Below are 40835 nucleotides of genomic sequence, written 5' to 3' on the forward strand. Positions count from 1 at the left end.
CCCGAGGTGCCCCTCGGGAGGTAAAGACAATACAAGGAGCGGCCTTGGCCGCGACGCGGCCGTCGCGGTCCGCAGGCTTCGATACAGGTGGCTGTCGGGGTCAGAAGACCCCTCCCACAGAATCCGGGCGCCGGCCGTGGATCGGGCGCTCACCCTGTAGGAGCAGCCTTGGCCGCGACGCGGCCGTCGCGGTCCGCAGGCTTCGATACAGGTGGCCGTCGGGGTCAGAAGACCCCTCCCACAGAATCCGGGCGCCGGCCGTGGATCGGGCGCTCACCCTGTAGGAGCAGCCTTGGCCGCGACGCGGCCGTCGCGGTCTGCCGGCTTCGATCGAGGCTGCCGTCGGGGTCAGAAGACCCCTCCCACAGAATCCGGGCCCCGGCCGTGGGTCGGGCGCTCATCCTGTAGGAGCGGCCTTGGCCGCGACGCGGCCGTCGTCGTCCGCCGGCTTCGATCGAGGCTGCTGTCGGGGTCAGAAGGCCCCTCCCACAGATTCGTCGCTCCGACTACGCGTCAGGCGCCGTCCCGGGTTTCAGCCGCCCAGCGCGCCCAGCTCCACGGCGTTGGCGGCAAGCAGGGCCGGTAGCGTGTCGGAGGCGAGCACGCCGTATTCGCGCACCCGCGCGGCGCCGATCGGGTCGCCCGCGAGCGCTTGCGTGGCCGGGTGCACCATTACCGCGTCGCCGTCGGCGGCGTTGCCCAGCCAGCCGGAAAGTCGCTGACGGTAGCCGGTGGCGTCGCCGTCGAAACCATAGGCGCCGAGCAGGCGCGGCATCGCACGGATGCGCGCGGTGAAGGCGAGGCGCTCCAGTGCGGCGGCGCCGAGTGCGGCGATGAACAACGGCTTGGCGCCGTCGCCGATGCGCGCGCCGCTGATGCGCAGCCAGGGCAGGCGGCCGGCGTAGCGCGCGACCAGCACCTCGATCAGCGCGTCGCGGATCTGCGGCAGCTGGTGCACGTGCTGGTGGCCGTCCACATAGGCCGGCGCACGGCCGGTGGCGTCCTCGAACAGTGCGCACTGGGTGGCGATTTCGTCGCGCAGTGCGGACGCATCGAGCCGGTGCGCGAGGCTGGCGCCGATCAGCGGCCACAGGCCGCGGCGCAGCGGGCTGAATTCGGTGAAGTCGAGGTGCAGGCCGAAGCTGCCCGCGGCACCGATGCGCGACGCCGCCGCCGGCCAGCCCGGCGCGCGCGTCATGCAGCCGGCACCGGACAGCCGGCCGTCCGCCATCAGCGCCAGGATGGCGTCGTCGACCGCGGCGTTGTAGCCGTAGTCGTCGGCGGTGAGAAACACCGTTTTCACGCCGGGGAGTGCGCGAACGCCCAGTAGCGGCCGAGCAGCCAGGTGCTCAGCGCGACGAACACCAGCACGATGGCCAGCGCGACCCACAGCGGCAGCGGCGTGAAGCGCAGCAGTGCGGCGAGCATCAGCTGGTTGCCGACGAAGGCGGTACAGGACACCGCCAGCAACCGCGGCAGCGCCTGCCGGTGCGGCGCCTGCGTGCCGGCGAAGGACAGATTGCGGTGGCCGAGGTAGCTCACCGGGAAGGCGCACACGAAGCCGACCAGATTGGACCAGGCGGGGTCGATGCCGGTCGCCCAGTCCACGCCCAGCGTGACCAGATAGTGTGTCGCCGCCGCGCAGCCGCCAACGATTAGGAACAGCAGTACCGACGCCCGCATCAGCGCTCGTCCCCGCTGCGCACGATCTCGGCAACCACATAGGGGGGCCGGCCTTTCACCTCCTCGTACACGCGGGCGAGGTATTCGCCGAGGACGCCGATGAACAGCAACTGCACGCCGGAGAAGAACATGATGCTCACCACCACGGTCGGCCAGCCCGGCACGTCGACGCCGAGCAGCATCTTCTCGACCACGATGTACAGGCCGTAGGCGAACGCGATCGACGACAGCAGCAGCCCGATCAGGCTGGCCATGCGCAGCGGCAGCACGGAAAAGCTGGTCAGCCCGGTCCACGCCAGACGCATCAGGTTGAGCCGGTTGAAGGAGGTTTCGCCGGCGGCGCGCGGCAGCGGCGTGTAGGGAATGCCGATCGAGCGGAAACCGACCCAGGCGTACATGCCCTTCATGAAGCGCTGGCGTTCGGGCAGCGCGAGCAGGGCGTCGACCACGCGGCGGTCCATCAGCCGGAAGTCGCCGGCATTCGGCGGAATGTCCAGCCGGCCACCCATATTCATCATGCGGTAGAACAGTTTTGAACCGATCTGGTTGAACAGCCCTTGCTGCGCGCGGTCGGCGCGCACCGCATAGACCATGTCCCAGCCCTCGCGCCAGTGCGTCAGCATGGTTCCGAGCAGGTCGGCCGAGTGCTGGCCGTCGGCGTCCATGCACACCACCACGTCGCCGCGCGCGTGCTGCAGGCCGGCCGAGATCGCGGCCTCCTTGCCGAAATTGCGCGAGAAGCGCACCAGCGTCACCGGCAGACGCTGTGTGCAGTCGGCGGCGATCTGCGCGGTGGCGTCGCGGCTGCCGTCGTCGACGACGACGATTTCATAGTGCGGCACCAGCGCGGCCAGGTGGCGCGAAATCATGTCCAGCGTGCTGGCGAGCGCGCCGGCCTCGTTATAGGCCGGCACCACGACGCTGAGCGTGGGCGGCGTGACACGCGCGGAAGAGAGCGGCAGTGGGGTGGTCTGGTTCATCGTGGTGTGGGCGTTCCGGCGGCCACCGACTGCCGGTGTGCAGAGCGGCCGGGCGCCGGAAACGGCGTGCAGTGTATCGGTTGAGGTGGCTGTCGGTGCGCTTTACAGCATGGGTGCGAATCGTTCGCGCACACATTGTGACAATCACAAGACATTGACGCGAAAGCATTTCCGGGTTTCTGGCACAGCGGTTGCTGAAAGCGCCGTCACGCGCCGAACGGCGCCCATGCAGGCCGGAAACGCCCGAGCGCATCTGCCTGCCGACACGACAACATTAAACGAGACAAGCGATGACCTTCCCGACTCATTTCCTGAATCTGATCGCACGCGGTGCCGCGGCTCTGTCACTGGCGCTTGTTGCGTCGCATGCCGGCGCAGCCGTGATTGCCCAGGACGGCTTCCAGTCCTACTCGACCGGCGCGCTGAACGGCGCCAACGGCGGCTCGGGCTGGGGCGGCGCGTGGAGCGCGACCGGCAACGCCAACGTCGTCGATCCGGCCGCCAACCTGTCCGGCAATCGTGCGCTGGCCCTGACCGGCAATGCAAGCAACGCCGCCGTGCGCACGCTGGCTTCGTCCTTCAGCGGCGACAGCCTGTTCGTGAGCTTCCTGCTGCAGGCCGACCGCGGCAGCTCGATCGACCGCAACGACTTCATGGGCCTGTGGCTGGATCTGGGCACCAACAACGGCGGCAGCAATCGCCCGAACATCGGCATCAAGGGCAATCAGGACAGCAGCAGCGCCACCAACGACATCTTCGCCCGCACCACGGGCACCAATGGCAGCTATGCGCCGGACAGCAATCTCGACGTGCTCGACACCTATCTCGTCGTCGGCCACCTGTACCGCAATGCGGCTGGCAACTACACGAACTTCGACCTGTGGCTGAACCCGACCGTCGACGACTTCCTGTCGCCGGACGCGAGCTTCACCGGCAACGCCGGCATTTCGGCGATCGATCGCGTGGGCATCCGTCTCGCCAACCTCGACAGCGGCGACCGCATCCTGATCGACAACCTGCGGCTGTCGACCACCTTCCAAGAAGCGACGGCCATCCCGGAGCCGGGCGTGCTCGGCCTGCTGGGCCTTGGCCTGGCCGGTCTGGCGTTCGCGCGCCGTCGCAACACCTGAGCGCTCCGGCGCTCGCTTCAGGGGGCTGCCGAGGCAGCCCCTTTTTCGTTCACGCACGGGCCGCGGCGCAGCAAGGGCGGTGTCCTGATTCCGGCTTTGGCGGGCGATTCGAGGCGGCGCGATCTCGGTGCTCGTGTCGCTCTCGCAGGGAGATGTGCGCCAGACCTCCGCCGGCGGGGCCGGAACGCGGGTTCTGTGGGAGGGGTCTTCTGACCCCGACCGCGGCTTGTATCGAAGCCAGCGATCTGCAGCGGCCGTGTCGCGGCCAAAGCCGCTCCCACAGAGGTTGCGTCTGACCCGCGGCCCGAGCTAGAGCCGGAGCTTTGTGGGAGGGGTCTTCTGACCCCGACAGCGGCTTGTATCGGAGCCGGCGGACTGCGGCGGCCGTGTCGCGGTCGGAAGACCGCTCCTACCGCGGGCTTCGGGCCCCCGGAGCAGGGTCCGCTGCGCGGTCAGTCGCGGTTCTTCAGCGCCTCGGCGGCGCGGGTGAAGTGCTGCATCAGCCGCACACCGACGTCGGTCGGGATGCCCGTTGCCTCGATCGCATGCACCATGCAGCGCAGCCAGGACACGACTTCCGCCTGGCCGATGGCGACGTGCGCATGCATCTGCCGCAGATTCGAGTGGCCCATGCGTTCGGCGTAGTAGCGTGGGCCGCCGAGGAAGCCGCACAGGAACTCGAACTGCGCCTCGCGCAGGTGGGCGACGCCGAAACCTTCCTGGTGCAGCTTGTGTACCGGCTCACCGTCCGGGTGGGTTTCGACGATGTCGTAGAAGGCATTGACCAGCCGGCGCAGCGGCTCTTCGCCGCCGATCTGCTGGAACATGCTCGGCGGCTTCATCGACGGGGCGTTCATCTTCTTCCCATGTACGGATGTTGTTGCGGGTCGTGGGCGCAGCGTCGCGAAGCACCGCGTTGCCGCATGGAGGTCAGTGCAGTTTTCCCTCTGACGGCACAGTCGGAACACCGCGCCCACGGACCGAAGGATTGCGCCGCGGCGGTGCCGGCGCAATACCGCATAGGGGGTAGTCGGCGCTGTCCACAGGAACTATGCCGGCGCCGGAGCATGCGCATGGAATGCACCGTCACCGGTCAGGCGGCCAGCGTCCATCGTCAGCACGCGGCCCATGCGCTCGAAGGCGCGCGGGCGGTGCGCGATCAGGATGACGGTGCGTCCGGGCGCGTGCTCGCTCATCAGCGCGTCGATCACGCGCGCCTCGGTGTCGGCGTCGAGTGCCGACGTCGCCTCGTCCAGCAGCAGCACCGGTGCGTCGCGCAGCACCGCGCGCGCGATGCCGACGCGCTGTCGCTGGCCGCCGGACAGGCTGTGCCCCTTCTCGCCGACCGGGCTGTCCAGGCCCTCGGGCAGCAGCGCGATCACGTCGTCGAGCTGGGCGATGCGGCAGGCGCGCAGCACGTCCACCATGCTCACCTCGCGGCCCAGCGTCAGGTTCTCCAGCAGCGACAGGCTGAACAGTTCGGTTTCCTGCGGCACCACCGCGATCTGGTGCAGCAGCGCCTCGTGCCGGATGTCAGCCAGCGGCACGCCATCGACAGTGAGGCGGCCCGATTCCGGCGGGTAGAGCGCCAGCAGCAGCTTCACCAGCGTGCTCTTGCCCGAACCCGAGCGCCCGGCGATGCCGACGTGCTCGCCGCGCGCGATGCGGAAGTCCAGCGGCCCGAGCACGCGACGGCCGTCGTGCGCGAAGGTGAGTGCTTCCGCCTGCAGCGCGCGCCAGTCGGCCGGCCAGTCCTGCGTGCCGTGCTGGCTGGGCTGCGGCGCGAAGAGCGGCATCATGCGGCCGAGGTTCGAGGTGCGTTCGATCATCGTCTGCACGCGGTCGGTCATGTCCATCGACGCTTCGCGCAGCGTGTTGAAGTAGGCGCTGTAGGTGAGCACCAGGCCGACCGACAGCCCGCCCTCCATCACGCCCCAGGCCACGCCGAAGATGTAGATCGCCCAGGCCAGCGCGGTGTGCAGCTGGAACAGCATCCACTTCGTATTGGTGAGGCGCAGCCGGCGGTAGGCGAAGTCGCGCGCCGCGCGTTCGCGGTCGGCCACGCGGGCCGTCATGTCGGCGCCTGCGTTCATCGCCTTCACCGACAGGATGTTGGCCGCGCTTTCGACGAAGCTGCCGCTGGCGTTCTCCATCGACGCGTTGATCTGGTCCGACAGCCGCGCGATGCGGCGGTAGAAATACCACTCGATGAAGCCGAGCACGCCGCAGTAGTAGAGGAAGAAGAACACCGTCGCCGGATGCAGCAGCATGCAGGCGATCAGCGCGCCGAAGAAGGCGCCGCTGGCGGTGAGCAGCGCATTAACCAGTTCGCTGGTCCAGTCGCGCACCGCGTCTGCTCCAGTGATCACCCGCTGCGCCTTGTTGCCGGTGCTTTCCTTCTGGTGCCAGGACAGCGAAAAATCGAGCAGCCGCTCGAAACCCCACACCTTGGCGCGCATGCGCGCATCGATGGCCATGCGCCCGATCACCCGCTTGGTCGACAGCCGCACCAGCGCCACGCAGGCATGCGCCACGCCCAGCGTGGCCACCAGCGTGTACAGCGGCGTGAGGCTGTCACCGCGCTGCCAGCCGAGCAGGAAATCCGCCACCCGCCCGATCAGGTAGGGCGGCAGCATCGGGTAGAACTGCACCACGCCCAGCACGCAGATGAAGAACAGGTAGCGGCGGCGGTCGGCTTCAAGAAAGAAGGCGATCGCGCGCGGGACGTCGGTCAGACGGAAGGCGGGTGGGGCGGACATGGCGGGGCGGCGAGGGCGAGCCCACCATTATCGCGGGTCGCTGGGGCGATGGCGTACAGCGATCTGCGTCGGTCGAAAGGTCGATTGCCGTGTAACACCGCAGATGAGAGGCTCCGATAAACGGACTGCGGCAGTAACGCGATGAAAACAGTAAGGAATCAGCTGCGGTGTCCGCTGGAATATCACGCAGGCTTCTGGAATATCCATCAATTTTGATGTCTACATCACGTTAGGCGTCTGGCGGTTTGCCATGAAAGTTTCCCTCGAGACTTGGTACATCCTTCGCGATCTCAAGGTTGCTGAAGGTCGCGTGGAGGCCCGATTTGTCCCAGACTACTTCCACGCCGGGATCGTTGACCCAGTCGTTACCCTCAGTGTAGATGGGCCAGCCAATGCTTCTGAAGCGGAGAAGTTTCTGGGGCGCTTTGTCGAGGAGCCATTGGTGGACCTTGAGGTATCGCCTCAGAAGATTGAGCTATGGGCCGAGTACGACGATGTTCCTTCAGCGATCTGCGGGCAATCTGCTGCCTGGGTACGTTCGGCTTACTTGTCGGAAGATCTGCTTCTCATAATCGGGCAGTTGTCCAGTCAGCTAGACAGCTCGCTCGCTCAAATCGCGGGGCTGCGAAAACACCAGAACGAAGCAGAGTCCTTTATTGCTGAGTTGCTTCATAGAGCCGAAGCCAAGAAGGCTTTGACCACCCTACCTACGACTGTGATTGATGCGCAGATTCAAGTCCTGGTGAGAGTTCTTGGAAAACTACGAGACGCCTAACCTGTCGCTCGAGCCGACTCGCGTCGGCAAGCCGCCGCTCGCGGCTCAGCTTCAACGTTAGGTTTCGCGATGCACATGGAGAGCGAAGAAATACTGCCCGAAGACGAGGTACGCGAAGCGTCTGAGATCGCCAGACGCGCGCTCGCGTTATTCGCAGTTGTTGGCCTCGCGTTAGGCGCGCCCAAGGAGACAACTCTCACGTGGTTACGTGGCGAATCGCTGTGGGATGAGCTTTCACCCGAAGAACTGAAGTTCGTCTCTGCTTTGGAACCGACCGAGCGGCAGCGGATTAACGCATCTTGGCGAAGCGAGGCATTGCTCATGCTCCTTTGGTCGATCGGTGTCGTTAAAGAACTTCCGGGCCTGGCAGAGCAGTGCGATGCGGGAAACTTCCAGAGGGTCTTGCCACCCTTCGCGGATGTGACTGTCAATGAGTTCATTTCATCTGCACAGCGCCGCTCAGATGATGAGTTGTTCGAAATGGCGAACGAATTGCTGGATTCTCATTGGGAAGCGCGCGATGCTCGCATTAATAAAAAACCTATGCCTGCAAACCTCGATATCGGAATAATTCAAGAGAGGCATCATGCGATCAACTGGGTCATCGGCTATGACGGCTTACCGTGGGATGAAGTTACCACCGACACCTAACAATTCATTCCACCGGACCGCCTCCGGCGGCCGGTGAATTCAAACCTCAGGCGTTTCAAGCCATGCCCGAAGACTTCAAGCGTGCAAGGAACCGGAAACTGTCAACCAAGCTTGCCCGATCAAAGCAGCTTGGGATCGACTACCCGCGGGTCATCGAGGTTCAGCTTTGAAACAAGCGCATGAAGCAAGCGTGAAAGCTTCGGTCCGAACAAATGTCCTGTTTGTTTGCAGCCGAAACCAGTGGCGAAGTCCGACGGCGGAGCAGGTGTGGCGTAAGCATCCATCGCTCTCCGTCAGGTCTGGAGGAACAAGCCCGAATGCGAGGCACCCCGTCACCGCTGCCGACCTTTCATGGGCTCATGTGGTCTTCGTCATGGAAGAGAAGCACAAGTCCCGGCTAATGACTGAGTACAGGCGAGTTCTCGAAAACAAGCCGATTCACGTCCTGGATATTCCGGACGAGTACCGGTACATGGATGCCGGGTTGGTCGAGCTGATTGAAAAGTTGGTGGGGGCGATTCTTGGACTCGAATAGCGGACGCTCTGTCCCGGTGTGCCCGCAAACGCCTTTGGGCGGCGGAGTTCAGCAGGCCGCGCCCGAGGCAGCGAGTGCCACGGTCAGCGAGATTGAAGTTGACTGCACTCCGCGCTTGCGTGGCGTCGGGACGTCCTCCGAATCCGTAAAGAGGGGGCCGGACAGAGCCCATGCAGTCAATGGGGACCGAACACGGATTGAACGAGGAAGCATGAAAGCGTGATCACTCGGTTGCTCCTGTTGCGCCTGACCGTCGCGCGGTGAGGCAGCACGGTTTCCGCCCGTCCCACGTTGAGATCATTCATGTCTGCGCGCTGCCCACACTGCAATGCACGACTGTCCTGGCTGAGCCTGAAGCGCGCTTTCCGTTGCCCCTCGTGTGGCTCCGATTTCGCCGCGACGACGTTCTGGCCCTGGCTTGCGACCATCGGGCTTTGGTCGCTCGCGGATATCCCGCTCCGGATGGCGATGCCGGTGGCCGAGGGCGCTGCGGCGTCTCTCGGTGTTGCCGTGAGGGCGAGTGCGAGCCTCGGCATCGGCTATGCCATCGCTTGTGTTGTCGTGGGCACTTTCAGCACCGTTTCGATGGCGAACACGGCACATGAGCGCACCGAGTCCTGAGCACGGTGCAGACCGTTCGATCGTGTCTGCAACGGGCGTGATGCTCGGCATTGCGCGGTGCGCAGCGCTGCTTGGCCTTGGTGTGGTTGGCCTGCTGTATCTGAACGACGCCTTCTTCAGCGCCTGGGTCGCAGGCGGACCGCCGGGACCTCACAAGCTGGGCTGGGAGCGACGTTCCCTCGCTTCGTTCCTCTGGTCGCTCGCCGCCTTTGTGGCGGCGGTCGGCCTGTTCCGGGCGCTGGGTCGCCTTCCGCGCATCGGTACGCTGGCCTGGCTTCTGCTCGCGGTGGCGGCCGGTCTGGCGCTCGCCCCCTTCGTCGCACGCGAAATCATGATCGATGCCTGTGTCGACAGGGGTGGCCGCTGGCTGCATGCGGCGCTCGAGTGTGAGCGCTGAGCCTGGCGTATGCTTGGCCGGCCACGCTGCGGGCACGCAGCAGCCGTTTGAGAGGAGCATTCCATGGGATTTCCTGGCATGAATCACGGGCTGTTCTTCCTGCCCTTTCTGGTGATCTTCGTCATTCCGGCCTGGCGCATCGTCAGCAAGGCCGGGTACAACGGCGCGTTCTCACTGCTGCTGCTCGTCCCCTTCGTCAACGTGATCGCGTTGTGGGTGTTCGCCTTTGCGGAGTGGCCGGCGCAGGGGCGCCGCGAATAGTCTGCGATGCTGCGCGGGTCGCCTGCGCCGCCGTTTCGTGAAGGGGGCTGTCATGCATGATCCGCCCGACCGCACGGTCCAACTGAATCAGTCTTTTTGAAATGCGGATACGTGAAGCGCTTGAATCCGACCTCGATGCGCTGATGGCGGTGTTTGCCGCGGCGGTTCACGATCTTGCGGGCCGTGCCTATACCCGCGAACAGTGTTGCGCCTGGGCACCGCTGCCGCCCGATCCGGATGCCTGGCGCGCCCGCCTGTCGCGTCTGCATGCCCGGCTCGCGTGCGACGGTGATGAGGTGGCCGGTTTCATCGGCTACACGCATCAGGGTCACGTCGATCTGCTGTTCACGGCGCCGCAGCATGCGCGCCGGGGCGTGGCGTCCGCACTCTTCCGCGCGGCGTGCGCGGACCTCCGCCGCGCTGGCGCCGAGCGCGTCTTTGCCGAGGCCAGTCTGGCGGCGCGCCCATTCTTCGAGCGCCAGGGGCTGGCGGTCGTTGCCGAGGAGGTCGTGCTGCGTCAGGGCGAGGCTTTGCGCCGCTTCCGCATGGAGGGCGCACTGCCATCTCCGCATGTTCCGACGGCGCCTTGAAGCGGTCTGTACCGGGTGCGGCAGAACGGCGTCGGACCCTGAATGCCGGCCCACGATGAGCGGAGCCGTTCGCGCTATCCTCGGCGATGACAAGAAACGCAGAACGCGCCCGCGGGAGCGCGGTCTACGACGCCACAGGAGGACGCATGAAGACCTATACGAAATCACCCGAGGCGATCGCCCGCCTCACGCCCGAGCAGTACCGCGTTACGCAGCAGAACGGCACCGAGTATCCGGGCACCGGCGAATACCTGCACAACCACGAACCGGGCATCTACGTCGACATCGTGTCCGGCGAGCCGCTGTTCGCCTCGAGCGACAAGTTCGAGTCCGGTTGCGGCTGGCCCAGCTTCACCAAGCCGATCGAGCCGGCGCACGTGACCGAGTTGCGCGATGCTTCGCTCGGCATGATCCGTACCGAAGTGCGCTCGGCGCATGGCGACAGCCACCTCGGCCACGTCTTCCCGGACGGCCCGCGCGACCGCGGCGGGCTGCGCTACTGCATCAATTCGGCGTCGCTACGCTTCGTGCATCGCGACAACATGGTGGCCGAAGGTTATGGCGACTATCTGGATCAGGTGGAGGACGTGCGATGAGCACCGAACGCGCTGTGCTTGCCGGCGGCTGTTTCTGGGGCATGCAGCAGCTGATCCGCCGCATCCCTGGCGTGGTCTCGACGCGCGTCGGTTACAGCGGCGGCGACGTGCCCAACGCGACCTATCGCAATCATGGCACGCACGCCGAGGCGATCGAGATCCTGTTCGACCCGGCGGTGCTGAGTTACCGCCGGCTGCTGGAGTTCTTCTTCCAGATCCACGACCCGAGCACGCCGAACCGCCAGGGCAACGACCGCGGGCCGTCCTACCGCTCGGCCATCTACTGGACCAGCGAAGCGCAGCGCGACGAGGCGCTGAATACCATCGCCGACGTCGATGCGTCCGGCATCTGGCCGGGCAAGGTGGTGACCGAGGTCGAACCGGTCGGCGATTTCTGGGAGGCCGAACCGGAGCACCAGGACTATCTGGAGCATTTCCCGAACGGCTACACCTGCCACTTCCCGCGACCGAACTGGGTGCTGCCGCGCAAGGCCGATCAGTAAGCGCTGCGGGCCGGTCAGACGTCGGTGTTGCAGAAGGGCAATACGTCCCAGAGCATGTGCGCGAACACCGGCGGCCACAGCTGGCCGCTGCGTACGAAGTGCAGCGCGAAGGCCAGGCCGATGAGGGCGACGGCCAGCATGCCGACCGGACCCTGGTAAAGGTGATACGACGTGCGCAGCAGGAGCGGAAGGCCGATCGCGACTGACAGGCCGAATCCGCGCAGGCCGCGCGTCAGTACGCCGAGCAGGAACACCTCTTCAAAGGTGCCGTTGACCATGGCGGTCAGCACGATGACAGCCGACGACGGTTGCGACGCGAACATCATCTGCTGCACGTGACCCGCGCCTGAGCTTCCGGCAAAGGGCTCGGTGGCGAACACGACCACAAGCCATGCCACGAGGGCCAGCAGAACGCCGGTGAGGCTGCCGCGCAGGGTCGGTCGGGGCAGCGCCGGCTGCAGATCCTGCTGTTGCCATCGGAGGTAGGTGAACGCGGCGATTGCGGCCGAAACTTCGAACATGCATGTCCAGAGCATGCTCGTGTCGCTGAAGCCCTCCACCGGAAAATCTCTGGCTGCGGATTGCAGCGACAGGGTGATCGGCAGGCCGAAGCAGAGAAGGGAAACGATCCCTGCCTCCCGCAGAGTGAGTGTGGTGCGCAAAGTGGGATGGTCCGGATCGCGTGTGAAAGGAGCGCCGGATGTCGGTCACGGCGCGCTGGCGATGCGCATGTTAGCCATATTGCATCGGCTGCGCATCACCCCGGCATGACGCGACCTGGCCGGTTCTTCCTCACCGGCGGAGGTTGCAGGATGTCGATCAGGCGCTGCGGCGGCGCGCGATCGCGCCGAGCACTGCCAGACCGGCGACCATCAGCCCCCAGGTGGCGGGTTCGGGCACCGGCGGTGCAACGGCGGCGGTCAGCAGGCCGGTATTGCCTTCGAGCGTGTAGCCCTGCGGCAGCAGGATGCTCAGCCGGCCGGTGTTGAAACCATCGACTGCGCCCCAGGACTGGCTGTAGTCGAACGGCGGGCCGGCTTCGGGATGGATCGGTTCGGGCGTGACCTGGGTGCTGAGGTTGTTCACCAGCACGAAGCTCTGACCCGGGTCCATCGTGACGGTGAGCCGGATTTCGCCGATCAGGTCGTCCATGTCGTCGTTGATGACGGTACTCGTGGCGCCGGCGTAGGGCTCATCGACGTAGACGAAACCCGGTTCGAAATAGGTGACGTTGCCCTTGCTTTCGGTGCGCACGGCCGTGTCGTCCAGCAGGTCGGTGCGGAACACCAGTTGCGACTGGTAGTTCACGTTGGTGAAGGCCACCGTGCTCGACGGCACGCCCAGCGTCAGCGTGCCGACAAGCTGGTGGAACACGTTGCCGCTGTAGGTGTGGAAGCTGCCGTCGAAGGTGAATACGAAGGTGACGTCCACCGGGCCGCTGCCCGGGCTGCCGACGAGCACGCCGCTGCTCGTGTTCTGGGCGAAAGCCGAGCCGATGAGCAGGTCGGGTACGCCGCCGACGCCGCGGCTGTCGATTTCGCTGAACACACGCACCGTGCCGGTCGCATCGTCGCCCTGCGCCTTGCCGACGAAGGTGACGCCACCCGCCGACACGTAAGGCGTTTCATCGAGGTTCACCGACTGCAGACCGCCACCGCTGACAATCTGGCTTTCCGATGGCGTCACCCATTGCACCTGGGTCAGTGCATGGGCCTGGAACGACAGCGCGGCGAACAGGGTGAGCACGGGAAGACGGGCAAGGGCGCGCGGCATGGTGACCTCCTGGGGCGGTTGAGGGATGAGTCCCGCCCCGCAGCAAGATGCGCACCAGCCGAGAACTGTTCGCATTCAAATCAATCATTTGCGTGCGAACGGAAGTGTACGGCCGGAGTGCTGTATGGCGTGTCGACACCCTCAAATAGGGGGGGGGCGCGGCGCACGATGACAGTGTGGGAGCGGTCTTCTGACCGCGACGGGGCCTCAGATCACCGGCTGCCGTGACTCTTCGAGGCGTGATGTCGGCGTGGATCGGAGATGGCGGCATGTCCAAGCCGCATCGCGGCCAAGGCCGCTCCCACAAAAGCACGCCCGATTCGCTGCAACGGGTTTTGTGGGAGCGAGCTTGCTCGCGATTCTGCGGGGCGACGCGCTGCTGCACGCATTCAGGCGACGCCGTGGCCCGTCAACGAAAACGGCGGACACGGGCACCCCCCATGTCCGCCGCGAGCGCGCTGCGGCGCTGCTTACTCGGGTTGCGTGCCGGCCGGCAGCACTTCGCCGTCGTCGAACTTCGACAGCCATTCCAGCGTGGTCGGCTTGTAGCGCACCAGACCCTTGTACTCGGCCAGCTCGTTCGGCAGCGTGCTCAGCACACGGTGCAGACGCTTGGCCCAGCGCGGGTAGGTGGCCAGTTCGTTCATGCTGGCCAGATAGCCGCGGATCGAGAACAGCATGCCATTGCTGCGTGGCAGGCGGAACAGGGCCTGCAGTTCGACGCGCAGGTGCACCTTGTCGCCGACGTTGTCCGGCGTGACGCTGGCGCGGTCCGGGCCCCACTCGGGGTAGGTTTCCGGCGAGGTGTCGAGACGCGGGTTGATGGTCATGGTCCAGTTCAGGCGGCGCACCGGTCGGCCCTGCTGCAGCATCAGCAGGTACTTCAGCGCGCGCTCGAACACGCCCAGCTCATGCGCCAGCGGCACCGGACCGTGCCATTCCATGAAGCTCATGCCGGCGTCGAACATCAGCGACCAGTCGGCCTGCGAGGTGATCATGCCGGCGTCGGCGAACAGGTCGTTGTCGCGCTGGTCCATGATGACGAAGTCACCCTGGCACTGCCGCGTGATGTACTCGAAGGGCGGGCAGGGGAGGGTGGCGGCGTCGCCGAAGGTGAAGGTCTGCTCGATGCCCAGCGGTCTGTTGATCCAGCTCCAGCGCGCGCCGTCCTTGGCCAGCGTGAACATGTCCGGATAGTCGCGCGACAGCGATTCCATGATCAGTTCCAGCGTGTCCCACTCGGCGTCCATCATGTGCGGCAGCGACACGCAGCGGCCCGGGTCGCGCTCCAGCGTGATGGCGCGGTCGCGCATTTCTGCGATGTAGTGCTCATCGATGTCGAAGGCGTTCTCGAACACCGAACCTGCAGGCCCCTTGGTGTGCGGCTCCATGTTGACCGAGTACATGTACTGGTCCTGATGGAAGGGGAAGGGGAAGCGGCGGATGGCCGCCGGCGAGTTGCGGTAGGTGTAGTCGCCGCGGAAGGTTTCGTCCGGCTTGAATGCGATGCTCATGTCGTCTTCCTCACAGGTTCAGGGTCAGGCAACCGCCCTTCAGGCGCGACACGCAGGGCATGATCTTCTTGCCCGACGCGCGCTCGTCGGCGCTCAGATACAGGTCGTGATGGATCAGCTCGCCTTCGGCGCCGAGCACTTCCAGTTCGCACTGGCCGCAGGCGCCGCCGCGACAGAGGTAGGGCGCGTCGACGCCCTGCTGCTCGATCGCTTCCAGCAGCGACAGGTCGCTCGGCACGGTGAAGGCCTTGCCGCTCAGTGCCAGCTTCACGTCGAACGGCTCACCGCCGGTCGGCGCGAGGAACTGTTCGCTGTGCAGATGGCTTTCCGGCCAGCCCAGCGACTTGCCGGCGTTCATGCTGGCGGCCACCATGCCGGCCGGACCGCAGATGTAGAAGTGGGTGCCCAGCGGACGGCCGGCCAGCAGCGAGCCGAATTCGATCTGTTCGCGGCGCGACTGCACGTAGTGATGCACGCGGCCCGGCGCCAGCGCCTCCAGCTCGTCGGAGAACACGCCGTATTCGGGGCCGCGGTAGGCGTAATGCACTTCGAAGTCGGCACCGAGGCGGGCCAGTTCGCGCGCCTGCGACAGGATGGGCGTGATGCCGATGCCGCCGGCGACCAGGATGTGGCGGCGGCCGGTGCGGATCAGCGGGAACAGGTTCACCGGCGCCGAAATGTCGATGCGCATGCCTTCGCGCGCCTGCTCGTGCAGCCAGCGCGAACCGCCGCGCGACTCTTCCTGCTTGCGCACCGCCACGCGCCAGGTGTCGCGCACGGTCGGGTCGCCCAGCAGCGAGTACGGATTGCGGTGCGGACGCTCACCAAGCGGCAGCGACAGCACGATGTGGCTGCCGCCGGAATAGACCGGAAAATCTTCGCCGTCGGTGCGCGACAGGCTGAACTCGCGGATGCCCGGCGCCAGTTCGCGGATGCGGCGGATTTCTACGTTGAGGGATGCACTGCTCATGGGTAGACCACCTCCGCAGCGGGGACCTCGCCCGGCACTTCGGCGTCGATCTGGAAGCCCATGTAGGCACCCAGCCGGCGCGAGAAGTGGTCGCGCACGAACAGCGATCGTCCGCAGCCGCTGCATGAAACGATGTTGGTGTGCACGCCGCGCGTGATGGTGCGGCAATGCACGCAGAACACCGGGCGTGCCTTGCTGCCCAGTTGTGCGTAGCGAACTTCGTCGCGTCCGACGCCGAAGCCGTCGGCCACGCGCGACGCCTGCCACACCGCGTCTTCGGGGCCAGCGAGATAGATGCGCGTGCCCATCTGCGCGACGTAGAGCGCGTCGCGCAGCACTTCCAGCGCCTCGGCCAGCGAGTGCGTCTCGAGGTAGAGCGCACTGTCGGGCAGGCCCTGCGACCAGCAGCTGCGCGCTTCCGCGGACGCGCTGCCCAGATGGATCAGCGTGATGGTGCCGGCGGGCGGGTTGGAGAGCAGGCGCTGCGCCAGAGCGGCGTCCTCGGCGGCAACGAACAGGATGTGATGCGTACCGGCGCGATCCCATTCGAGCTCTGCGTAAACCGGCTGGCTTTTGATGGCTGGGGTGCTCATGCGGCGTCTCGATGCGAGTTGCAGACATGCCGCGCGCCGGAGCGCGCGGCGGGTCGGATTCGATGCGCGATCAGCGCTTCTTGTCCGGATGGGTACGCTGGCGCAGCGGGTCGTAGAACGGCGTCGGCACCACCAGCGCGGCGAGCTTGCCGGCCTTGCTGGCAATGGTCAGGCGGGTGCCGATGTTCGAATGCGACGGCTTCAGGTGCACCATGGCCAGCGACTGCATCAGCAGGCGGCTGTACGAGGCCGAGGTGACCACGCCGACTTCCTTCTCGCCGTCATAGACCTTGGCGCCGGCTTCGACCGCTTCGTGGTGCAGCACGGTCATGCCGGCCTGCTTGGCACGTTCGCGGCCCTTCAGTGCGAGCACGGCAGCCTTGCCGATGTAGTCGCCCTTCTTGTCGAGGTCGACCGCCCAGTCCATGTTCACTTCCCACGGCGTGGTGTCGCCTTCCGGCATTTCGAACGGGAAGAACAGCAGCGCGCCTTCGACGCGGGTCAGGTCGAGCGCGGTCCACGAGCAGGGGATGACGCCTTGCGGCTTGCCGGCTTCGAGGATGGTGTCCCACAGGAACACGGCGTCGGCCGCGCTGCAGTACACCTCGTAGCCACGCTCGCCGGAGTAGCCGCCGCGGCCCAGCGTCACCTTCTTGCCGAACAGCGTGGTTTCGACGTGGTTGAAGTAGGGCAGTGCAGCCAGATCGGCCGGCGTGTGCGGGGCCAGCACGTCGAGCGAAACCGGGCCCTGTAGCGACAGGATGTGCACGTCGAGATCGGCCTCGATCTTCACGTTCTTGCCGGCAGCCAGTGCGGCCAGCGTCTTCGGCGTGGCGCCGCTGCCGTGCGAAATGCGGAATTTGTCGGCGGCGTCACGGATGATCATGATGTCGTCGACCAGCGCACCGGCTTCGTTCACTTCCCCGCCGAGGCGGGCGGTGCCCGGCTTCAGCTTGGTGATGTCGATGGTGACCAGGCGGTCGATCACGGCCTCGGCGTCCGGGCCGGTCACGTTGACGATGTTCAGCGCCGACACGTCGTACAGGCCGGCGCGGGTGCGCGTGGCGACGACTTCGTCGTGCGGGCAGCTGTTGTAGCTCCACGGGATCGGCATGTTGTTCCACGTATCGCCGTCGAGCTTAGAACCGAGCTGGCGGTGCCGCTCGTTCAGTACCGAATTCCTCTGCATTCCCGGATCTCCTTGTCGTGGGCGTCGCCGCGCTGCGCGGTCGATCTGGGACTGATTCTGTTGTCCGGGGGAGGTCGGGACAATTCTCAAGAGGGGTTACCCCCTAGGTGGTATGTGCGCGGGGGCGCCTGCTGCGTACGCTGCGCGCATCACGAACAGGGGAGGCGAGCGATGGCGAAGGCCGGTGGAGGTGAAGGTGCGTGTCTGTGCGGTGCCGTGCGCTACAGCGTGCGCGGAGCACTGAGCGCACCGGTGGCGTGTCATTGCCGCCAGTGCGCGCGCACCAGCGGCCACCATGCGGTGATGGCGAGCTGCGCCGACGCCGACCTCGAAATCATGGCCGGCGACCCGCTGCGCTGGTACGCCTCGTCGGCCTCCGTGAAGCGCGGCTTCTGCGCACACTGCGGCGGCAATCTGTTCTGGAAGGACGCCGCATCCGACGTCACCTATGTGACCGCCGGTACGCTGAACCGCCCGACCGGGCTGAAGCTGTCGGCCCACATCTTCGCCGGCTCGCGCGCCGACTACTACGACATCGACGACGACCTGCCGCGCAGCGACGCCTGGTAGGGGCGAACGGTCACCGCGCCGGCGCAGGCGCCGCGGATTTCCATCGCGGGAATGAAAAAGGCGCGGAACGGCTTTCGCCATTCCGCGCCCTGCTGCCGGCGTACTGCGATCAGGCGCGCACGCGGGCCTTAGTCGGGTCGTAGTGCGAGGTTTTCACCTGGGTGGCCTTGATGCGCTTCTGGTGGCCGTCCAGCTTGCCGATCTCCACCGTGGCACCCAGCTCGACCGCCGACACGTCCAGCCGCGCCAGCGCGATGGTCTTGCCGAGGATGGGCGAACGGGTGGTGCTGGTGATCTGGCCGATCTGCGCGCGACCGTTGAAGATCGGGTCGCCGTGCGCCACCAGTTCGGTGCCTTCGATGTCCAGGCCGACCATGACGCGCGCCGGGTGGGCCTTGCGCCGCTCTAGCGCGGCCTTGCCGACGTAGTCATCCTCCTTGTCGGCCGCCACTGCGAAACCGATGCCGGCTTCGAACGGGTCGGTCTGATCGCAGAAGTCGTACTCGGCAAAGATGAGCGCGGCTTCGATGCGCAGCATGTCGAGTGCGGCCAGGCCCATCGGCGCGATGCCGTGCGGTTCGCCCGCCTTCGCGATGGCGTCCCACACCTGCACTGCGTGCTTCGGGTGGCACCAGACTTCGTAGCCCAGTTCGCCGGTGTAACCCGTGCGCGATACGACGACCGGCAGGCCGTCGATCTTGCCCACGGTCAGGCGGAACCACTTCAGTTCGTCCATCGACGCATTGCCCGGCGGCGTGACGACGATTTCGCGCAGGATGTCGCGCGACTTCGGGCCCTGCACCGACAGGTTGTGCAGCTGGTCGGTGGAGGACTTCACCCACACGCGCAGATTGTGCTTGGCCGCCAGTTCGCGCAGCCACACGCCGCAGTAGTCGTCGCCGCACACCAGACGGAAATTGTTCTGGCACAGGCGGAACACGGTGCCGTCGTCGATCATGCCGCCGTGCTCGTAGCAGAGTGCGGTGTAGACGATCTGGCCGACCGCCAGCTTGCGGATGTTGCGCGTGGTGGCCAGCTGCAGCAGGGCTTCTGCGTCCGGGCCGGTGATTTCGAACTTGCGCAGCGCGGACAGATCGATCATCACCGCGCGTTCGCGGCAGGCCCAGTATTCGTCGATTGGGCCGTTGGACGAGAACGAGTCCTGCAGCCAGAAGCCGCGGTACTCGACCATGCGGCGGGTGAGCGCGGAGGTGCGGGCGTGGAAGCCGGTTTCGCGCGTGAGCTTGGGGGCGGCGTCGGGCGTCATGCGGTGTGCGATCCCTTTGGAGAAGTTGTTCGAGGCGTCATAGACCCGCACGTGGATATCCGTCGGGTTCCAGCCGTTGGCCGGGTCGATGTCGTCGGTGCAGGACGAGGAGGCGCAGACCAGGTCGGTCATCGCGCGCAGCAGCACGTAGTCGCCGGCGCGCGACCACGGCTCGTCCAGGCTGATGCTGTCGTCGTGATTGACGATGGTGTTGTAGAAGAAGTTGATCGCCGGCCAACCGGCGCGGCGGGCGACACCGTGCGGTTCGAGCGCGTTGTTGAAGTTGTCGCTGCAGTTGGCGTGACCGGGGTAACCCATGTCGTCGTAGTACTTCGCACTGCACGCCAGCATGAAAGTGTCGTGGCGGCCGACGGTGTCGCGGATCACCTCGACCAGCGGCACCTGGCGTTCGTCGTAGTACTTGTTCAGCAGACCGGGGCCGGGGCTGGCCGACCCCATCAGCGTGCGCGTGGTGGTCGGGTCGAGGTCGTATTCCTGACCCTGCGCCAGCGCGGCGGCGTCGAAGGCGAGGAAGTCGGAGCACTGTCGGCCGTCGACGTCGATCACCTGGATGTAGTCGCCGGCCTTCACGCGGTAGGCCTGGGCGGTGCCGGCGCCGATGCGCAGGTCGAGCACCGGCGGTGCCAGCGGCGGCGGCGCGATGCCGGCCACCGGTTCGGCGCACTCGATGTCGGCGATCAGTTCGGTCGGCGCGTTCTGCGCGTCCGGTTGCATGTCCTCGCCCGGCGCGTGCAGCGCGCAGCGCACGGCGCCGGGTGCGGTGACGACGCGCTGGCTGCCCGGCAGCCCGTCGCTGCCGAACACTTCGGCACAGACCAGGCTCCAGCCGGCCGGCGCACCGCTGAGCAGCGCGCGGGCGAAAGCCGGCACATCGGCCGGCGTGGTGACGGGTAGGCCGGGCAGCATGGCTGCGGCGATGCCGGCCGGGCCGGCGACGTAGAGCAGCCCCGGCTGCAGGCCTTCGGGGTCGGTCAGCGTGAGGCGGTCGCCGGCGGCGAGGTCGAAGGACACCGCCGCGCCGCCTGGGGCGACGTGACGGACGTGGCGTGCACGCGTTCGCGCGGCAGTCGCCGGATTCAGCGAAGGTTCGACGATCGTGTTCATGTCATGGAAGCACCCGCGACCCGACGTGCCCGGTTGTGGCCGGGCAGGTCAGGTCGCATCAGGGTTGGTCGGTCACGGGCGTGTCACCCGTGGGCCCCGGGCCGTCAGGCCTGCTCGGTCGAGGCCGGCTCGTTCAGGTAGGCCTCGAGCGAGTCGTCCAGTGCCTCCAGCCACGAGGTGTGGTGCGGCGTGGCCATGGTGCCGGTCATCAGCGAGCGGTAGCACTTGTTGCGATAGCCCATGATGTCTTCGTACTTGTCCTTCTTCCATTCGAGGAAGGTCTGGTTGACCTCGGGAATCGGGAAGCTCGGGTAGTCGGTGGCGTCGATCAGGTGCTGGATGTACTTGCCCTGGAATTCGAACATCTGCTGGGCGTCTTCCAGCGTCAGTTCCTCTTCGCGCCACTTCATGTCCTCGGCGTGCATCTCTTCGTACGACGGCACCGGCAGGCGGCCGAGGATGACGTCGCGCGCGTACCAGGCCTGGGCGTCGAACATGTTGAAGCTGTACCACTGGTCCTGCATGCCGAGGTACATCAGCTGCGGGTTGTCCTCCCACATGATGCCCTTGTACAGATTGAGCGGCCACAGGCGGTTGTCGGTCTTCAGGCGTAGTTCTTCCGACAGGAAGGGGAAGTGGTGCTTGTAGCCGGTGCACAGGATGACGGCGTCGATGTGCTTGCTGGTGCCGTCGGCGAAGTGGGCGGTCTTGCCCTCGACGCGCAGCAGCTGCGGCTTCTCTTCCCAGTTGTCGGGCCACTTGTAGCCCATCGGGTTGGTGCGGTAGCAGCTGGTGATCGAACGGGCGCCGTACTTGTAGCACTGCGAGCCGATGTCTTCCGCCGAGTAGCTGGCGCCGACGATGAGCACGTCCTTGCCCTTGAATTCGAGCGCGTCACGGAAGTCGTGCGCGTGCAGCACGCGGCCGCCGAAGGTTTCGAAGCCCGGGAAGTAGGGCACGTTCGGCGTCGAGAAGTGGCCGCTGGCGACGATGACGTAGTCGAACTCTTCCGAGTAGGTCACGTCCTGGTCGTAGTTGTGCACGGTGACCGTGAACTTCTTGGTCTTATCGTCAAAGGTGACGTTGCGGGCGGCGGTGTTGAAGCGGATGTACTTGCGCACGCCGGCTTTCTCGACGCGGCCCTTGATGTAGTCCCACAGCACTTCACGCGGAGGGTAGGAACCCATCGGGCGACCGAAGTGCTCGTCGAAGGTGTAGTCAGCGAACTCCAGACACTCCTTCGGGCCGTTCGACCAGAGATAGCGGTACATGCTGCCGTGCACCGGCTCGCCGTGCTCGTCCAGGCCGGTGCGCCAGGTGTAGTTCCACATGCCGCCCCAGTCCGACTGCTTCTCGTAGCACACGATTTCCGGAATGTCGGCGCCCTTGGCCTGGGCGGACTGGAAGGCCCGGAGCTGGGCCAGGCCGCTGGGGCCGGCGCCGATGATGGCAACGCGCTTCTTCATGATCTGTATCCCTCTTGTGTGGTCCGTTCTGGATACGACCGCGGCATGCTCTCGGCCGCCCGGTCGGTCGCTGGACGTCGTGCATTCGCCGCGTCTCAGGTGCGGCGAATGATGCGAAGGCGGACCAATGCCCACAATTCTCAAGAGGGATTACCTCTTAAGGGGTAAGCAGGGACCAGGGGTCAGGGGCTGGGGGCTAGAGGGGCCGCGCCCTGACCTCGTGTGGCGCAGCCACACCTGTTCCCTAGCCCCTCGACTCACCCGCTCCTTACCCCCAAAGAGGTAATCCCTTGTGAGAATTGTTCCGACGGCGGCCCGCTTCCAATAATCGGACCCACATCGAGACGACCGCGCAACGTCAGCCGGTCGCGAAGTGCGGGGAGATCAGGGTGACGCAGTGCAGCTGCCGTTTTGACGCCGATCACGGACACGCCTCTCCGGACCCCTTCCGCACTTCTTCCTTCAGCACTCCCGCCAGTCGCAACGCTGCGGCCGGTGCAGATTCTTCGCCACACCCGTTTCCGAGTATCAGGGTCGCATCCGGCAACGACGCCAGGTCGCGCGCCGACTCACAACCGGACAGCTATGGGCAGGCCGTCCGCTTTTTCAGATCGCCCGAAACCGTGGATCAACAGAGGGAGAACACCGTGCTTAACCACCGACGTCACCGCAACACCCTGAGCGCCGTATTGCTGGGCCTGCTCGCCGTACCGTTCTGTGCCCAGGCAGAAGAAGCCGCCGCACCGGCCTACACGATCAGCGCCAACGTGGGCCTGTTCTCGCAGTACATCTTCCGCGGCATCAGCTATACGCAGGAGAATCCGGCGGTGCAGGGCGGTTTCGACCTCGCGCACTCGAGCGGCGCCTACCTGGGCATCTGGGGTACCAATGTGAGTGATCTGGCACTGTCGAACGCGACCGGCGAGATCGACGTGTACGGTGGCTTCGCCAAGACCATCGACGACTGGACCTTCGACGTCGGCTTCCTGCAGTTCATTTTCCCGGGCGGCAAGTACGATCCGTCGGGCGAGAGCCTGAACACGCTGGAACTGAACGCGGCGGTGACGTGGAAGTTCATCCAGCTGAAGTACTCGTACGCGGTGACCGATTACTTCGGTTTCAGCAAGAAGGCCTTCGGCGCGGATTCGGACGGTTCGGACTACATCGAGCTGAACGCGAACTACGAGTTCATGCCGTCGTGGATCGCCAACGTTCACGTCGGTCACCAGAAGGTGAAGAACTACGACGATTACGACTTCACGGACTGGAAGGTGGGCGTGACGAAGAACTTCGAGGGCGGCTGGCAGGCGGCAGTGGCGTATGTCGACACCAATGCCGACAAGAACTTCTACACGATCTGCGATACGGCCGGCGGGGTGTCTACGCGCTGCAAGGACACCGGCGACAGCAAGTGGCTGATCTACGTGAAGCGCACGTTCTGATGACCAGGGGGCCGCAGCGATGCGGCCCCTTGCGCACAAGGGGGATATGACATGAGCAGCAATGCGGATGTGATCGGAGCGGCGCCGGTACGGTCGGCCAGCCGCGCCGAAAGTGCTTCACTGCACCGGAAGATCGACTGGACCGGTGCGTTCTGGGTGGCCAGCGGCGTGCCGGCGCTGGTGCTGTTTTCCATCGGCGCCATCGCCGCCACCGTCGGCAAGCCGTCGTGGATGGTGTGGGCACTGTCGATCGGCTTCGGCTTCATACAGGCCTTCACTTATGCCGAAATCGCCGGCCTGTTCCCGCACAAGTCGGGTGGCGCTTCGGTGTATGGCGCGGTCGCCTGGGTGCGTTACAGCAAGATCATCGCGCCGGTGTCGGTGTGGTGTAACTGGTTCGCCTGGTCGCCGGTGCTCGCCATCGGTTCCGGTCTGGCGGCCGGCTACATCCTCGGTGCGCTGTTCCCGGCCGATGCGGCGATCAACACCTGGCAGCTGACGCTGGTCGACCTGAGCTTCATCAAGTCCGGGCTCGAACTGCGCATCAACGCGACCTTCCTGGTCGGTGTCGTGCTGCTGCTGGCGGTGTTCGGCATCCAGCACGGCGGCATCCTGCGTTCGGCGCGCACGACCATGGTGCTCGGCGTCACCGCACTGATTCCGCTGATGCTGATCGCGCTGGTGCCGCTGCTGTCCGGCGACATGCCGTCGACCCACTTCTCGCCGATGGTGCCCATCGCCTACGAGAACGGGCTGGTGGTCGATGGCTCCTGGAACATGGCCGGCGTCACGCTGATGGCAGGCGGCCTGTTCATCGCCGCGTGGTCGACCTACGGCTTCGAGACCGCTGTCTGCTACACCCGCGAGTTCAAGGATCCGAAGAAGGACACCTTCAAGGCCATCTTCTACTCGGGTCTGCTGTGCATCGTGGTGTTCACGCTGGTGCCGCTCGCCTTCCAGGGCCATCTCGGCCTGGGTGAGGTGATGACGCCGCCGGTGGTCGAGGCGGACGGCACGGTGAGCACGCCGGCGGTCTACAGCGGCATGCTGGCGCCGGAGGTCTACAGCGGCATGGGCGTGGCCAACGTGATGTCGCACATGGTCGGCGGCGGCGAAGTGGTGGCCAATGTTCTGGTGGTCATGCTGGTGCTGGCGGTGCTGCTGTCCATCATGACTTCGATGGCCGGTTCGTCGCGCACGCTGTACCAGGCTTCGGTTGATGGCTGGCTGCCGCGCTACCTGTCGCACGTCAATGAACACGGCGCACCGACGCGCGCGATGTGGACGGATCTGGGCTTCAACCTGATCCTGCTGCTGATGTCGGACTACGTGTTCGTGCTGGCCTGCTCCAACGTCGGCTACATCATGTTCAACTTCCTGAACCTGAATTCCGGCTGGATCCACCGCATCGACCGTCCGGACTGGGAGCGTCCGTTCAAGGCGCCGAAGATCATCCTCGGCATCGGTGTCGTGCTGGGCTTCGTCAACCTCGCGCTGATGGGCCTCGGCGCCGACATCTACGGCGCCGGTACGCTGACCGCCGGTCTGGTGTTCGCCTCGCTGATCATCCCGGTCTTCCTGTACCGCCACTACGTGCAGGACAAGGGCAAGTTCCCTGATGCGATGCTGGAGGACATGCACCTGAACGACCAGCTGGCGGAAGGCGGCAAGCGTGCCGGCATCCTGCCCTATGTCACGCTGGCTGCTGGCGTCGCGGTGGTGATCATCGCGCACAACATGGCCGTGTATTGATGCAGCTGGGCCGTCGCGCGCTCGCGTGACGGCCGCGGAACAATGTCCGCACTTGCCGGCATCGGCCACTCCTGCGGGGGTTGTCGATGCCGGTTTTCTTTTGGCGTCGCGGTCCCAGGCTGTCCGCGCATGCCTACCCAGAATGGCTTACTCCCTCTTGAGAATTGCCCGGCCGGTGGCGCTTGCTGATAATCGCTCTGCCTTGCCTGAATCGGCGAATGACGTACTCAGGCGGAGCAAGCGGGAATGCGGGGTGCATTCCCGCCGGATGCGCAAGTCGCGGTGCGAGCGCCGCGACAACCAACTCTCCTCACCTTCACCGGCACGTGCAGCCAGCTCCTCCTGGCGAGCACCTGCCGGTTTCTTTTTTCAGGTCTGCGTTAAGGGCTGCGCTCAGGTCTGCGCTCAGGTTTGCGACGTGGCCGGGCTGAAACAGCTCAGGCGCAGCAGCTCTTCGGGCCGCACCGGTCGGCTGAACAGATAGCCCTGCAGGCGGTGGCAGCCGAGTTCGGTCAGCTGCGCCAGCTGCCCCAGCGTTTCCACGCCCTCGGCGACGACTTCCAGCCCCATGCTGTCGGCCAGCGAGGTGATGGCACGCACGATGGTGACGGCGTCGGAACTGCTGCGCAGCTGGCTCACGAAGCTGCGATCGATCTTCAGCGTGCGCACCGCAAAGCGCATCAGATAGGCGAGCGACGAGTAGCCGGTGCCGAAATCGTCGATGGCGAGGCTGATGCCCATGGTGTCGAGCGCGCCGAGAATGTCGGTGGTGCGCGGGATGTCCTCCATCAGCGTGCTTTCGGTGATCTCCAGCTCCAGCATGCGCGGATCGACACCGGCTTCCTGCAGCGCGCTGGTGATGTCGCTCACCAGGTCGTCGTCGCGCAGCTGCCGGCCCGACAGGTTGAAGGCGAGGTGCAACTGCGGCTGTGTCGCCTGCAGCATGCGCAGGTCGCGCAGTGCTTCGCGCAGCGACCAGCGGCTGACCGGCACGATGAGTCCGGTTTCTTCCAGCAGCGGAATGAAGCGGTCGGGTGGCACCACGCCTTCGGTCGGGCTGTTCCAGCGCAGCAGCGCCTCGACCGTCGCCACGCGGCCGGTGCGGGTGTCGATGATGGGCTGATAGACGAGGAAGAACTCGCGCCGTTCGAGCGCGCCGTGCAGCGCGATCTCCGCCGACAGCTCGGTGTGCGCGTGGGCATCCATGCTCTGGTCGTAGAAGCGCAGCGTGTTGCGGCCCGCAGCTTTGGCGCGGTACATCGACAGGTCGGCCCGGCTGAGCAATTCGTCGACCGAGTGTCCGTTCTCCGGAAACAGCGCGATGCCGACGCTGGCGCTGACGAAGAACTCGCGCCCCTGCACGCGCACGCCTTCGGCAAGCGCCGCCAGTATCTTTTCCGCGATCTCGGTGACGGCGGTGCGGTCACCGGTCTCTTCCAGCAGCACGGTGAACTCGTCGCCACCCAGTCGCGCCACCGTGTCCGAGGCGCGCACGCAACCGCGCAATCGTGCCGCCACTTCGGTCAGCAGTGCGTCGCCGACGCTGTGACCCAAGGTGTCGTTGATCACCTTGAAGCGGTCGAGGTCGATGAACAGCACGGCCAGCGGGCACTCGGTACGCATGGCGCGGCGCATGGCCTGGCGCAGCCGGTCGGTGAACAGCCGGCGGTTGGGCAGGTCGGTCAGGGCGTCCATGCCAGCCAGATACTCCAGCTGGTCCTGCGCGCGGATGCGTTCGCTGACGTCGCGCGAGGTGGCAACGTAGTGACTGATCCGTTGCTGCGCGTCGCGGATCGGGCTGATCGTCTTCTCTTCGTGATAGAGCTCGCCGTTCTTGCGCCGGTTGGTGAACACCATGCGGAACACCTCGCCGCTGCGCAGTGCACGCCACAGCCGGGCATAGACGTCGGGGCCATGCAGGCCCGATTTCAGCAGGCCGGGCGAGCGCCCCAGCACTTCTTCGGCGGAGTAGCCGGTACTGCGCTCGAAAGCTGGATTGACGTACTCGATCAGGCCGCCGGCACAGGTGATCAGCACCGCATCGCCGGCCTGGTGCGCCGCGCGCGCCAGCAGGCGAAGCTCGCGCTGCGCGGCGTCCTCAGGCGTGCCGTGGCTCACGCGCAGCAGCCAGTCGCCGGCCGCGTCGCCGGGCAGGCGGGCGCACTCGACACAGACGGCTTGTCCGTTGTCGCACAGATGCCAGACGTGGCGGCTCACGTCGCCGCCGCTGTCGGCGCAGAAAGATGGCCAGTGCGAGCAACCGTCGTCGTCGAGTTCGCGGAACAGGGTGTGTACCGCCCGGCCCTGGACAGGGGGCAGTGTGTCGGGCCAGCCGATCTGGTGCAGGACGCGGCCGTCACCGGCAAGCCGCAGCAGTGCGACCGGCGCCGATTGCGGCGCGTCGCCGACCGCCGCGGCGAAGGCGTCCGGGAAGGAAACGTGCTGCGTGCATGGCATATCCATGGCGCTGCAGCTGAACAGTGCGGAAACGACGGCCATCGTGCATCCCCCGGTCTTCATGGCAGCGTCCTGTAGCCGGATGTCCGGATCAGGCTGCGTTGAGTGTCGGGCGGGGTTCGGGCCCTCGTGCGCGCTCTGCGGCGCGCCTTCTTCTGCTGCTTACGGTTCGCGCAGGTGCGGTCTTGAGGGCGCCTGTCACGCCGGCGCCCTCGGGACTGGATGCTACTGGCCGGCGCCGGCCCTCGGCGTGCCGCCGCCGAGCGGCTGCATCATGTCCTTGGCCACGTCCTCGATGCGCCGGCGCTGAGCGCGGGCGGTCTTGCGCAGCATTTCGAAGGCGGGCTGGCGATCGATGCGCAGGCGCTCCATCAGGATGCCGACGGCGATGCTGATCTCGCGCCGCTCGTCGAGGGCGCGCTGCAGGTGCTGGCCGGTACTGCGCAGCTGGCGCAGCTCTTCCGAGCGCGCCAGTGCGGTGCGCAGCGTGGGCAGCAGCTGTTCGACGTCGAGCGGTTTGACCAGATAGGCCAGCGCACCGCGCTCGATGGCGCTGCGCACCCGACCCGGGTCGCCAAAGGCGGTCAGGAAGATCAGCGGCAGGCTGTGGTGCTCGCGCAGCACCGCCGCGAACTCGAGCCCGGTCATGCCCGGCAGCTTCTCGTCGAGGATGACCAGATCGATGCGCGTCGTCCCGAGCAGCGCCAGCGCCTCTTCGGCCGAGCGCGCGACATGGACGCCGTAGCCGTGAGCGCGCAGCCCGTCGCCCAGCGTGGCTGCGTTCAGCCGGTCGTCCTCAACCAGCAGCAGTTGCGGGCTGGTGTCGTCGTATGTGTGCATGGTCGCTGGTCTCGTCAAACATAATGATGGGTGGCCGCAGTGCGAGGCGCGTCAGTACGCGTCCCGGCTGCTGGCGAAAATCCAGTGTGGCGTGCTCGGTCGGCAGCAGCGCGGCCAGCAGTTCGAGGCCCTGGCCGAGGCCGCGGCGCGCGGCGAAATCGAAGCCGGGCGGCAGCTCGCCACCGTTGCCGATGACGATGAGTGCGCCGTCGTCGTCCGTTGACAGCTCGATGTCCACGCGGGCATCGCGGTCGATCTGCCGGTGCTTGACCGCATTCATCAGCAGTTCGTTGAGCACGATGGCCAGCGGCACGGCTTCGCTGTCGGCCAGACGCAGTTCGAAGGCGCTGAGATCGCGCACGTCGAGCTTCACCCGGGCGTCGAACAGGCCTTCGATGCTGCCGGCAATCATGCGCAGGAATTCACCGAGCTGGACCGGTGCGCCGGCTTGACTGCCCTGCAGTTCGTGGATGACAGCGATCGATCGAACCTGACTGATGGCGCCGGTCAGCGCCTGGGCGAGCGCCGGGTGCTGCCCGGCGCAGCGGCGCAGCAGGCCGACCACGCCCTGCAGGCTGTTCTTGATGCGGTGGTGCGCCTCACGCACCAGCGTTTCGCGCTGCCGTTCGGCCTGCGCCAGCCGGTGCGCCTCGGCTTCCTTGCGCGCAGTGATGTCCTCGGCGACACCGGCCACGCGTGCATGGCCGTCCTGCGCCTGCCACGGAAAGGCGCGGCAGTGCAGCCAGCGCAGACCGCCATTGCGATCGGCGACGCGGACCTCGACTTGCGCTGCCTCGCCTTGCGCCTGAGCAGCGAGAAAGGCTTCGAAGCGCGATCGGTCGGGCGGTGCCACCGCCTTTGCCCAGCCATTCAGATCGCCGGGCTGCTCGCCGTCCGGCAGTGTACTGATGTCCGAAAAGGCCGGGCTGGCGTAGTAAAGCGCACGCGTGTGCGGATCGCTGACCCAGAAGATTTCGCGGATGTGCTCGGCCAGCAGATAGAACCGCTCCTGCGCTGCACGCAGTGCGGCTTCGGCCTTCTTGCGTTCGCGGATGTCGCGCACGACCGCGATGACCGCGGGGCCACCGGCGAACTCGATGCGCGAGCCGACGACGTCGACCGCGACCGTTTCACCGTCGCGGGTGAGTGCAATGCCATCGAGGTAACGCGTGCTGCGCCTGATCGCCAGTTCGTCGAAACAGGCCTGGATGCGCGTCTCTTCGGACGTCGGGTAGAGCATGGATACGTGCTTGCCGGCGACTTCGGCGGGGCGGTAGCCCAGCAGTTCGCTCGCTGCGCCGTTCATGTGCATGATGACGCCGCGCGGCGTCATCAGAAGCAGCGCGTCGGCGATGCCCTCGAACAGTTCAGGGAAGGCGGGGATGCCTATGGCATCGGCTTCGCGCTCACTCTTCCCCAGTCGCGTGCCTGCGACCTCTCCGCCCGGAAGGCCCGGTGCGGGTACTGCTGGGAATGCAAATTCGCGAACCATCGTGGTGCGCCCCCCTGGCTGCGCCTGTAGTGCCGTACTCGAAAGCTTCGCGCTGGGGCCGGGCGCTGAGCGTACGCAAATCTGCTGCCACCTGATGCGTGGCAACTCTCTCGATTCAAGTTTAGCGCAAGCACGGCGGCGGATTCGGGCCACGAAATGCTTTGCTGCGGCCATTTGTAACGATCGCATTACGGAGGGGAGGGGAAATCGATCTGCCTCGGCTGGCGATGGCGGCGACAGCGACCGGAAGCGATCGCCGGAGCACGCTGATGGCGGTGTGCGTGCCCCCAAGACTGAAAGCAGTCGGGGCCGCCCGCGAAAAGAGCCAGAGCGTCGCCTGGTCAGGCGCTCCAGAATCGGGCGCTCAGCACCAGGGCCCACACCAGGAGCAGGTTGAGCAGAGTAACCATGACGGCGGCCGAGCCGATGTCCTTGGCGCGCTTGGCCAGCGCGTGGTTCTCCAGCGAAATGCGGTCGACGGTGGCTTCGACGGCGGAATTGAGCAATTCGACGATCAGCACCAACAGCACCGAGAACACCATCAGCGCGCGTTCGACACCGCTGTTGCCGAGCCACAGCGCGAGCGGCAGCAGCAGTACGGCGGCGATCACCTCCTGGCGGAAGGCGTCTTCGTGGCGGAAGGCCGCACCCAGACCTTCGGCCGAGTAACGGGTGGCATTGAGCAAGCGGCGCAGGCCGGTCTTGCCCTTGAACGGACTTTCTTGCATCGGCTCAGCGTAGGGCGGAAATGTTGCAGGGCGCCGGTCGGCGCCCTGCGGAAGTACTTACTTCAGCGCGGCCAGTGCGGCAGCGTAGTCGGGTTCCTGCTTGATCTCCGGCACCAGTTCAGCGTGCAGCACAGTGTCGTCGGCGTCGAGCACCAGCACTGCGCGCGCGGTCAGGCCCGCCAGCGGGCCGTCGATGATTTCGACGCCGTAATTGGCCATGAACTCGCGGCCGCGCAGCGTGGACAGCGACTGCACGTTCTGCAGACCTTCGGTTTCGCAGAAGCGCTTCATCGCGAACGGCAGGTCGGCGGAAATGACCAGCACGACGGTGTTGGCGATGCTGCCGGCCTGTTCGTTGAACTTGCGGGTCGAGGTCTGGCACACGGGGGTGTCCAGGCTGGGTACGATGTTGAGCACCTTGCGCTTGCCGGCCAGAGCGGCCAGCGACACGTCGGCCAGGTCGGTGCCGACCAGCGTGAAGGCGGGCGCCTTGGTGCCCTTGGCAGGGAAGTGACCGGCGAGGTGAATGGGGTTGCCGGCGAGCGTGACGGTCTGGGTCATGGGGTGTTCCTCCTGGTGCGTGGCGCTGCGAGGGGCCCGATCGGTTGATCAGGGATAGAAGACGTAGAGGCGGTAGCCGCCGGCGTTGGTGTCGGTCGGGTCGACCAGCACGCTGACCGCCTGTTCCGATGCGGCTGCGAATTCGCTGCCCTGACGGTCGGCCGGCAGGTAGTCGGCAGGTGCGAGCACGCGGCGCACGATGGGTCGGTCGCTGGTGTCGGTCAGGCTCAGTTCGAGATGCGGCCAGTCCTGCGCGTGCGTGGCGCCGTTGCGCAGCAGCGCGTTCAGACGCAGCAGCGGCGCCCGTTCGCTGTCCGGATTCAGTTCCGACGACTCGATGCTGATCAGATCGGCGCGACGCGGCGCAGGCAGCGTGCAGCCGAGGCGGGCGCAGACCTGTTCGAACAGCGGCTTCAGTGCCGGTTGCGCGATCACCAGTTCGGTGCGGAACAGATAGGCAAGCTGGGCGGCGGCCAGCAGCGAGAGCAGCAGGATGCCTGCGCTCCACAGCGTCGTCTTCAGCGCGCCGCGGCGAGGCGTCTGGTCTTCGCCATACAGTTCGCGGCGGATGCGCTGTACCGCCGGGTCGCGCACCGGTTCGAGCGCCGGCGGCGGGTCGAGCAGGGGATCGCGCGCGGACGTCGCGGGCGCGGCGACGATGTCGTCGTCGGGTGCCGGCGCGGCTTCGAGTTCGACGATGTCCAGCGGCTGCGTGACGTCCGGATCGGGCTCGGGCGCCGCCTCGCCTGCAGCGGTCGCGCCGGGATGGTCGTCGACGGGGGCTTCGTTTTCGGTGGTGGCCTCGGCGGCTTCTGCCGGCGCCGTGTCGTCGGCGCGCGTCTGCCAGTAGTCGGTGGTGCGCTCGACCAGCGCTTCCATGCTGTCGCCGGGCAGTGGCGAGGGCGGCGCGTCGGCGCTGCCGACGTCGAGGTCCAGCCGTTCGGTGGTGACAGCGGCCGGGTCGTCCGCCACCAGTTCGATGTCCGGCTCTGCCGCGAAGGTCAGCGTGGCATGGCTGTGTTCGGGTTCGTCCGCGACCGGCGCCGCGTTCTCGATGTCGGTGGCGGCGGACGGTGATGCGAGGTCTGCGGCGGCGGGTGCCGGCGTGTCACCGCTTTTCGGGAGCGGCACGTCCACCATTGCGTCGACAGCGTCGAACACCGTGTGGCAGCGGCCGCAGCGCACGCGGCCCTCGCGTGCCCGGAGCTGCACCGTGTCGACGCGGAAGACGGTGGCGCAGGCCGGGCAGCGGGACAGCATCAGACGCGCGTCCCGGTCAGCAGCACCCAGCCTTCCCGCTCGCCGGCAACCTCCAGTTCGAAGGCCGGGCGGTAGGCGGCGCGCACCATGTCGGTCTGCGCGGCGAGGATGCCGGACAGCGCGATGCGTCCACCGCTGCGCGTGAGACCGCACAGCAGCGGCGCCAGCACGGTGAGCGGGTTGGCCAGGATGTTGGCCACCACGACGTCGGCCGTGTGGTCGATGTTTTCGCGCGAATGCAGCAGTTCCAGCGTGGCGCCGTTGCGCTCGGCGTTGTAGCGGGCGGCGTCCATCGCGTGCGGGTCGATGTCGGTGCCGGTCACGCGCGCGGCACCGAGCTTGGCGGCGGCGAGCGCGAGGATGCCGGAGCCGCAGCCGTAGTCGATCACCGTTTCGCCGCCGCGGATGACTGAATCCAGCCATTCGAGGCAGAGCCGGGTGGTCGGGTGCGAGCCGGTGCCGAAGGCCATGCCCGGGTCGAGCGTGATGTTGATCGCCGCAGGATCGGGCTGGTCATGCCAGGACGGCACGATCCACAGACGCTTCGATACCGGGATGGGCTCGAACTGGGCCTGCGTGATGCGCACCCAGTTCTGCTCGTCCAGCGGCGAGGTCGTGTAAGGGGGCGGTGCTGTCAGGCCGGCCTGTTCGGCCGCTTCCGCCATCGCGGTCGCGTAGTCGGCGTCGCGGTCGAACAGCGCGTGGATGCGCGAATGCGGCCACAGCTCGACGGCGACCGGCATGCCGGGTTCGCCGAACTGCGGCTTTTCGTCCGGCGTGCCGGCGTCGGCGTCCTCGATGTCGACCGACAATGCGCCCGCTTCGAGCAGCGCGTCCGACAGTGCCTCGGCGTTGGCCGAGTCGGCCAGCAGCGTGACGGTGATCCAGCCGCCCGCCTGCTGCTCGCCCGGCTGTTCGCGCGATTCGCTCATTTGACTTTGGCCGCTTCCTGCGCCGCGAGCTTCTGCTCGAGGTAGTGGATGCTGGTGCCGCCGTCCATGAAGCGGGTGTCGTGCATCAGTTCCTGGTGCAGCGGGATATTGGTCTTGATGCCGCTGACGATCATTTCCGACAGCGCGATGCGCATGCGGCGGATCGCCTGGTCGCGCGTGTCGCCGTAGGTGATCACCTTGCCTATCATCGAGTCGTAGTGTGGCGGCACGGTGTAGCCCTGATACACGTGTGAATCGACGCGCACGCCCGGGCCGCCCGGCGGGTGATAGCCGGTGATCTTGCCCGGGCTGGGCGTGAACTTGTACGGGTCTTCGGCGTTGATGCGGCATTCCAGCGCGTGGCCGGTAAGCTTGATGTCGCGCTGCTTGAAGCGCAGCTTTTCGCCGGCGGCGACGCGGATCTGCTCCTGCACCAGGTCGATGCCGGTGATCAGTTCGGTCACCGGGTGCTCGACCTGGATGCGGGTGTTCATTTCGATGAAATAGAACTCGCCGTTCTCGTACAGGAACTCGAAGGTGCCGGCGCCGCGGTAGTTGATGCGGCGGCAGGCCTCGGCACAGCGCTCGCCGACGCGGGCGATCAGCCGTGCCGGAACACCCGGTGCCGGTGCTTCCTCGATGATCTTCTGGTGGCGGCGCTGCATGGAGCAGTCGCGTTCGCCCAGATAGACGGCGTTGCCATGTGCGTCGGCCAGTACCTGGATTTCGATATGGCGCGGGTTCTCGAGGAACTTCTCCATGTACACGGCGGGGTTGTTGAACGCCGCGCCGGCTTCGGCACGGGTCATCTGCACCGCGTTGATCAGCGCCGCCTCGGTGTGCACGGTACGCATGCCGCGTCCGCCGCCGCCGCCGGCCGCCTTGATGATGACCGGGTAGCCTATGCCACGCGCGATGCGGACGATTTCCTTCGGGTCGTCGCCGAGCGCGCCTTCGGAGCCGGGTACGCAGGGTACGCCGGCCGCCTTCATCGCGTCCTTGGCCGACACCTTGTCACCCATCAGCGTGATGGTTTCCGGGCGCGGACCGATGAACACGAAGCCGCTGCGCTCGACGCGTTCGGCGAAATCCGCGTTCTCGGACAGGAAGCCGTAACCGGGGTGGATGGCTTCGGCATCGGTCACTTCGGCGGCCGAAATGATGGCGGGGATATTCAGGTAGGACTGGCCGGACGGCGCCGGGCCGATACAGACCGACTCGTCGGCCAGTCTGACGTACTTCGCCTCGGTATCGGCTTCGGAGTGCACCGCCACGGTGCGGATGCCCAGCTCGCGGCAGGCGCGCAGGATGCGCAGCGCAATCTCGCCACGGTTCGCGATCAGAATTTTTCCGAACATGGGGAGGTCGCTCAGCCGATGATGAACAGCGGCTGGCCGTATTCGACCGGCTGGCCGTTCTCGACCAGGATGGCCTTCACGACGCCGGCGGCGTCGGACTCGATTTCGTTCATCAGCTTCATCGCCTCGATGATGCACAGCGTTTCGCCGATCGCCACCGACTGGCCGACATCGACGAAGGCCTTGCCGCCCGGCGATGACGAGCGGTAGAAGCTGCCGACCATCGGCGACTTCACGACATGGCCTTCCGGCAGTGCGGCTTCGGCCGGTGCGGCGGGCGCGGCGGCGGCCGGCGCGGCTGCGGCGGCGACCGGCGCCGGCGCAGCAACATAGGTGGCCTGGGCGGCCGGTGCCGGCAGATGCTTGGCGATCCGCACCTTTTCCTCGCCCTCGGTCACTTCCAGCTCGGAAATGCCCGATTCCTGGACGAGGTCGATCAGCTTCTTGAGTTTGCGCAAATCCATGGTGTATCCCCGCGTAAGCCGGCCTTCGTTGTGCCGGCGAGTGTTTATTTTCTGGTGTCGAGCCGCCGCAGCGCGAATTCGAGCGCGGCTTCGTAACCGTAGGCGCCCAGACCACACACCACACCGACTGCGATGTCCGACAGATAGGAGTGGTGCCGGAATGCTTCGCGCGCATGCACGTTGGACAGGTGCACCTCGACGAACGGAATGGCGACCGCAGCCAGCGCGTCGCGTATGGCCACACTGGTGTGCGTGTAGGCGGCCGGGTTGATCAGGATGAAATCGACGCTCTCGCTCCGGGCAGCCTGGATGCGACCGACCAGATCGCCTTCGTGATTGCTCTGGAAACATTCGAGCGATACGCCGGCAGCAAGCGCATTCACCTTCAGCTTCGCGTCGATGTCGGCGAGCGTCAGATGACCGTAGATTTCGGGTTCCCGCGTGCCCAGAAGATTCAGGTTGGGCCCGTGCAGCACGAGGATGCGACGGGTATTGGGGGTCGCATCCTGCGCCGCCGGCTGCGTGGCAGGTTTGGTCGCCTTGCGGCGCGTTGTTGGCTGCATGGCGGCAAGTTTGCCGGAATTCGCGTCAGATTGTCCAGCTGCGCCCGGTCCGGGCGCTCAGCGCAAGCGGGCGAGCAGGATGGCCTCCAGCTCCTCTTCCTTGTAGGTACCGAGCTTGCGTTCGACGATCTTTCCGTCCGGCGAGAAGATGACGGTAAAGGGCATGGCCTGCGCCGCATTGCCGAGATCGGCCGACAGCTGGATGGCGTCCGAGCCGCCGATCAGCAACGGATAGGCGATGTTCTCTTCCTGCAGGTAACGGCGCACGTTGTCGGCGTTATCGATGCTGATGCCGACAAACTGCACGCCGCGGTCGCGGTACTTCTCGGCCAGGCGGGAAAAGGCCGGCATTTCTTCGCGGCAGGGCGGGCACCAGGTGGCCCAGAAATTCACCACCTGCAGCTTTCCACGCCAGGCGGAGAAGGGCATGGGCTGGCCGTTCGCGTCGGCCAGATTGAGCGCTTCGAGGCGCGCTGCATCGGTCGTCGCAGCCTCGGTCAGCTGCGGTTGCCGGCTCTGGCCGAACCACACCCCGGCCACGCCGGCCGCGACGACCACCGCGGCGATCAGGCCGCGGCGCATCCAAGCATTCATTCCGTTTCCTCTTCCTTGTCCAGCAATGCGCGCAGTGACTCCGCGCGCAGCCTTTCGCGTCCGCGAGAGCGTTCAAGACCGGCCGGATAGACCGCGAGTTCAACCGGCAGGTCGTCCCAGTCGAACAGCAGCGTGGTTTCCGGGCTGTTGCGGTCCGGGCGACGTGGGTCGCGCGAGTCGAAGTCGACGCCGTTGTTGAGCAGGAAGAGCTCGACTTCCTTGGCGCTGTCGGCGAATACCTGCAGCTCGATTGCGGTGAAGCGCCCGGCCGTGCCGTCGACCACGCCGCCGGTCGCGTAAGGCTTGAAGCGGTCCAGTTCGACCATCAGCTCAAGCGTGGCGTTGCGCAGCGTGCGCAACTGTTCGGGCTGCTCGTCGGCGAAATAGATGGACTGGTAGTCGCGCACCGCCTCTTCGATCTCGGCATTGGTGGGCAATTCCTCGTTCGGGCCGACGCCGAGCTGGCGGGCGGCCTTGCGTTTGGCCAGGCCGTAGTCGCGGATGCCTTCTTCCGCGATCAGTCGCGCCGCGGCACTGGCGATCTGGCGTCTGATGTTGCTGGGGCGCATGTCGGGTGCTGCAGGGAAAGGAGGGGCGGGTTGATAGAATCCGCGACCATTCTGTCACATCGACCCACCATGCACATTCACATCCTCGGCATCTGCGGCACCTTCATGGGCGGCATCGCCGCGCTGGCGCGCGAAGCGGGTCACCGCGTCACCGGCTGCGACGCGAACGTCTATCCGCCGATGAGCACGCAGCTCGAACAGCTCGGCATCGAGTTGATCGAGGGCTACGATCCTGCTCAGACAGCGCTGGCGCCCGATGTGTTCGTGGTGGGCAACGCGGTGTCGCGCGGCAACCCGCTGCTCGAGGAAATCCTCGACCGCGGCCTGCCATATGTGTCCGGGCCGCAATGGCTGGCGGAGAACGTGCTGGCCGGCCGCTGGGTGCTGGCGGTGGCCGGTACGCACGGCAAGACGACGACCACTTCGATGCTGGCCTGGATGCTGGAAGCGGCCGGCCTGAAACCCGGCTTCCTGATCGGCGGCGTGCCGCAGAACTTCGGCGTTTCGGCGCGTCTGGGTGATGCGCCGTTCTTCGTCATCGAGGCCGATGAATACGACACCGCCTTCTGCGACAAGCGGTCGAAGTTCGTGCACTACCGCCCGCGGACCGCGATCCTGAACAACTTGGAGTTCGATCACGCGGACATCTTCCCGGATCTGGCCGCGATCGAGACGCAGTTTCATCATCTCGTGCGCACCATGCCGCGTCTTGGCCGCATTGTGGCCAATGGCGGCGAGGCGTCGCTGAAGCGTGTGCTGGCGCGCGGTGCATGGAGCGAGGTCGAGTGGTTCAACGACGCCGCCGGCTGGCGCGTCGAGTCGACCGGCGAGGCGCTGGCGGTGGTCGGGCCGGCGGGCGAACGCGCGGCGGGGCGTCTTGCGATGCCCGGCATGCACAACGCGAACAATGCGCTGGCCGCCATGCTGGCGGCGCGGCATGCCGGTGTGCGACCGGAGCAGGCGCTGGCGTCGCTCGGTGAATTCGTCGGCATCCGGCGCCGGCTCGAGCGCGTCGGCGAGGCCGGTGGCGTCACCGTCTACGACGACTTCGCCCATCATCCGACGGCCATCGACGAAACGATACGCGCGCTGCGTTCGGTGGTGGGCGACGCGCGCATCGTTGCGGTGATCGAGCCGCGCTCCAACACGATGAAGCTCGGCGTCATGAAGGCGCGTCTGCCCGATGCGCTCGCAGAGGCGGATGTGTGCTACTGCCTCGGCGGCCCTGCGCTGGGCTGGGACGCGGCCGAGGCGCTGGCGCCGCTGGGCGAACGGGCCCGTGTCGCGTCGTCGGTGGAGGATCTGCTTGATGCGCTCGCCGGCGGCGTGAAAGCTGGCGACCACGTGCTGGTGATGAGCAACGGCGGCTTTGGCGGCGTGCATCGTCGCCTGCTTGATCGCCTTGCCGGCAGGGTCTGAAGGCACCCGCTTGGTGCGGGGCAATATTGATAAGGATCAATACCCGTGCTAGCTTATGCCTGTTAAGCGGCCTGCAGAAGCCGTGTCAGGGGGAGATAACACTTCCGGGGCAGTTCAGTGTCCGCAGTGCTCAGCCAATCCAACGAGTTCAGCATCGTTGCGCGCCGCAACTGTTCGATGTCGCCGCGCGCACTTCTGGCCTTCTTCCTGGTCACGGCTGTGTTGTCTCTACTGATCGCGATGGCGTGGGCCATGGCTGGTGTCTGGTGGGTACTCCCGTTCGCGGGCGTCGAAATCGGGGCGCTGGGCATTGCCTTCATCGCTTTCGGCAGACGTGTAGGTGATTTCGAACGCATCCATCTCGACGACAGCAGGTTGGTCGTGGAGGTCTGCGAACGGGATCGTGTCTGCAGACATGAGTTTGTGCCCGCATGGGCAAAGGTCGAAACGCGCAGGGTCGGCCTGGGTTCCGAGGTAGTCGTGCGGTGCCGCGACCAGCAGGTCGTGGTGGGGCGGTATCTGGACGAGGGCGGCCGCGAGTTGCTGGTGCGGGAGCTGTCGGCTAGATTGCGGGAAAGACGGTTTTAAGACCGCGGTTTCAGAATCAATCACAACATATATCTGGGGTTGCAATATGGCGCTAACAAGAGGTGGCTCGTCCATCGCCCGCAGGGCGTGGGCCGGGATGGGGTTGTTTCTGCTTGCTGGGCTTGCCCAGGCGGAAATGAAGCTCAATCTGCAGGAGCCGATCACCGAACTGGGTCAGAAGGTGTATGACCTCCACCTGCTGATGACCATTGTCTGTGGCGTCATTTTCGTGGCCGTCTTCGGCGTGATGTTCTGGTCGGTATTCGTGCACCGCAAGTCCGCCGGTCACAAGGCCGCAACCTTCCACGAAAGCACCACGGTAGAAATCCTGTGGACCATCGTTCCGGTCTTCATCCTGCTCGGCATGGCCTGGCCTGCCACGAAGACCATCCTCGCGATGCGCGACACCAGCAATCCCGACATCACGATCAAGGCCACCGGGTACCAGTGGAAGTGGGGCTATGACTACCTGAAGGGCGACGGCGAAGGCATCAGCTTCACCAGCAACCTGTCGACGCCGCAGCCGCAGATCCGCAACGAGGCGGCTAAGGGCACCGATTACCTGCTCGAAGTCGACAACGAGCTGGTCGTGCCGGTCGGCAAGAAGGTGCGCATCCTGACGACGGCGAACGACGTGATCCACGCATGGTGGGTGCCGGCGCTGGCGGTCAAGCAGGACGCGATTCCCGGCTTCATCCGTGATACCTGGTTCCGTGCCGAGAAGACCGGTACGTTCCGCGGTCAGTGTGCCGAACTGTGCGGCAAGGACCACGGCTACATGCCCATCGTCGTCAAGGTGGTGACCGAAGACGAATACGCGGCATGGGTCGACAAGAAGAAGGCCGAGCTCGCCGCTGCGGCTGACGACCCGAACAAGATGTACACCGTCGAGGAACTGAGCCCGCGTGGTGCCAAGGTGTTCGCCGCCAATTGCGCCGCCTGTCACCAGGCCAATGGCCAGGGCCTGCCGCCGGCCTTCCCCGCGCTCGACGGCTCGAAGGTGGTGCTTGGCTCGCAGGACGCGCAGATCAATCTCGTGATGAACGGCAAGTCGGGTACTGCGATGGCCGCGTTCAAGCACCTGAGCGATACCGATCTGGCTGCCGTGCTGACCTACACGCGCAACAGCTGGAGCAATGCGACGGGCGAGGTCATCCAACCGTCGGACATCAAGATGGCCCGCGAAGAGTAAGCGGCTCTCTGAACGTTCAGTCACTTTCTAGATTTCCAGGAGATACACATGGCTGCGATTCCGGGCGGTGCCGACCACTCGCACGATCATTCGCATGATCACCACCCCAGCGGACTGATGCGCTGGGTGACCACCACCAATCACAAGGACATCGGCTCGATGTACCTGTGGTTCTCGTTCGCAATGTTCATCGTCGGCGGCATCATGGCGCTGGTGATCCGTGCCGAGCTGTTCCAGCCGGGCCTGCAGGTGGTCGATCCCGACCGCTTCAACCAGATGACGACGCTGCACGGTCTCATCATGGTGTTCGGCGCCATCATGCCGGCCTTCGTCGGCTTCGCGAACTGGATGATCCCGCTGATGATCGGCGCATCCGACATGGCGTTCGCGCGCATGAACAACTGGTCGTTCTGGCTGCTGCCGCCGGCCGCCATCCTGCTGACGACCTCGCTGCTGGTTCCGGGCGGTGCCGCCGCGTCGGGCTGGACGCTGTACCCGCCGCTGACCATCCAGATGGGCATCGGCATGGACATGGCGATCTTCGCGGTCCACATCCTCGGCATCTCCTCGATCATGGGTTCGATCAACATCGTCACCACGATCCTGAACATGCGCGCGCCGGGCATGACGCTGATGAAGATGCCGCTGTTCTGCTGGACCTGGCTGATCACCGCCT

Annotated in this window: 42 protein-coding genes; 16 read left to right on the forward strand and 26 right to left on the reverse strand. The window is 66.1% G+C overall.

The annotated features are described in order from the left end of the window. Positions 1–532: 532 nt before the first annotated feature. The 3 genes from IV112_RS12755 to IV112_RS12765 are packed head-to-tail and all read right to left on the reverse strand — an operon-like array spanning position 533 to position 2663. Complete coding sequence (locus tag IV112_RS12755) at positions 533–1303, reverse strand: ChbG/HpnK family deacetylase (protein ID WP_304003861.1); 771 nt, start codon at positions 1301–1303, stop codon at positions 533–535. Further along, positions 1300–1683 (reverse strand): GtrA family protein, encoded by a 384-nt coding sequence (locus IV112_RS12760; protein WP_296808428.1) that lies wholly within the window; start codon positions 1681–1683, stop codon positions 1300–1302. The genes IV112_RS12755 and IV112_RS12760 overlap by 4 nt, the downstream gene beginning before the upstream one ends. Beyond that, on the reverse strand, positions 1683–2663 hold the full coding sequence (locus tag IV112_RS12765; RefSeq protein ID WP_304003866.1) for a glycosyltransferase family 2 protein: 981 nt from the start codon (positions 2661–2663) through the stop codon (positions 1683–1685). Before IV112_RS12765 ends, IV112_RS12760 begins: the two co-directional genes overlap by 1 nt. Positions 2664–2953: 290 nt before the next feature. On the opposite strand from IV112_RS12765, the gene IV112_RS12770 reads away from it, so the two are divergent. Further along, positions 2954–3793, forward strand: a complete 840-nt coding sequence (locus tag IV112_RS12770) for a PEP-CTERM sorting domain-containing protein (protein ID WP_304003868.1) — start codon at positions 2954–2956, stop codon at positions 3791–3793. Positions 3794–4245: 452 nt separating this feature from the next. On the opposite strand, the gene IV112_RS12775 is transcribed toward IV112_RS12770, so the two are convergent. After that, positions 4246–4650, reverse strand: coding sequence for a group II truncated hemoglobin (locus IV112_RS12775; RefSeq protein ID WP_029143495.1), 405 nt, complete (start codon positions 4648–4650; stop codon positions 4246–4248). Between the two features lie 192 nt (positions 4651–4842). Continuing rightward, positions 4843–6552, reverse strand: coding sequence for an ABC transporter ATP-binding protein (locus IV112_RS12780; RefSeq protein ID WP_304003872.1), 1710 nt, complete (start codon positions 6550–6552; stop codon positions 4843–4845). Between the two features lie 250 nt (positions 6553–6802). Here IV112_RS12780 and IV112_RS12785 point away from each other — a divergent pair, with 250 nt between their 5' ends. Together IV112_RS12785 and IV112_RS12790 are read left to right on the forward strand one after the other, a co-directional pair. Further along, positions 6803–7327: a hypothetical protein gene (locus IV112_RS12785; protein ID WP_304003874.1), complete on the forward strand. Its 525-nt coding sequence runs from the start codon at positions 6803–6805 to the stop codon at positions 7325–7327. 75 nt (positions 7328–7402) lie between these two features. Then, complete coding sequence (locus tag IV112_RS12790) at positions 7403–7978, forward strand: DUF4272 domain-containing protein (RefSeq protein ID WP_304003876.1); 576 nt, start codon at positions 7403–7405, stop codon at positions 7976–7978. A 119-nt stretch (positions 7979–8097) separates the two neighbouring features. Here the strand turns inward: IV112_RS12790 and IV112_RS12795 are convergent, their stop codons facing one another. Beyond that, on the reverse strand, positions 8098–8262 hold the full coding sequence (locus IV112_RS12795; protein WP_304003877.1) for a hypothetical protein: 165 nt from the start codon (positions 8260–8262) through the stop codon (positions 8098–8100). A 554-nt stretch (positions 8263–8816) separates the two neighbouring features. Here IV112_RS12795 and IV112_RS12800 point away from each other — a divergent pair. The 6 genes from IV112_RS12800 to msrA all read left to right on the forward strand — a co-directional run bounded on the left by IV112_RS12800 (position 8817) and on the right by msrA (position 11481). Beyond that, complete coding sequence (locus IV112_RS12800) at positions 8817–9134, forward strand: hypothetical protein (protein WP_304003878.1); 318 nt, start codon at positions 8817–8819, stop codon at positions 9132–9134. Beyond that, positions 9115–9531, forward strand: coding sequence for a hypothetical protein (locus IV112_RS12805; protein ID WP_304003880.1), 417 nt, complete (start codon positions 9115–9117; stop codon positions 9529–9531). The genes IV112_RS12800 and IV112_RS12805 overlap by 20 nt, the downstream gene beginning before the upstream one ends. A 63-nt stretch (positions 9532–9594) precedes the next feature. Further along, the gene (locus IV112_RS12810) at positions 9595–9792 is read left to right on the forward strand and encodes a hypothetical protein (protein ID WP_029143498.1); all 198 of its coding nucleotides are present in this window, start codon (positions 9595–9597) and stop codon (positions 9790–9792) included. 143 nt (positions 9793–9935) lie between these two features. After that, entirely contained in the window at positions 9936–10382 is a 447-nt protein-coding gene (locus IV112_RS12815; RefSeq protein ID WP_304003882.1) for a GNAT family N-acetyltransferase, read from the forward strand. 146 nt (positions 10383–10528) lie between these two features. After that, positions 10529–10978 (forward strand): peptide-methionine (R)-S-oxide reductase MsrB, encoded by a 450-nt coding sequence (msrB, locus tag IV112_RS12820; RefSeq protein WP_304003883.1) that lies wholly within the window; start codon positions 10529–10531, stop codon positions 10976–10978. Then, complete coding sequence (gene msrA, locus IV112_RS12825) at positions 10975–11481, forward strand: peptide-methionine (S)-S-oxide reductase MsrA (RefSeq protein ID WP_304003885.1); 507 nt, start codon at positions 10975–10977, stop codon at positions 11479–11481. The genes msrB and msrA overlap by 4 nt, the downstream gene beginning before the upstream one ends. Before the next feature lie 14 nt (positions 11482–11495). Here the strand turns inward: msrA and IV112_RS12830 are convergent, their stop codons facing one another. The 6 genes from IV112_RS12830 to IV112_RS12855 all read right to left on the reverse strand — a co-directional run bounded on the left by IV112_RS12830 (position 11496) and on the right by IV112_RS12855 (position 17520). Next, complete coding sequence (locus IV112_RS12830) at positions 11496–12143, reverse strand: CPBP family intramembrane glutamic endopeptidase (protein ID WP_304003886.1); 648 nt, start codon at positions 12141–12143, stop codon at positions 11496–11498. A 157-nt stretch (positions 12144–12300) separates the two neighbouring features. Beyond that, on the reverse strand, positions 12301–13254 hold the full coding sequence (locus tag IV112_RS12835; RefSeq protein WP_304003888.1) for a PEP-CTERM sorting domain-containing protein: 954 nt from the start codon (positions 13252–13254) through the stop codon (positions 12301–12303). A gap of 470 nt (positions 13255–13724) precedes the next feature. After that, complete coding sequence (locus IV112_RS12840; RefSeq protein WP_304003890.1) at positions 13725–14768, reverse strand: heme-dependent oxidative N-demethylase family protein; 1044 nt, start codon at positions 14766–14768, stop codon at positions 13725–13727. 10 nt (positions 14769–14778) lie between these two features. Next, positions 14779–15738 carry a PDR/VanB family oxidoreductase gene (locus IV112_RS12845; protein WP_020163246.1) on the reverse strand — a complete coding sequence of 320 codons (960 nt, stop codon included), beginning with the start codon at positions 15736–15738 and terminating at the stop codon, positions 14779–14781. Further along, positions 15735–16331: a dimethylamine monooxygenase subunit DmmA family protein gene (locus IV112_RS12850; protein WP_296808511.1), complete on the reverse strand. Its 597-nt coding sequence runs from the start codon at positions 16329–16331 to the stop codon at positions 15735–15737. Before IV112_RS12850 ends, IV112_RS12845 begins: the two co-directional genes overlap by 4 nt. Positions 16332–16401: 70 nt before the next feature. Further along, the gene (locus tag IV112_RS12855) at positions 16402–17520 is read right to left on the reverse strand and encodes an aminomethyltransferase family protein (protein ID WP_304003893.1); all 1119 of its coding nucleotides are present in this window, start codon (positions 17518–17520) and stop codon (positions 16402–16404) included. 171 nt (positions 17521–17691) lie between these two features. On the opposite strand from IV112_RS12855, the gene IV112_RS12860 reads away from it, so the two are divergent. Continuing rightward, positions 17692–18090 (forward strand): GFA family protein, encoded by a 399-nt coding sequence (locus IV112_RS12860; RefSeq protein ID WP_304003895.1) that lies wholly within the window; start codon positions 17692–17694, stop codon positions 18088–18090. A 109-nt stretch (positions 18091–18199) separates the two neighbouring features. On the opposite strand, the gene IV112_RS12865 is transcribed toward IV112_RS12860, so the two are convergent. Beyond that, a complete protein-coding gene (locus IV112_RS12865) occupies positions 18200–20482 on the reverse strand; it encodes a DUF1989 domain-containing protein (protein WP_304003897.1) in 2283 nt (760 codons plus the stop codon). A gap of 104 nt (positions 20483–20586) precedes the next feature. Then, complete coding sequence (locus tag IV112_RS12870; RefSeq protein ID WP_020163251.1) at positions 20587–21948, reverse strand: flavin-containing monooxygenase; 1362 nt, start codon at positions 21946–21948, stop codon at positions 20587–20589. 647 nt (positions 21949–22595) lie between these two features. Here IV112_RS12870 and IV112_RS12875 point away from each other — a divergent pair. Further along, positions 22596–23390, forward strand: coding sequence for a TorF family putative porin (locus IV112_RS12875; RefSeq protein ID WP_415857693.1), 795 nt, complete (start codon positions 22596–22598; stop codon positions 23388–23390). A gap of 51 nt (positions 23391–23441) precedes the next feature. Then, positions 23442–25142 (forward strand): APC family permease, encoded by a 1701-nt coding sequence (locus IV112_RS12880; protein ID WP_304003899.1) that lies wholly within the window; start codon positions 23442–23444, stop codon positions 25140–25142. A gap of 405 nt (positions 25143–25547) precedes the next feature. Here the strand turns inward: IV112_RS12880 and IV112_RS12885 are convergent, their stop codons facing one another. The 12 genes from IV112_RS12885 to IV112_RS12940 form a co-directional block, all read right to left on the reverse strand. Then, the gene (locus tag IV112_RS12885) at positions 25548–27662 is read right to left on the reverse strand and encodes a putative bifunctional diguanylate cyclase/phosphodiesterase (RefSeq protein WP_304003901.1); all 2115 of its coding nucleotides are present in this window, start codon (positions 27660–27662) and stop codon (positions 25548–25550) included. 162 nt (positions 27663–27824) lie between these two features. Next, entirely contained in the window at positions 27825–28439 is a 615-nt protein-coding gene (locus tag IV112_RS12890; RefSeq protein ID WP_020163255.1) for an ANTAR domain-containing response regulator, read from the reverse strand. Continuing rightward, positions 28396–29931, reverse strand: a complete 1536-nt coding sequence (locus IV112_RS12895) for a sensor histidine kinase (RefSeq protein WP_304003904.1) — start codon at positions 29929–29931, stop codon at positions 28396–28398. The genes IV112_RS12890 and IV112_RS12895 overlap by 44 nt, the downstream gene beginning before the upstream one ends. Before the next feature lie 341 nt (positions 29932–30272). Further along, on the reverse strand, positions 30273–30659 hold the full coding sequence (locus IV112_RS12900; RefSeq protein ID WP_304003906.1) for a diacylglycerol kinase: 387 nt from the start codon (positions 30657–30659) through the stop codon (positions 30273–30275). Between the two features lie 57 nt (positions 30660–30716). After that, positions 30717–31220: a thiol peroxidase gene (tpx, locus tag IV112_RS12905; protein WP_304003908.1), complete on the reverse strand. Its 504-nt coding sequence runs from the start codon at positions 31218–31220 to the stop codon at positions 30717–30719. A gap of 48 nt (positions 31221–31268) precedes the next feature. Beyond that, positions 31269–32480, reverse strand: a complete 1212-nt coding sequence (locus tag IV112_RS12910) for a DUF3426 domain-containing protein (RefSeq protein WP_304003910.1) — start codon at positions 32478–32480, stop codon at positions 31269–31271. Next, positions 32480–33412 (reverse strand): 50S ribosomal protein L11 methyltransferase, encoded by a 933-nt coding sequence (gene prmA, locus IV112_RS12915; protein WP_296808540.1) that lies wholly within the window; start codon positions 33410–33412, stop codon positions 32480–32482. Before prmA ends, IV112_RS12910 begins: the two co-directional genes overlap by 1 nt. Continuing rightward, entirely contained in the window at positions 33409–34770 is a 1362-nt protein-coding gene (gene accC / locus IV112_RS12920) for an acetyl-CoA carboxylase biotin carboxylase subunit (protein WP_019915469.1), read from the reverse strand. Before accC ends, prmA begins: the two co-directional genes overlap by 4 nt. Positions 34771–34781: 11 nt before the next feature. After that, positions 34782–35234, reverse strand: a complete 453-nt coding sequence (accB, locus tag IV112_RS12925) for an acetyl-CoA carboxylase biotin carboxyl carrier protein (protein ID WP_019915468.1) — start codon at positions 35232–35234, stop codon at positions 34782–34784. A gap of 44 nt (positions 35235–35278) precedes the next feature. Next, positions 35279–35797: a type II 3-dehydroquinate dehydratase gene (aroQ, locus tag IV112_RS12930; protein WP_020163262.1), complete on the reverse strand. Its 519-nt coding sequence runs from the start codon at positions 35795–35797 to the stop codon at positions 35279–35281. Positions 35798–35854: 57 nt separating this feature from the next. Then, on the reverse strand, positions 35855–36391 hold the full coding sequence (locus IV112_RS12935) for a TlpA family protein disulfide reductase (protein ID WP_304003915.1): 537 nt from the start codon (positions 36389–36391) through the stop codon (positions 35855–35857). Beyond that, positions 36388–36960 (reverse strand): nucleotidyltransferase, encoded by a 573-nt coding sequence (locus IV112_RS12940; RefSeq protein WP_304003917.1) that lies wholly within the window; start codon positions 36958–36960, stop codon positions 36388–36390. Before IV112_RS12940 ends, IV112_RS12935 begins: the two co-directional genes overlap by 4 nt. 69 nt (positions 36961–37029) lie before the next feature. Here IV112_RS12940 and mpl point away from each other — a divergent pair, with 69 nt between their 5' ends. From mpl to IV112_RS12960, 4 genes are all read left to right on the forward strand, one after another. Then, the gene (gene mpl / locus IV112_RS12945) at positions 37030–38379 is read left to right on the forward strand and encodes a UDP-N-acetylmuramate:L-alanyl-gamma-D-glutamyl-meso-diaminopimelate ligase (RefSeq protein ID WP_304003919.1); all 1350 of its coding nucleotides are present in this window, start codon (positions 37030–37032) and stop codon (positions 38377–38379) included. Between the two features lie 117 nt (positions 38380–38496). After that, positions 38497–38967 carry a DUF2244 domain-containing protein gene (locus IV112_RS12950; RefSeq protein WP_232415947.1) on the forward strand — a complete coding sequence of 157 codons (471 nt, stop codon included), beginning with the start codon at positions 38497–38499 and terminating at the stop codon, positions 38965–38967. A 136-nt stretch (positions 38968–39103) separates the two neighbouring features. After that, on the forward strand, positions 39104–40159 hold the full coding sequence (coxB, locus tag IV112_RS12955) for a cytochrome c oxidase subunit II (protein ID WP_304003921.1): 1056 nt from the start codon (positions 39104–39106) through the stop codon (positions 40157–40159). A 48-nt stretch (positions 40160–40207) separates the two neighbouring features. Next, a partial coding sequence (locus IV112_RS12960; RefSeq protein WP_304003923.1) for a cbb3-type cytochrome c oxidase subunit I occupies positions 40208–40835 on the forward strand: 628 nt, incomplete at its 3' end.

Origin of the sequence: Methyloversatilis discipulorum, from assembly GCF_018780585.1 — a bacterium.
Taxonomy (GTDB): Bacteria; Pseudomonadota; Gammaproteobacteria; order Burkholderiales; family Rhodocyclaceae; genus Methyloversatilis; species Methyloversatilis discipulorum_B.

Excerpts from the sequence above, each read along its gene's own strand:
- IV112_RS12760 (WP_296808428.1), bottom strand. The coding sequence starts at position 1,683 with ATGCGGGCGTCGGTACTGCTGTTCCTAATCGTTGGCGGCTGCGCGGCG.
- IV112_RS12765 (WP_304003866.1), bottom strand. The coding sequence starts at position 2,663 with ATGAACCAGACCACCCCACTGCCGCTCTCTTCCGCGCGTGTCACGCCG.
- IV112_RS12770 (WP_304003868.1), top strand. The coding sequence starts at position 2,954 with ATGACCTTCCCGACTCATTTCCTGAATCTGATCGCACGCGGTGCCGCG.
- IV112_RS12775 (WP_029143495.1), bottom strand. The coding sequence starts at position 4,650 with ATGAACGCCCCGTCGATGAAGCCGCCGAGCATGTTCCAGCAGATCGGC.
- IV112_RS12780 (WP_304003872.1), bottom strand. The coding sequence starts at position 6,552 with ATGTCCGCCCCACCCGCCTTCCGTCTGACCGACGTCCCGCGCGCGATC.
- IV112_RS12785 (WP_304003874.1), top strand. The coding sequence starts at position 6,803 with ATGAAAGTTTCCCTCGAGACTTGGTACATCCTTCGCGATCTCAAGGTT.
- IV112_RS12790 (WP_304003876.1), top strand. The coding sequence starts at position 7,403 with ATGGAGAGCGAAGAAATACTGCCCGAAGACGAGGTACGCGAAGCGTCT.
- IV112_RS12795 (WP_304003877.1), bottom strand. The coding sequence starts at position 8,262 with ATGGATGCTTACGCCACACCTGCTCCGCCGTCGGACTTCGCCACTGGT.
- IV112_RS12800 (WP_304003878.1), top strand. The coding sequence starts at position 8,817 with ATGTCTGCGCGCTGCCCACACTGCAATGCACGACTGTCCTGGCTGAGC.
- IV112_RS12805 (WP_304003880.1), top strand. The coding sequence starts at position 9,115 with ATGAGCGCACCGAGTCCTGAGCACGGTGCAGACCGTTCGATCGTGTCT.
- IV112_RS12810 (WP_029143498.1), top strand. The coding sequence starts at position 9,595 with ATGGGATTTCCTGGCATGAATCACGGGCTGTTCTTCCTGCCCTTTCTG.
- IV112_RS12815 (WP_304003882.1), top strand. The coding sequence starts at position 9,936 with ATGGCGGTGTTTGCCGCGGCGGTTCACGATCTTGCGGGCCGTGCCTAT.
- msrB (WP_304003883.1), top strand. The coding sequence starts at position 10,529 with ATGAAGACCTATACGAAATCACCCGAGGCGATCGCCCGCCTCACGCCC.
- msrA (WP_304003885.1), top strand. The coding sequence starts at position 10,975 with ATGAGCACCGAACGCGCTGTGCTTGCCGGCGGCTGTTTCTGGGGCATG.
- IV112_RS12835 (WP_304003888.1), bottom strand. The coding sequence starts at position 13,254 with ATGCCGCGCGCCCTTGCCCGTCTTCCCGTGCTCACCCTGTTCGCCGCG.
- IV112_RS12840 (WP_304003890.1), bottom strand. The coding sequence starts at position 14,768 with ATGAGCATCGCATTCAAGCCGGACGAAACCTTCCGCGGCGACTACACC.
- IV112_RS12845 (WP_020163246.1), bottom strand. The coding sequence starts at position 15,738 with ATGAGCAGTGCATCCCTCAACGTAGAAATCCGCCGCATCCGCGAACTG.
- IV112_RS12850 (WP_296808511.1), bottom strand. The coding sequence starts at position 16,331 with ATGAGCACCCCAGCCATCAAAAGCCAGCCGGTTTACGCAGAGCTCGAA.
- IV112_RS12855 (WP_304003893.1), bottom strand. The coding sequence starts at position 17,520 with ATGCAGAGGAATTCGGTACTGAACGAGCGGCACCGCCAGCTCGGTTCT.
- IV112_RS12860 (WP_304003895.1), top strand. The coding sequence starts at position 17,692 with ATGGCGAAGGCCGGTGGAGGTGAAGGTGCGTGTCTGTGCGGTGCCGTG.
- IV112_RS12865 (WP_304003897.1), bottom strand. The coding sequence starts at position 20,482 with ATGAACACGATCGTCGAACCTTCGCTGAATCCGGCGACTGCCGCGCGA.
- IV112_RS12870 (WP_020163251.1), bottom strand. The coding sequence starts at position 21,948 with ATGAAGAAGCGCGTTGCCATCATCGGCGCCGGCCCCAGCGGCCTGGCC.
- IV112_RS12880 (WP_304003899.1), top strand. The coding sequence starts at position 23,442 with ATGAGCAGCAATGCGGATGTGATCGGAGCGGCGCCGGTACGGTCGGCC.
- IV112_RS12885 (WP_304003901.1), bottom strand. The coding sequence starts at position 27,662 with ATGAAGACCGGGGGATGCACGATGGCCGTCGTTTCCGCACTGTTCAGC.
- IV112_RS12890 (WP_020163255.1), bottom strand. The coding sequence starts at position 28,439 with ATGCACACATACGACGACACCAGCCCGCAACTGCTGCTGGTTGAGGAC.
- IV112_RS12895 (WP_304003904.1), bottom strand. The coding sequence starts at position 29,931 with ATGGTTCGCGAATTTGCATTCCCAGCAGTACCCGCACCGGGCCTTCCG.
- IV112_RS12900 (WP_304003906.1), bottom strand. The coding sequence starts at position 30,659 with ATGCAAGAAAGTCCGTTCAAGGGCAAGACCGGCCTGCGCCGCTTGCTC.
- tpx (WP_304003908.1), bottom strand. The coding sequence starts at position 31,220 with ATGACCCAGACCGTCACGCTCGCCGGCAACCCCATTCACCTCGCCGGT.
- IV112_RS12910 (WP_304003910.1), bottom strand. The coding sequence starts at position 32,480 with ATGCTGTCCCGCTGCCCGGCCTGCGCCACCGTCTTCCGCGTCGACACG.
- prmA (WP_296808540.1), bottom strand. The coding sequence starts at position 33,412 with ATGAGCGAATCGCGCGAACAGCCGGGCGAGCAGCAGGCGGGCGGCTGG.
- accC (WP_019915469.1), bottom strand. The coding sequence starts at position 34,770 with ATGTTCGGAAAAATTCTGATCGCGAACCGTGGCGAGATTGCGCTGCGC.
- accB (WP_019915468.1), bottom strand. The coding sequence starts at position 35,234 with ATGGATTTGCGCAAACTCAAGAAGCTGATCGACCTCGTCCAGGAATCG.
- aroQ (WP_020163262.1), bottom strand. The coding sequence starts at position 35,797 with ATGCAGCCAACAACGCGCCGCAAGGCGACCAAACCTGCCACGCAGCCG.
- IV112_RS12935 (WP_304003915.1), bottom strand. The coding sequence starts at position 36,391 with ATGAATGCTTGGATGCGCCGCGGCCTGATCGCCGCGGTGGTCGTCGCG.
- IV112_RS12940 (WP_304003917.1), bottom strand. The coding sequence starts at position 36,960 with ATGCGCCCCAGCAACATCAGACGCCAGATCGCCAGTGCCGCGGCGCGA.
- mpl (WP_304003919.1), top strand. The coding sequence starts at position 37,030 with ATGCACATTCACATCCTCGGCATCTGCGGCACCTTCATGGGCGGCATC.
- coxB (WP_304003921.1), top strand. The coding sequence starts at position 39,104 with ATGAAGCTCAATCTGCAGGAGCCGATCACCGAACTGGGTCAGAAGGTG.